General features: G+C 72.7%; 50 protein-coding genes (2 of these 50 only partly in view). 22 read left to right on the top strand and 28 right to left on the bottom strand.

Translation table 11 applies throughout. The features are described from left to right. The 3 genes from ACIP98_RS19075 to ACIP98_RS19065 all read left to right on the top strand — a co-directional run. Positions 1–4,042: the 3' portion of an amino acid adenylation domain-containing protein gene (locus ACIP98_RS19075; protein WP_401976954.1), read on the top strand. It extends 3,278 nt beyond the left edge of the window; 4,042 of the gene's 7,320 nt are visible here — the last part of the coding sequence; the start codon falls outside the window, past its left edge; the stop codon is at positions 4,040–4,042. Positions 4,043–4,122: 80 nt separating this feature from the next. Further along, the gene (locus ACIP98_RS19070) at positions 4,123–5,046 is read left to right on the top strand and encodes a pyridoxal-phosphate dependent enzyme (protein WP_401976952.1); all 924 of its coding nucleotides are present in this window, start codon (positions 4,123–4,125) and stop codon (positions 5,044–5,046) included. Then, complete coding sequence (locus ACIP98_RS19065; protein WP_401976951.1) at positions 5,036–5,989, top strand: fatty acid desaturase family protein; 954 nt, start codon at positions 5,036–5,038, stop codon at positions 5,987–5,989. Before ACIP98_RS19070 ends, ACIP98_RS19065 begins: the two co-directional genes overlap by 11 nt. Before the next feature lie 74 nt (positions 5,990–6,063). Here the strand turns inward: ACIP98_RS19065 and ACIP98_RS19060 are convergent, their stop codons facing one another. Both ACIP98_RS19060 and ACIP98_RS19055 read right to left on the bottom strand, forming a co-directional pair. Further along, positions 6,064–6,375 carry a hypothetical protein gene (locus ACIP98_RS19060; protein WP_401976950.1) on the bottom strand — a complete coding sequence of 104 codons (312 nt, stop codon included), beginning with the start codon at positions 6,373–6,375 and terminating at the stop codon, positions 6,064–6,066. Positions 6,376–6,538: 163 nt separating this feature from the next. Next, complete coding sequence (locus ACIP98_RS19055; RefSeq protein ID WP_319659303.1) at positions 6,539–7,135, bottom strand: TetR family transcriptional regulator; 597 nt, start codon at positions 7,133–7,135, stop codon at positions 6,539–6,541. A gap of 136 nt (positions 7,136–7,271) precedes the next feature. Between ACIP98_RS19055 and ACIP98_RS19050 the strand changes: the two genes are divergently transcribed. Further along, positions 7,272–8,279 carry an aldo/keto reductase gene (locus tag ACIP98_RS19050; protein ID WP_401976948.1) on the top strand — a complete coding sequence of 336 codons (1,008 nt, stop codon included), beginning with the start codon at positions 7,272–7,274 and terminating at the stop codon, positions 8,277–8,279. Positions 8,280–8,339: 60 nt separating this feature from the next. Here ACIP98_RS19050 and ACIP98_RS19045 read toward each other — a convergent pair whose 3' ends face one another. The 3 genes from ACIP98_RS19045 to ACIP98_RS19035 form a co-directional block, all read right to left on the bottom strand. After that, positions 8,340–8,873, bottom strand: a complete 534-nt coding sequence (locus ACIP98_RS19045) for an AAA family ATPase (protein ID WP_319659305.1) — start codon at positions 8,871–8,873, stop codon at positions 8,340–8,342. 64 nt (positions 8,874–8,937) lie between these two features. After that, entirely contained in the window at positions 8,938–9,552 is a 615-nt protein-coding gene (locus ACIP98_RS19040) for an FMN reductase (protein ID WP_401976946.1), read from the bottom strand. Next, complete coding sequence (locus ACIP98_RS19035) at positions 9,549–10,622, bottom strand: CE1758 family FMN-dependent luciferase-like monooxygenase (protein WP_319659307.1); 1,074 nt, start codon at positions 10,620–10,622, stop codon at positions 9,549–9,551. The genes ACIP98_RS19040 and ACIP98_RS19035 overlap by 4 nt, the downstream gene beginning before the upstream one ends. 72 nt (positions 10,623–10,694) lie before the next feature. Between ACIP98_RS19035 and ACIP98_RS19030 the strand changes: the two genes are divergently transcribed. Next, complete coding sequence (locus tag ACIP98_RS19030; RefSeq protein ID WP_319659308.1) at positions 10,695–11,171, top strand: MarR family winged helix-turn-helix transcriptional regulator; 477 nt, start codon at positions 10,695–10,697, stop codon at positions 11,169–11,171. A gap of 50 nt (positions 11,172–11,221) precedes the next feature. Here the strand turns inward: ACIP98_RS19030 and ACIP98_RS19025 are convergent, their stop codons facing one another. Beyond that, positions 11,222–12,502, bottom strand: a complete 1,281-nt coding sequence (locus ACIP98_RS19025) for an MFS transporter (RefSeq protein WP_319659309.1) — start codon at positions 12,500–12,502, stop codon at positions 11,222–11,224. A gap of 269 nt (positions 12,503–12,771) precedes the next feature. On the opposite strand from ACIP98_RS19025, the gene ACIP98_RS19020 reads away from it, so the two are divergent. The 6 genes from ACIP98_RS19020 (at position 12,772) to ACIP98_RS18995 (ending at position 23,227) form a co-directional block, all read left to right on the top strand. Further along, the gene (locus ACIP98_RS19020) at positions 12,772–13,776 is read left to right on the top strand and encodes a LacI family DNA-binding transcriptional regulator (protein ID WP_319659310.1); all 1,005 of its coding nucleotides are present in this window, start codon (positions 12,772–12,774) and stop codon (positions 13,774–13,776) included. A gap of 278 nt (positions 13,777–14,054) precedes the next feature. Next, complete coding sequence (locus ACIP98_RS19015) at positions 14,055–15,401, top strand: extracellular solute-binding protein (RefSeq protein ID WP_319659311.1); 1,347 nt, start codon at positions 14,055–14,057, stop codon at positions 15,399–15,401. Between the two features lie 7 nt (positions 15,402–15,408). Continuing rightward, a complete protein-coding gene (locus ACIP98_RS19010) occupies positions 15,409–16,356 on the top strand; it encodes a sugar ABC transporter permease (protein WP_319659312.1) in 948 nt (315 codons plus the stop codon). Next, a complete protein-coding gene (locus ACIP98_RS19005) occupies positions 16,353–17,210 on the top strand; it encodes a carbohydrate ABC transporter permease (protein ID WP_319659313.1) in 858 nt (285 codons plus the stop codon). Before ACIP98_RS19010 ends, ACIP98_RS19005 begins: the two co-directional genes overlap by 4 nt. Positions 17,211–17,340: 130 nt before the next feature. Continuing rightward, entirely contained in the window at positions 17,341–20,079 is a 2,739-nt protein-coding gene (locus tag ACIP98_RS19000; protein WP_401976943.1) for an alpha-mannosidase, read from the top strand. Positions 20,080–20,194: 115 nt separating this feature from the next. Continuing rightward, positions 20,195–23,227 (top strand): glycoside hydrolase family 2 TIM barrel-domain containing protein, encoded by a 3,033-nt coding sequence (locus ACIP98_RS18995; protein ID WP_401976941.1) that lies wholly within the window; start codon positions 20,195–20,197, stop codon positions 23,225–23,227. Positions 23,228–23,381: 154 nt separating this feature from the next. Here the strand turns inward: ACIP98_RS18995 and ACIP98_RS18990 are convergent, their stop codons facing one another. Next, the gene (locus ACIP98_RS18990; RefSeq protein ID WP_401976939.1) at positions 23,382–23,987 is read right to left on the bottom strand and encodes a hypothetical protein; all 606 of its coding nucleotides are present in this window, start codon (positions 23,985–23,987) and stop codon (positions 23,382–23,384) included. A gap of 243 nt (positions 23,988–24,230) precedes the next feature. Here ACIP98_RS18990 and ACIP98_RS18985 point away from each other — a divergent pair, with 243 nt between their 5' ends. Continuing rightward, complete coding sequence (locus ACIP98_RS18985; RefSeq protein ID WP_401976938.1) at positions 24,231–25,550, top strand: M14 family zinc carboxypeptidase; 1,320 nt, start codon at positions 24,231–24,233, stop codon at positions 25,548–25,550. A gap of 30 nt (positions 25,551–25,580) precedes the next feature. On the opposite strand, the gene ACIP98_RS18980 is transcribed toward ACIP98_RS18985, so the two are convergent. The 3 genes from ACIP98_RS18980 to ACIP98_RS18970 form a co-directional block, all read right to left on the bottom strand. Next, complete coding sequence (locus tag ACIP98_RS18980) at positions 25,581–26,330, bottom strand: YciI family protein (RefSeq protein WP_401976937.1); 750 nt, start codon at positions 26,328–26,330, stop codon at positions 25,581–25,583. A gap of 55 nt (positions 26,331–26,385) precedes the next feature. Next, positions 26,386–26,820: a protein-tyrosine phosphatase family protein gene (locus tag ACIP98_RS18975; RefSeq protein WP_319659319.1), complete on the bottom strand. Its 435-nt coding sequence runs from the start codon at positions 26,818–26,820 to the stop codon at positions 26,386–26,388. Between the two features lie 345 nt (positions 26,821–27,165). Further along, positions 27,166–27,888, bottom strand: coding sequence for an FAD binding domain-containing protein (locus ACIP98_RS18970; protein ID WP_319659320.1), 723 nt, complete (start codon positions 27,886–27,888; stop codon positions 27,166–27,168). Positions 27,889–28,544: 656 nt separating this feature from the next. Between ACIP98_RS18970 and ACIP98_RS18965 the strand changes: the two genes are divergently transcribed. The 3 genes from ACIP98_RS18965 to ACIP98_RS18955 all read left to right on the top strand — a co-directional run bounded on the left by ACIP98_RS18965 (position 28,545) and on the right by ACIP98_RS18955 (position 32,833). Further along, positions 28,545–29,105, top strand: coding sequence for an NAD(P)H-dependent oxidoreductase (locus ACIP98_RS18965; RefSeq protein ID WP_319659321.1), 561 nt, complete (start codon positions 28,545–28,547; stop codon positions 29,103–29,105). 178 nt (positions 29,106–29,283) lie between these two features. After that, positions 29,284–31,644, top strand: coding sequence for a SpoIIE family protein phosphatase (locus tag ACIP98_RS18960; RefSeq protein WP_401976935.1), 2,361 nt, complete (start codon positions 29,284–29,286; stop codon positions 31,642–31,644). A gap of 31 nt (positions 31,645–31,675) precedes the next feature. Then, positions 31,676–32,833 carry a methyltransferase gene (locus tag ACIP98_RS18955; RefSeq protein WP_401976934.1) on the top strand — a complete coding sequence of 386 codons (1,158 nt, stop codon included), beginning with the start codon at positions 31,676–31,678 and terminating at the stop codon, positions 32,831–32,833. 90 nt (positions 32,834–32,923) lie between these two features. Here ACIP98_RS18955 and ACIP98_RS18950 read toward each other — a convergent pair whose 3' ends face one another. Next, a complete protein-coding gene (locus ACIP98_RS18950) occupies positions 32,924–33,418 on the bottom strand; it encodes a hypothetical protein (RefSeq protein ID WP_319659324.1) in 495 nt (164 codons plus the stop codon). Positions 33,419–33,588: 170 nt separating this feature from the next. Further along, entirely contained in the window at positions 33,589–34,665 is a 1,077-nt protein-coding gene (locus tag ACIP98_RS18945; RefSeq protein ID WP_401976932.1) for an adenosine deaminase, read from the bottom strand. A gap of 460 nt (positions 34,666–35,125) precedes the next feature. Here ACIP98_RS18945 and ACIP98_RS18940 point away from each other — a divergent pair, with 460 nt between their 5' ends. The 4 genes from ACIP98_RS18940 (at position 35,126) to ACIP98_RS18925 (ending at position 38,948) form a co-directional block, all read left to right on the top strand. Continuing rightward, a complete protein-coding gene (locus ACIP98_RS18940; RefSeq protein ID WP_401976931.1) occupies positions 35,126–36,286 on the top strand; it encodes an acyl-CoA dehydrogenase family protein in 1,161 nt (386 codons plus the stop codon). Continuing rightward, positions 36,283–37,137, top strand: coding sequence for a phosphate/phosphite/phosphonate ABC transporter substrate-binding protein (locus ACIP98_RS18935; protein ID WP_401976929.1), 855 nt, complete (start codon positions 36,283–36,285; stop codon positions 37,135–37,137). Before ACIP98_RS18940 ends, ACIP98_RS18935 begins: the two co-directional genes overlap by 4 nt. Next, complete coding sequence (locus ACIP98_RS18930; protein ID WP_319659328.1) at positions 37,134–38,351, top strand: ferritin-like domain-containing protein; 1,218 nt, start codon at positions 37,134–37,136, stop codon at positions 38,349–38,351. Before ACIP98_RS18935 ends, ACIP98_RS18930 begins: the two co-directional genes overlap by 4 nt. 174 nt (positions 38,352–38,525) lie before the next feature. Then, positions 38,526–38,948, top strand: coding sequence for a hypothetical protein (locus ACIP98_RS18925; protein ID WP_401976927.1), 423 nt, complete (start codon positions 38,526–38,528; stop codon positions 38,946–38,948). 22 nt (positions 38,949–38,970) lie between these two features. Here the strand turns inward: ACIP98_RS18925 and ACIP98_RS18920 are convergent, their stop codons facing one another. Continuing rightward, a complete protein-coding gene (locus ACIP98_RS18920; RefSeq protein WP_319659330.1) occupies positions 38,971–39,342 on the bottom strand; it encodes a ClpX C4-type zinc finger protein in 372 nt (123 codons plus the stop codon). A 147-nt stretch (positions 39,343–39,489) separates the two neighbouring features. After that, positions 39,490–39,693, bottom strand: coding sequence for a cold-shock protein (locus ACIP98_RS18915; RefSeq protein WP_037915390.1), 204 nt, complete (start codon positions 39,691–39,693; stop codon positions 39,490–39,492). 301 nt (positions 39,694–39,994) lie between these two features. Here ACIP98_RS18915 and ACIP98_RS18910 point away from each other — a divergent pair, with 301 nt between their 5' ends. Continuing rightward, positions 39,995–40,243 carry an SCO5918 family protein gene (locus tag ACIP98_RS18910; protein ID WP_319659331.1) on the top strand — a complete coding sequence of 83 codons (249 nt, stop codon included), beginning with the start codon at positions 39,995–39,997 and terminating at the stop codon, positions 40,241–40,243. A 12-nt stretch (positions 40,244–40,255) separates the two neighbouring features. On the opposite strand, the gene ACIP98_RS18905 is transcribed toward ACIP98_RS18910, so the two are convergent. From ACIP98_RS18905 to ACIP98_RS18895, 3 genes are all read right to left on the bottom strand, one after another. Continuing rightward, positions 40,256–40,621, bottom strand: coding sequence for a DUF5994 family protein (locus ACIP98_RS18905; RefSeq protein WP_319659332.1), 366 nt, complete (start codon positions 40,619–40,621; stop codon positions 40,256–40,258). A gap of 70 nt (positions 40,622–40,691) precedes the next feature. Further along, the gene (locus ACIP98_RS18900; RefSeq protein ID WP_319659333.1) at positions 40,692–40,943 is read right to left on the bottom strand and encodes a hypothetical protein; all 252 of its coding nucleotides are present in this window, start codon (positions 40,941–40,943) and stop codon (positions 40,692–40,694) included. A gap of 365 nt (positions 40,944–41,308) precedes the next feature. Continuing rightward, positions 41,309–41,518 (bottom strand): hypothetical protein, encoded by a 210-nt coding sequence (locus ACIP98_RS18895; RefSeq protein WP_401976924.1) that lies wholly within the window; start codon positions 41,516–41,518, stop codon positions 41,309–41,311. A gap of 336 nt (positions 41,519–41,854) precedes the next feature. On the opposite strand from ACIP98_RS18895, the gene ACIP98_RS18890 reads away from it, so the two are divergent. Next, the gene (locus tag ACIP98_RS18890; protein WP_401976923.1) at positions 41,855–43,591 is read left to right on the top strand and encodes an MFS transporter; all 1,737 of its coding nucleotides are present in this window, start codon (positions 41,855–41,857) and stop codon (positions 43,589–43,591) included. Between the two features lie 56 nt (positions 43,592–43,647). Here the strand turns inward: ACIP98_RS18890 and ACIP98_RS18885 are convergent, their stop codons facing one another. From ACIP98_RS18885 to ACIP98_RS18850, 8 genes are all read right to left on the bottom strand, one after another. Next, positions 43,648–44,232: a helix-turn-helix domain-containing protein gene (locus ACIP98_RS18885; RefSeq protein ID WP_319659335.1), complete on the bottom strand. Its 585-nt coding sequence runs from the start codon at positions 44,230–44,232 to the stop codon at positions 43,648–43,650. Then, positions 44,229–44,900: a hemerythrin domain-containing protein gene (locus ACIP98_RS18880; RefSeq protein ID WP_401976921.1), complete on the bottom strand. Its 672-nt coding sequence runs from the start codon at positions 44,898–44,900 to the stop codon at positions 44,229–44,231. The genes ACIP98_RS18885 and ACIP98_RS18880 overlap by 4 nt, the downstream gene beginning before the upstream one ends. Positions 44,901–44,958: 58 nt before the next feature. Next, a complete protein-coding gene (locus tag ACIP98_RS18875; protein WP_401976919.1) occupies positions 44,959–45,384 on the bottom strand; it encodes an OsmC family peroxiredoxin in 426 nt (141 codons plus the stop codon). A gap of 234 nt (positions 45,385–45,618) precedes the next feature. Then, positions 45,619–46,899, bottom strand: a complete 1,281-nt coding sequence (locus tag ACIP98_RS18870) for a VWA-like domain-containing protein (protein WP_401976917.1) — start codon at positions 46,897–46,899, stop codon at positions 45,619–45,621. Further along, the gene (locus ACIP98_RS18865) at positions 46,896–48,125 is read right to left on the bottom strand and encodes an AAA family ATPase (RefSeq protein ID WP_401977002.1); all 1,230 of its coding nucleotides are present in this window, start codon (positions 48,123–48,125) and stop codon (positions 46,896–46,898) included. The genes ACIP98_RS18870 and ACIP98_RS18865 overlap by 4 nt, the downstream gene beginning before the upstream one ends. A gap of 92 nt (positions 48,126–48,217) precedes the next feature. Continuing rightward, positions 48,218–49,534: a hypothetical protein gene (locus tag ACIP98_RS18860; protein ID WP_401976916.1), complete on the bottom strand. Its 1,317-nt coding sequence runs from the start codon at positions 49,532–49,534 to the stop codon at positions 48,218–48,220. A 183-nt stretch (positions 49,535–49,717) separates the two neighbouring features. Then, complete coding sequence (locus tag ACIP98_RS18855; RefSeq protein ID WP_401976915.1) at positions 49,718–51,280, bottom strand: hypothetical protein; 1,563 nt, start codon at positions 51,278–51,280, stop codon at positions 49,718–49,720. A 304-nt stretch (positions 51,281–51,584) separates the two neighbouring features. Beyond that, a complete protein-coding gene (locus ACIP98_RS18850) occupies positions 51,585–52,769 on the bottom strand; it encodes an MFS transporter (RefSeq protein WP_401976914.1) in 1,185 nt (394 codons plus the stop codon). A gap of 73 nt (positions 52,770–52,842) precedes the next feature. Between ACIP98_RS18850 and ACIP98_RS18845 the strand changes: the two genes are divergently transcribed. Beyond that, the gene (locus tag ACIP98_RS18845) at positions 52,843–53,817 is read left to right on the top strand and encodes a transcriptional regulator (RefSeq protein WP_319659343.1); all 975 of its coding nucleotides are present in this window, start codon (positions 52,843–52,845) and stop codon (positions 53,815–53,817) included. A gap of 102 nt (positions 53,818–53,919) precedes the next feature. Here ACIP98_RS18845 and ACIP98_RS18840 read toward each other — a convergent pair whose 3' ends face one another. The 3 genes in view from ACIP98_RS18840 to ACIP98_RS18830 are tightly spaced (each overlapping or abutting the next) and all read right to left on the bottom strand, a layout consistent with a single transcriptional unit that may run on beyond the window. Further along, positions 53,920–55,551 (bottom strand): glycoside hydrolase family 13 protein, encoded by a 1,632-nt coding sequence (locus ACIP98_RS18840; RefSeq protein WP_401976912.1) that lies wholly within the window; start codon positions 55,549–55,551, stop codon positions 53,920–53,922. Then, positions 55,548–56,765 carry a Gfo/Idh/MocA family oxidoreductase gene (locus tag ACIP98_RS18835; protein ID WP_319659345.1) on the bottom strand — a complete coding sequence of 406 codons (1,218 nt, stop codon included), beginning with the start codon at positions 56,763–56,765 and terminating at the stop codon, positions 55,548–55,550. Before ACIP98_RS18835 ends, ACIP98_RS18840 begins: the two co-directional genes overlap by 4 nt. Then, on the bottom strand, positions 56,762–57,237 hold the final stretch of the coding sequence (locus ACIP98_RS18830; RefSeq protein ID WP_319659655.1) for a glycosidase. Its footprint extends 541 nt past the window's final position; the window shows 476 of its 1,017 coding nt (coding positions 542–1,017); its start codon lies off the right edge, out of view; the stop codon is at positions 56,762–56,764. Before ACIP98_RS18830 ends, ACIP98_RS18835 begins: the two co-directional genes overlap by 4 nt.

Here is a 57,237-nt window from a genome sequence, read left to right as displayed (position 1 = left end):
CGGCGTCCCCGAGGCGGCCGGCCTCCATGAGCTGTTCGAGAGGTGTGCCGCCGAACGGCCCGGCGCGCCCGCCCTCACCTCGGGTGACCGGACGGTCGACTACGACTGGCTCAACCGCCGTGCCAACCAGGTCGCCCACCTGCTGCGCGGGCGGGGTGTGCGGCCCGGTGACCGGGTGGCGATCTGCCTGGACCGCGGGATCGACCTGTTCGCGGCGATGTGGGGCGTCCTCAAGGCGGGCGGCGCCTACGTGCCGCTGGATCCGGACTACCCGCGGGACCGCCTGCGGTACATGCTCGACGACAGCCGCCCGGTGGCCCTGGTCACCCGGCTCGACCTGCCCGGCACGCCGCAGGCGCCGGAGGGCACCGCGGTGCTCGCCCTCGACCGTGACGCGGCCCTGGTCGACGCCGCGCCGGACGGCGACCCGCTGCCGGCGGCCGGACCGGACGACCCGGCCTACGTCATCTACACCTCCGGCTCCACCGGGCGCCCCAAGGGCGTTCGGGTGACCCACCGGAACCTCGTGCACGCGGTGACCATGTGGCAGCGCGCCTACCACCTCGATCCGGACTGGACGTACCAGCAGGCGGCCAGCTTCTCCTTCGACATGTTCGTGGGCGAGACGCTGCGGGCGCTGTGCACCGGCGGCCGGCTCGTCGTCGTCCCGCGCGAGACGCTGCTCGACCCGGCCGCCCTGTACGCGCTCATGCGGGACGAGCGGGTCGAGTGCACCGAGCTGGTCCCCGCCGTGCTGCGCGCTCTGCTGGCCCACGCGGACGAGGCCGGCGAACGGCTGGACTTCGTCCGGCTGCTGATCGGCGGCGGCGAGAAGTGGCACGTACGCGAGTACCAGCGGGCACGTCGCCTGGTCGGTCCCGGGAACCGCGTCGTCAACGCCTACGGGGTCACCGAGGTCACGGTCGACAACGTGTACTTCGACGGCGACGTCGACGGCTTCCCGGCCGAGGCACCGCTGCCGATCGGACGGCCGTTCCCCAACAACCGCGTGTACGTGCTGGACGCCCACGGGGCCCCGGTGCCGCCCGGTGTGGTGGGAGAGCTGTACCTGGGCGGCGCCGGGGTGTCGCCGGGCTACCACGAACGCCCCGAGCTGACGGCGGAGCGGTTCGTCCCCGACCCGTTCGCCGGCGGCCCGGAATCCGGCGCGACGATGTACCGGACCGGCGACAGCGCGCGCCACCACCGGGACGGCACCGTGGACTTCCTCGGCCGCCTCGACGACCAGGTCAAGGTCAACGGCTACCGGGTCGAGCTCGGTGAGGTCGAGGCCGCCCTCGGCGCCCTGCCCGAAGCCGCGGCGTGCGCCGCCGCGGTGCACACCCTGCCCTCCGGAGCCGCCCAGCTCGTCGGCTACCTGGTCGGGAAACCGGGCGCCGAACTCACCGAGGCCGCCGTCCGCGAGGCCCTGGCGCCGGCGCTGCCCACGCACATGCTCCCCGCGCGGGTGGTGTTCCTGCCCCGGCTTCCGCTCACCCCGAACGGCAAGCTCGACCGGCGGGCGCTGCCCGCGCCGCCCGACGCCGCCCAGGCGCCCGCGCGCACCGCGCCCCGGAACGAGGCCGAGCGCCGGATCGCCGCCATCTGGGCCGAGGGCCTGGGCGTCGACGCGTCCGCGATCGGGATCGACGACAGCTTCTTCTCCCTCGGCGGGGACTCCTTCGCCGCACTGCGGATCGTCCGGCGGATCGACCCGGGACTCGCCCTCGTGGAGCTCTACCGGACCCCCACGGTGCGCGCGCTCGCCGAGCTGATCGCGCGGCGCGAGACCGGGCAGGAGGACCGGCCGGCGGGGCTGCTGCACCGGCTGACCCGGCGGGACGCCGACCGGTCTGCGGGCGGCGTCACCGTCGTCGCGGTCCCCTTCTCCGGCGGCAGCGCCATCGCGTACCGGCCGCTCGCCGAACAACTCCCCGCGCACTGGGGCCTGTACGCCGTCGAGCTGCCGGGCCACGACCTGAGCCGGCCGGACGACCCGCTGCTGCCGGGCAGCGAGGTGGCCGCCCACGTGGTCGCCGAGCTGGGGTCGGTGACCGGGCCCGTCCTGCTCTACGGGCACTGCCTGGGCACGGCCGTGACGCTGGAGATCGCGCGCCAGGCCGAGGCCGCCGGGGTCGAGCTGGTGGGCGTCGGGCTCGGCGCGAGCTTCCCCACGGCACGGCTGCCCGGACGGTTCTTCGACTGGCTGCACCGGCTGCTGCCCACCGACTGGCTCACCTCGGACCGGGAGTACCTGTCGTACCTTCGGGCGCGCGGCGGTTTCACCGACCTGGCGAACCCCGAGCAGGAGCAGTTCGTGCTGCGCAACGTGCGGCACGACGCGCGGGACGCCGAGGAGTACTACACCGCGGCGTACCGGGATGCCGCAACGGCCAGGCTGAAGGCCCCGGTCCTCAGCGTGGTGGGTTCCCGGGACCGGGTGACCGAGCTCTACCAGGAGCGCTACCACGAGTGGGAGCACTTCGCGGAGGACGTCAGCCTCGCGGTGCTTCCCAAGGCCGGCCACTTCTTCGTCAAGTCGCACGCGGAACCGCTGGCGCGGACGCTGGTCGAGCACGCCGAGCAGCGGCATCCGGAGCCGGCGCGAACGGCACCGCGCGCGGCCGCGCAGGACGCGTCGCCGCACGGCATCAGGCCGTCCGCACCGACCCCCGCACCGGCCCCGGACCGCACCCGTCCGAGTCTGCCGCGCTTCGCCGTCGTGGCCCTCGGGCAGTTCCTCTCGATGATCGGCAGCAGCCTCAGCACACTGGTGCTGAGCATCTGGGTCTACCAACGCACCGGCTCGATCACCGACTTCGCCGTCGTGAACGCGGTGGGCATGCTCCCGGGCATCCTCGCGGGGCCGCTGGCCGGCGCCGTGGCGGACCGCTGGAACCGCCGCGTGATCATGCTCTCCAGCGACGCGGTCGCGGGTGTGGCGATGGGGGCCCTGGGGCTGCTGGTCCTCGGCCGCGGCATGGAGATGTGGCAGGTCTACCTCGCGGTGTCGGTCACCTCCGTCGCGGGCGCCTTCCAACGGCCCGCCTATCTCGCCGCGGTGGCGCAGCTGGTGCCCAAGCGGTATCTCGGGCACGCGAACGGCGTCAGCCAACTCGGCGTCGGGGTGGGCACGGTCTTCGCACCCATGATGGGCGCGGGGCTGATCGGCGTGATCGGCGTCCCCGGCGTGATCATGCTCGACGTGTGCAGCTTCGCGGCAGGCGTCGCCACCCTGCTGCTGGTCCGCTTCCCCGACACCCTCTTCCGCCGCCGCGACGAGTCGTTCGGCAAGGAGATCACCGGCGGCTGGCGCTACATCACCCGCCGGCCGGGGCTCCGCGCGGCCCTGCGCTTCTTCGTCATCGACCACGCCTTCTACACGCTCGGCTTCGCGGTGATCACTCCGATGCTGCTGATCGAGCAGTCGCCCCTGATGCTCGGCACGGCACTGGGCGCGGCGGGAGCCGGCGGCCTGTGCGGCAGCCTGGTGATGGGCCTGTGGGGCGGCACGACCCGCAGGGCGACCGGGATGATCGCCTCCATGGCGGTGGCCAGCCTGGCGATGGCGATGGTCGGCGTCGCGAGCGCGCCGTTCATCGTGACCGGGATGTTCCTGCTGGCCTTCGGCGAGTCCCTGGCCGACGGACACTGGATCGCCCTCGTCCAGGCCAAGGTGGGGCTGGAGCTCCAGGGCCGGGTGCTGGCGATCTTCATGACGCTGATGATGCTGACGATGCCGCTGGGCTACCTGGTCGTCGGCCCCCTCGCCGAGCACTACGCGCAGCCGCTCCTGGAGCCCGACGGAGCGCTCGCCGACACCGTCGGCGTGCTGCTCGGCACGGGCCCCGGACGCGGACTGGCCCTGCTGGTGGTCGTCAGCGGACTGCTGCAACTGGGCTGGGCGGCCCGCGGCTGGACCGACACCCGCCTGCGCCTGCTGGAGGACGGTCTTCCCGACGCCGTCCCCCCGGCAGAGATCGGCGACCTCGACGACCTCCAGGGCCACGCCGACGCCCTGCTCGTGACGGACCGCACCTGACCGTCCCCCTCCTTTTCCGCTGCCCGGCACCGCCATGCCGGGCGGCGGACCCGACATCCGCCTCCCCCAAAGGAATCGTCATGCCCACCCCCGCTCCCCCGTTGTCCGCGCCCGTGCCGTCGGACGCCTTCGGCACGCCCCTCATCGACGTATCCGCCCTCGTTCCCGGCGCCCGGGTGCTGGTCAAGGACGAGACCCGCTACGGCTCGGGAAGCCACAAGGAGCCCGCCGCCCGCGCCGTCGTGGCGCGCGCGGTCGCCGACGGCCACCGGCATGTCACCATCGCGACCTGCGGCAACTACGGCCGCGCCATGGCCGCGGCCTGTCAGGTCGCCGGGGTGGAGTGCACCGTGGTGCTCCCCACCGGCTGGAGCGACGGCGGCGCGGCCATGGTCGCCGCCGGGGCCCGGGTCCACCTCGTGGACGGGTCCTACGAGGACGCCGTGGACGAGTCCCGCCGCCTCGCCGCCGCCGGGGACTGCGTCGACGGGAACGTGGACGGCCCCTACGCCGAGGCCGTGTTCGAAGGGCACGGCGTGGTCGTGTCCGCCCTCCGGGCCGAACTGGACGAGCCCCCCGCGGTGCTCTGGCTGCCCGTCGGCAACGGCACCACCGCGATCGCCGTACGCCGCCGACTCGACCTGTACGGCTGGGACACCACCGTCAACGCGGTCGGATCGGCGGGCAACAACCCCGTGCTGACCAGCTGGCCGGGCCCGTACCGCACCCTGCCCCCGGAGTCCGTCACCACCACCGACCACAACCAGCCGCTGGTCAACTGGCACGCGCTGCAGGGTGACGAGGCGATGACCGCGATCGCGGCCACCGGCGGCACCGTGCTCGGCGTGGACGACCAGGAGCTCTGCGACGCGCGCGACGCGCTGGCCGCGCACGGCGCGTTCCCCACCGCCGCCGGCGCCGTGGCCATGGCCGGCCTGCTCCGGACCGCTCGCTCCGAGGGCCTGGTCCCCGGTCTGCACGTGGTGGTGCTCAGTGGCCGTTGAGCGGCTCCTCCCGATACCGGACGGCGCTTCGCCCGCCGGCCCGGCCACGCTCTTCACCCGGCTCAGGGTGACACCCGCCGACGAGCTGGTCTTCGTCGCCAAACTGGCCCTGCTGGCCGTCCTCACCGTGGGCGGGGCGATCCTGGCCCTTCAGCAGAACCCCTGGACGGCCGCCCTCGGCGTCGTCGTGCTGGCGGCCATGTTCACCCACGCCGTGGAACTGCAGCACCAGTGCCTGCACCACTCCGCGTTCCGGCGGGCGCTGCCCCACCGGCTGATCGGTGTCCCGCTGGGCCTGCCGCTGTTCGTCGTCTACAGCCACTACCGGGTGCGTCACCTCCAGCACCACCGCTTCCTCGGCACCCCGCAGGACACGGAGTTCTTCGGCTTCGACACCCGGGGACCGCTCACCCCCCGGGCCCTGCTGCGGGGACTGCTCGACTATCCGCGGCTCGGCACGGTCGCGGCGGACGTCGTCCGCGCGGCCACGGGACGCTGGAGGTACGAGTTCGGGCACGTCGCGCCCGCGATGCGGCGGCGGATCGTGGTCGAGCACGTGCTCCTGGGATGCGTCCTGGCCGGCGCGGCCGCCATGGTCGCCGCCGGGGACGGCGGGTACGTCCTCCGCCTGTGGGTACTCCCCCTGATCCTCGCGGTCCCCCTGCACTTCCTGGTCGAGCTGCCGGAACACCTGCTGTGCGACACCGAGACGACCGACGTGCTGCGCAACACCCGCTCGATCCGCGGCAGTCGGCTCAGCACGTGGTTCACCAACGGCAACAACCTGCACATCGAGCACCACGCGGCGATGACGGTGCCGGTCAACCGCCTCGGTGAACGGCACCCCGAGACCCAGGCCTTCGCCCTCCACGTCGAGCGCAGCTACGCGGACTTCTACCGCCTGCTGTGGCGCTCCCTGCGCGACCAGGGCACCCGTCCTTAGTCCGCCCGCCCCCGCGGCCGTGACCCCGGGTCCGGCCGCGGGGTGCGCGGGGGACCGAGACCCCGGCCGGCCCATCACGGCCACCCCTCCGGCCAGTGCCTCCCAGGGGATGGCGCGGACCACGGGATCCGCGGCGTCGTACGCCGGAAGGTCCGGGCCGGCAGGAACCAGACGACGATGAGGGCGGATCCGTCCAGCACGGAGTCGGGGTCACGAGCGACCACCGCGGAGTCGAAGGCCCCGATGCAGGCCACGGCGGGCACCACCGCGGCGGAACCGAACGGGCCGGGCCGGCGATCCGGGTACGCGCGGGCGGGTGGGACCAGGTGGACGGGCCTGCCGGGGTAGGCGCGTTCGGCCGCCCGCAGACGTCCCGCGATCGCCATGCCGTTGGCGCGCGCACGGACATCCCTCCAGGATCCCTCCGCAGGTCGAGGTCGGATGCGGTTCGGAGAGCTCGATCGGCCGGCCGGACGAGAGGACCACACGACTCAGGGACATCCCGGCACCCTGAGGCGGGATCCGTGCCGGATCCACCGCCCCCGGACGTCAGCCGCGCCCGTCCTGCGGGCCCGGCGCGTTCGCCACCGCGTCGAGCGCGGCGTGCAGATAGGGGATCAGCCGCTCCACGTCCGGGCTGTTGAGCGCGGAGTGACCGAGGACGAGGCGGCTGAGCAGGACGCCTGAGCAGATGGCGATCAGGACCGAGGCGCGACCGACGGCGTCGTCGTCACCGGGCAGCGCCGCGGCCAGCCGGCGCTGGTAGTTGCGTTCGATGCTCTCCCGCATGATGGCCGACGCCCGGGCATTGGAGGCGGACCGCAGGGTGAGCAGCAGGCCGTCGGACGCGGCCTTGTCCGCGCCCGTCAGCAGCTCGCGGGCCGCGTCCGCGTTGTGCTCCGGCGTCATCATCAGGGACTTCTCGTAGGCGAGATCGACGACCTCGGCGAACAGTCCCTCCTTCGAGCCGAAGTAGCGGCTGATCAACCGGGTGTCCACGTCGGCCGCGCGGGCGATCTCGCGCACGCCCGCGCCGTCGTAGCCGCGCTCGGTGAACACCTCGCGGGCGGCGCGGAGGATCGCCGCCCGGGTCGCCGTGGCGTCCCTGCGGCGGACGGCGGCGGGGGGCTGGTCGTCCAAGGTCATGGTGACCAGATTACGAGGTCGCCCCGGATCGCGCGGGACCCGCACTTCACATGTCCACGCCTGTGGACTTACGATGTCCACAGGCGTGGACATACCTGTCCGCGGCACACCACGACACGAACGACGAAGGTTGCGCATGTCCATTCCCCAGCGCCCCCTCGGCTCCGGCGGTCTCACCGTCGGCGCCATCGGCTACGGAGCGATGAGCTTCGCCCGCCCCTACGGGCAGAGCGCGGAGCAGGCCACCGGCGGCACCGCCGACGCCCTGATCGGCCGGGCCGTCGAGCTCGGCGTCACCCTCATCGACACCGCCGACATCTACGCCGGCAGTGAGGAGATCATCGGCAAGGCGATCGCCGGGCGCCGCGACCAGGTGACCGTGGCGACCAAGTTCGGCATCGTCCGGCCGGTGACCGCCGAGGGCCCGCCCGTCATCAACGGGCGGCCCGAGTACGTCCGCGAGCGCATCGAGCGGTCCCTGACCGGGCTCGGCACCGACCACGTCGACCTGTACTACCAGCACCGCGTCGACCCGGACGTCCCCATCGAGGAGACCGTCGGCGCCATGGCCGAGCTCGTGGCGGAGGGCAAGGTCCGCCACCTCGGCCTGAGCGAGGCGGCCCCGGACACGATCCGCCGCGCCCACGCCGTGCACCCGATCAGCGCGGTCCAGACCGAGTGGTCGCTGTGGTCGCGCGACATCGAGCACGAGGTCTTCCCGCTCTGCCGCGAACTGGGCATCGGCGTCGTCCCGTACAGCCCGCTCGGCCGCGGCATGCTCACCGGACGGATCACCTCGCGCGAGGACCTGCCCGCCGACGACTACCGCCGCAAGATGCCCCGCTTCTCCCAGGAGGCCTTCGACGCGAATCTCGCGGCCGTCGAGACCGTGCGCGAGATCGCCGGGGCCCATGACGCCGCCCCCGGCCAGATCGCCCTGGCATGGCTCCTCGCCAAGGCCCCCGGAGTGGTCCCTATCCCCGGCACCCTGCACGTCTCCCGCCTGGAGGAGAACACCGCGGCTGCCGGACTCACGCTCACCGAGCAGGAGATCGCCCGCCTCGACGCACTCCCGGTCACCGGCGAGCGCGAGACCGAGATGGGCCACAACTGGTCGTACGGCGTCACCCCTCCCCGGAGCTGACGCAGCTCCCCCCGCCTCCGGTCCGGGCCGCCGCCCGGGGCCCGGACCGTGACCCGCCCGTCAGGGCTCGAGCGCGGGAAGGCCGGCCAGGCCGCTGTCGAGCATGACGCGCTCGACGGTGGCGTCCAGGGCACTGCCGGCGTCGACGACGGTCTCGACGCCGCCCGGCAGGAGGTCGAGCGGCCGGTACCAGGACCGCAGCATGTCCGGCGGCACGTCGGCGGCGATCGGCTTGGTGGCGTGCCGGACGAGCGTCTCCTCGAACGGGACGTCGAAGTAGTAGCCGTGGGTCGGGCCACGGTGGTCGTCGCGGAGCCGGGCGAGCATCGCGCCGTAGTGGTGGGCGTAGAGGATGCCTTCGAGGACGACGTGGTACCCGGCGTCCAGGGCATAACGGGCCGTCAGATCGATCAGCCCGATGTTCGCCGCGCCGGGCCGGTCGCGGTCGCGCAGGACGACCCGGCGCAGGTTGTCCTGCCCGACCAGGGCAACGCCACGCCCGAACCTCTCCCGGATGCCGGCCGCGACGCTCGACTTCCCCGAGGCGCTGTTGCCGCGCAGGATCACGAGCCGGGTCTCTTCGGTGCCCACCATCACGGCGGTCACGCTACCGGCAGGCGCCGGCACCTCCCGCAAGAGCGCGCCGGTCCGGGCGGGTTCACCCTCCCTGGAGCATCCGGTCGAACGGCGTCGGGTCGTCGTACGGGTCGGTGACGGCCGGGCCGTCCCGCCGGTCCACCTCGCGCGCGAGTTCCCCGGCCGCCCGCGCGATCCGGTCCGCCAGCGACGCCTGGCCGGCGTCCCCGCCGCCCCAGTCCTCCGGCGCGGCGAAGACGCCGGTGGGCACGGCCACCGCGTGCAGGTACGCGAACATCGGGCGCAGCGCGTGCTCCAGGACCAGCGAGTGCCGTCCGGTGCCGCCGGTGGCGGCGACCAGCACCGGCGTGTCCGTCAGCGCCGTGTCGTCGAGGCAGTCGAAGAACATCTTGAACAGCCCGTTGTACGAACCGGTGAAGGTGGGCGTCACGGCGATCACCCCGTCCGCGCGCGCGACGGTGCCGAGCACCGCCTCCAGTTCCGGCGCCGGGTAGCCGGCCAGCAGGTGGTTGACCAGGTCGTGCGCGTGGTCGCGCACCTCGATGACGGTGATGTCGGTCTCGGCGCCGAGCCGTTCCAGCTCGCGCCGGGCGGCCTCGGCGAGCCGGTCGGCCAGCAGGCGGGTCGAGGAGGGCAGCCGCAGCCCGGCGGTCACGACGGCGAGGCGGCGTGTCATCGTGCCTCCGCGGTGAGGGTCGCGTGGGTCGGGGCGTCCGGGACGTGGGCGGGGCGGCCGACGGCGAACTCCTTGCGCAGCACCGGCACGATCTCGCCCAGCGTCTCGATCTGCTGGAGCACGGTCTTGCGGGGTACGCCGATGCCGTCCACGACGAACAGCTGGCGCTGGTAGTCGCCCACGGCGGCGTCACGGAAGGCCAGCACGCGGTCGATCACCTCCTGCGGGCTCCCGACGAGAACGGCGGTCCGGGCCGTCGTCTCCTCCAGCGACGGACCGTTCCCGTACGCCTGGGAGTTGTCGAAGTAGGGCCGGAACTCGCGCACGGCGTCCTGCGAGTTCTTCCGGACGAACAGGTGCGCGGCGAGGCCGACGATCGCCTGGTCGGCCGCGCCGTGCCCGTAGTGCTCGAACCGGCGCCGGTAGAGGCCCACCAGCCGCTGGACGTGCTCCTTGGGCCAGAAGAGGTTGTTGTGGAAGAAGCCGTCGCCGTAGTACGCGGCCTGCTCGGCGATCTCCGGGCTGCGGATCGAGGCGTGCCAGACGAACGGCGGGGTGCCGTCCAGCGGGCGGGGCGTCGAGGTGAACGACTGCAAGGGGGTGCGGAACCTGCCCTCCCAGTCGACGACGTCCTCCCGCCAGAGCCGGCGCAGCAGCGCGTAGTTCTCCACCGCGAGCGCGATGCCGTCGCGGATGTCCTGGCCGAACCAGGGGTAGACGGGCCCGGTGTTCCCGCGGCCCATCATCAGGTCGAGCCGGCCGTCCGCGAGGTGCTGGAGCATCGCGTAGTCCTCGGCGATCTTCACCGGGTCGTTCGTGGTGATCAGCGTGGTCGACGTGGACAGCACGATGCGTTCCGTCCGCGCCGCGACGTATCCGAGCAGCGTGGTGGGCGAGGACGGAACGAACGGCGGATTGTGGTGCTCGCCCATCGCGAAGACGTCCAGCCCCACGTCCTCCGCGAGCTTCGCGTACTCGACCACGGCCTTGATCCGCTCGTGCTCCGAGGGCGTCCGCCCGGACACGGGGTCGCGGGCCACGTCCCCCACACCGAAGATCCCGAACTGCATCTCACACCTCACATTATTTGCTGCGCAAAGCAAGCATAGAGGCGTCCTTTGCCGGTCAAGTAAAATGGCGTTATGTCACAGGTCACACCGCCACCGGCGTCGCCCCCTCGAGGGCAGCAACCGCTCACCCCGGACGAAGAAGCCCTCGTACGGTCCCTCGCCCGGGTCATCTACGCCCTGCCGCGCGCCCTGGACACGGACCTGGTCCGCGAGCAGCGGATGCCGCTGATCGAGTACCTGACCTTGATGCACCTGTCCGAGGCTCCCGGCCGGCAGCTGCGGATGAGCGATCTCGCCGGCGTCTGCGAGCTGTCGCTCAGCGGCATGACACGCGTCGTGCAGCGGCTGGAGAAGCAGGGGATCGTGCAGCGGATCAGGTCCGAGCAGGACGCCCGCGGCTGGAACGCGGTCCTCACCGACTCCGGCTTCACGCGCCTGACCGAGGCCTGGCCGACCAACCTGGCCTCCGTGCGCCGGCACTTCCTCGACCACCTGGACGGACTCGACATCAAGGTGCTCGCCGCGGCCCTGGAGAACGTCGCGACCTGAGCGGGAGGGGTGCGCCCCACGGCCGCACCCCTCCCGCCCCGGCCCCGGCCTCAGCCGGCCGCGCCCGCGGCCTCGGCGGCGGCGCCCGGTCCGGTCCGTGCGATCGACCCCGCCCGCGGCGCCTGCCGGACGGCCCGGTTGGCCGTGGTGAGGACGGCCAGGGCGAGCAGCCAGGCCCCGCAGAGCCAGACCAGGGGCTTGGCCCCCACCGCGGCGATCAGCACGCCGCCCGCGAGCGTGCCGAGCGACAGGGCCCCCGTGGTCAGCGTCGCGACCGCACTGGTCGTCCGGCCCCGCAACCCATCGGGAGTGATGGCCAGCTGATGGGCCGTCATGGCCACGGTGTACACCGGGGCCACCAGCGACTCGGCGGCCGCGACCACCGCCAGCAGCATCGGGTGGGGGGCCAGCGCGTACAGCGGGAACATCAGCGCCTCCAGCCACAGCATCACGATGGCGATCCGGCCGAGCGGGAATCGCCGCGTCACCCGGTCCGCCACCAGCGCCCCCGCCATCGCGCCGACGGCCGCGCCGCCGAAGACGACGCCGATCCACACCGGCGACGAGCCCAACTGCTGGGCCAGGGTGATGATCAGCAGGTATCCGGCGCCGTAACGCACCTTGTCGGCGGCCGACACCAAGGTGAGGAACCGGATGACAGGCCGGCGCCAGAGCCAGCCGAGCCCCTCCCGGATCTCCGAGGTGAGCCGGGCCGCCGGCCGCGTGTCCTGCCGGTCCGCCTGGAAGCGGACGCGCATCAGACGCAGCGACGCGGCGGACACCGCGAAGGACACCGCGTTGACGGCGAACGGCACGGTCCGTCCGGCGGCGTAGAGCGCACCGGCGAGCGGTGCCCCGAAGACGCCGACCGCGCCGACCGCGGACTGCTGCAGGCCCAGGGCGGTGGACAACTGCCGGGGATCGACCACGTTGGGCAGCGCCGCGGTGCTCGCGACCTGGAAGAGCGTGCTCAGGACACCGGTCAGCAGGGCCGTGGCGTACAGCTGGGGCATCGCCAGCCGGTCCAGCCACAGCGCGACGGCGACGCCGGCCGTGAGCACGGTCCGGCCGAGTTCGCACACGATCATCGTGCGCCTGCGGTCCCACCGGTCGGCGAGGGCGCCCGCGACCAGCCCGAACGCGAGGAAGGAGAGGGTGCCGAGGCCGAGGACGAAGCCGGCCTGGGCCGCCGACCCGGTGAGGGCCAGCACGATCAGCGGCAGTGCCATGAAGTGGGCCTGGTCGCCGACGGCGGATATCAGCTGGCCGCTCAGCAGCAGGGAGAAGTCCCGGTTCCGAAGCAGGCCGGGACCACGAAGGGTGTTGATCATCACTACGCTCCGTAACAGCTCTAGGACACAAGGGTGGCGTCGAAGCTGGTGTCCGAGCTAGGAGACACGGGGCGGCATGACCATGCGCGCGACCGTACCGAAGGCCCGAGCACGGGCGCAACGGAATTCACCGCGCGTGGCGAACGCGGGCCCCAAGCGCCCTGAGACCCAGGTCACGCCCCCGAGCGCGGATCGCCTCGCCGCGCGCGGGACAGGCATACTCGGGCCCTGCGGGAGCATCGGCACCCGCTGTCAGCGGGAGGTGCGCGATGGTGTCGTCGTCGGGGACGGAGCCGCGGAGGGTCACGATCCATGACGTCGCCCGGTCCGCCGGGGTGTCGCGGCAGACCGTGTCGCGGGCACTGAACGACAAGGACGAGATCGAGGGTTCCACCAAGCAGCGTGTGCTCGACGCCGCCCGCGAGCTCGGCTACCGGCCGAGCCGGTTCGCCCGGGGGCTGGTGCGGCAGGACACCACGACCATCGGCCTGGTGATCCCGGACCTGCTCAACCCGTTCTTCACCGAGGTCGCCGCCGCGGCGCTGGAGGCGGCGCGCGCCCGGGGCTGGCACGTCGTGGTCTACGACACGGCCGACCGCCCCGAGGAGGAACTCGGCACACTGCAGGTGATCGGGTCGCAGGTGGACGCGGTGGTCGGCTACTTCAGCTGCGCCGAGGACACCCTGGAGCGGTTCACCCGCGGCGTCCCGGTGGTGCTGATCGGCCGTGAGCACCACACGGCGCGGTTCAGCTCGATCCGGATCGACGGCGAGCGGGGCGTCCACGCCGCGGTCGCGCACCTGGTCGCCAAGGGGCACGCACGGATCGGCATGCTCGACCACGGCGGCCGGGCCGAGCCGAGCATCCGCCGTGACTGGTTCACCGCGGCCGCGGCGGCGTACGGGGTCGACGCCGGCACGGTGGTCGGCGCCGACCAGTCGGCCGACGGCGGCGGAGCGGCGCTCAGGACCCTGCTGGCGGCCCACCCGGACGTCACCGCGGTCTTCACCTTCAACGACATCATCGCGATCGGCGCCCTGCGCGAGGCACGCCGGCTGGGCAGGAGCGTGCCGGGCGAGTTCGCGGTGATCGGCTTCGACGGGCTTCAGCTCGGCGCGCTCGTCGAGCCTCCGCTCTCGAGTGTCGCGCTCGACACACGCAGACTCGGGGCGCTCGCCATCGACCAGGCCGCACGGTTGCTGACCGGCGCCGAACCGCTCGACGCGGACGCCCTGGTGGTCCGGGCCGAACTGCGGCTGGGCGGGTCCGCGTAACCTCCAGGACACATGTGTGACCGAATGTCTTGACACTCGACCGCGCCGGAGCGCACACTCTCGAACAATTCAGAACGTTCCCGTGAGCGTTCACGTGAACGCTCACGGGAGCGCTCACGAGAATCGAATGCTTGACTTGCTGATTTCCGCCACGGCGCCCGGCAGTTGCACCGCCGGCACCGTCGCGACCTGTCCCTTCCAGCCAGAAGGCATCCCGCCTGAGGTGTCAACGTCGACCCGCCTAGCGTCGTCGCTAGTCGTTCTCTGGTAAGGAAATAATGAGCACCACAGTCACGCGCATCCGCCTCGCGGCCATCGCCGCCGTCGCCGCGACCGCCAGCGTCGCCGTACTCGCCGGGTGTTCTTCGTCGCCCGACACCAAGGCCGATGCGGCCGCGGGCTCCTGTGAGCCGGCGAAGGGCAAGGTCACCCTCCAGTACTGGAACACCGTTCCGGGCATGGACCAGGTCGTCGCCCTCTGGAACAAGAAGAACCCGGACATCCAGGTTCAGATGAAGAACATCTCCAACGACCAGTACGGCACGATCGGCAACGCCCTCAAGGCGGGCAAGGCGCCGGAGCTGGCCCAGGTCGGCTACGACGAACTGCCCTTCCTGCGCACCCAGAACGCCTTCGTGGACGTCTCGGCCTGCAAGGACGCCACGGCCGCGAAGTCGAAGTTCGTGCCGTGGACCTGGTCGCAGACCAGTTTCGGTGACACCGGCGTGTTCGCCTTCCCGCAGGACACCGGTCCGATGGCCCTCTACGTGCGCAGCGACATCTTCAAGCAGCACAACATCGCGATACCTAAGACCTGGGACGAGTACGCCGCGGACGCCGAGAAGCTGCACAAGGCGGACCCCGACCTCAGCATGACGTTCTTCGACCCGAACAACGCCGAGTGGTTCAACGGGCTGCTCTGGCAGAACAACGCCGAGATGTACTCGTACGCCGGCGACAAGTGGCACGTCACCGTCGCGTCCGACCAGAGCAAGCAGGTCGCCGACTACTGGCAGAAGCTGATCGACGACAAGGCCGTCCGCACCGACCTCGCGCACGGTTCGACGCAGATGTACGCCGCGTACCAGAAGAACCAGATCGCCACCTACGTGGGCGCCGCCTGGGGCTACAGCATGTTCCGCGACAACCTGCCCAAGCAGTCAGGCAAGTGGTCGATCGTCCCGATGCCGACCTGGGGCTCGAACCCCGCGTCCGGCGACTGGGGCGGCTCCACCGTCGCGTTCATGAAGGGCAACACGCACCTGTACGAGTCGGTCAAGTTCAACGACTGGCTGAACACCGACCCCGAGGCGCTCGCGCTGGAGAACAAGCTCGGCGGCCTGTACCCGGCGGCCACCGCCGGCGCGCAGCTGCCCGCGCTCTCGGAGGGTGTGCCGTACTACAACAACGAGAAGATCTTCGACGTCTTCGCCGAGTCGTCCAAGAACATCGACACCAAGTTCTCCTGGGGTCCGACCCAGAAGACGGTGAACCTGGCGCTCCAGGACACGCTGGCCAAGGCGGCGGCCGGTGACGGCAAGCTCACCGACGCGCTCGACGCCGCCCAGGCGGCCGCGCTGAAGTCGATGAAGGATCAGGCGATCCCGGCTGTCGCGGGCAAGTGACCGCGGCATGACTGATATCGCGACCCGCGCGACGCGCGTGGTGGCGGCCGGAGGGGGCCGTCGTCGTCTCAACGGCGGCGGCCCCCGCGCGGGCACCATCATCGCCTTCCTCACCCCGTTCTTCCTCCCGTTCGTGCTGTTCTACCTGGTGCCGGTCGGCTACGCGGTCTGGCAGAGCTTCCTGGTCGTCCGCCGCACCGGGGGCCAGTACGGCACGTCGTACACGACCTTCGGCGGCTTCGAGCAGTACGTGCAGGTCTTCCAGAACACGGAGTTCTGGAACAGCATCGGGCGCATCGGGCTCTTCGGCGTCGTGCAGGTGCCGGTCATGCTCTTCGTCGCCCTGATCATGGCTCTGCTGCTCGACACCCCACTGCTGAAGCTCAAGTCGTTCTTCCGCATCACGGCGTTCATGCCGTACGCGGTGCCCGGCGTCATCGCCGCGATCATGTGGTCGTACCTGTACTCCCCACAGCTCAGCCCGCTCGTGGACGCGCTGAAGGGCATCGGCCTGCAGCCCGACTTCCTCGGCCCGGGCGCGGTGCTGTGGTCGGCGGCGAACGTCTCCACCTGGCTGTGGACCGGCTACAACATGCTGATCATGTACTCGGCACTGCAGTCGATCCCGCAGGAGCTCTACGAGGCCGCCAAGCTCGACGGCGCGAGCAACTGGGCGATCGCGTGGAAGATCAAGGTCCCGATCATCGCCCCGTCGATCATCCTGACCACGGTCTTCTCCATCATCGGCACCCTGCAGCTCTACGCGGAGCCGGCCGTGCTGCGTCAGATCTCGTCCAACATCTCCAGCACGTACACGCCGAACATGCTCGCCTACGCGGTGGCCTCCGGGAACAACTACCAGCAGGCTGCGGCGATCTCCGTGGTCATCGCCGTCATCACCTTCGTGTTGAGCTTCGGGTTCATGCGACTCACCTCGAAGAAGGCGGGACTGTGAGCAACCAGACCCTGATCCGCGAGAGCCGCGTCAGCCGCACGGCCGTCATGGCGTTGATGTTCCTCCTGGCGATCTACTTCCTGCTGCCGATCTACTTCCTGATCGTCGCGGCGACCAAACCGCAGGGCGACCTCGCCTCCACCAACGGACTGGCGTTCTCGCACTTCGACCTGTTCAGCAACCTGGGCACCCTGTTCAGCCGCAGCGACGGCATCTTCGGCCGGTGGGCCCTGAACAGCGTCATCTACGCGGTGCTGGGCGCGGCCGTCGGCACCCTGATCTCCGCACTGTGCGGCTACGCGCTCGCCAAGTTCAGGTTCAGAGGCCGCGAGTTCCTGTTCTCCGTCATTCTGGGCGGCGTCCTCGTTCCCACCACGGCGCTCGCGCTCCCGCTGTTCCTGCTCTTCTCGGCGACCGGGATCGTGAACACCTACCTCGCGGTGTTCCTGCCCAGCATCGTGAGCCCGTTCGGCGTCTACCTGGCCCGTATCTTCACCGCCGCCGCCGTCCCCGAGGAGATCCTCGAGTCGGCGCGCCTGGACGGCGCGGGAGAGTTCCGCACGTTCTTCTCGGTGGCGATCAAGCTGATGGCGCCGTCGCTGGTGACCATCTTCCTGTTCCAGTTCGTGGCCATCTGGAACAACTTCTTCCTGCCCATGGTGATGCTGCAGAAGGAGTCGCTCTTCCCGATCACCCTCGGCCTCTACGAGTGGAACGGTCAGACCGCCCGCGCCCCTCTGCTGCAGGAATCCGTGATCACCGGCTCACTGGTCTCGATCGTGCCCGTGATCATCGTGTTCATCCTGCTCCAGCGGTTCTGGCGCACCGGGCTCGCCTCCGGCTCGCTGAAGTAATTCGCGGCGCAGCTCCGGGGAATCGCCCGGTGTTCCTGCCGTTCCCGCTGTTCCCGCTGTTCCCGCTGTTCCCGCTGTTCCCGCTGTTCCTGCTGTTCCTGCCACCCCGCAACAGAAGGTCCCCCGCGCTATGCAGAACTCCGCCGACTCTGCCGTTTTTGTACCCCATTTCCACTGGGACCGGGAATGGTATGAGCCCTTCCAGGTGTTCCGGCACCGGCTGGTCGCCGCTCTCGACACCGTGCTGGAGACGGCCGAATCGAACCCGGACTTCCGGTTCACCGTCGACGGGCAGATGGCCGCGATCGAGGACTACCTGGAGATGCGGCCGGAGAACCGCGACCGGGTCAAGGCCCTGGTCGCCGACGGCCGGCTCGCCATCGGGCCGTGGCTGATCCTGCTCGACGAGTTCCTCTGCTCCGGCGAGACCATCGTGCGCAACCTGCAGATGGGCTGGGCGGCGGCGGCCGAGCTCGGCGGCTCCATGCCGATCGGCTACCTGCCGGACATGTTCGGCCACGTCGCGCAGATGCCGCAGATCCTGGCGCGCGCGGGAATCGAGCACGCGGCGCTGTGGCGCGGTGTCCCCGGCTCCGTCGACGGCCACGCCTTCCGCTGGCGCGCGCCCGACGGCTCCGAGGTGCGCACCGAGTTCCTGTTCGACGGCTACGACAACGGCCTGGACGTCCTGCTGGTGCCCAACCAGATCAGGCGCGCGCTCGGCGAGTACGCGGAGATGACTGCCGGGCGCTGGGGCAACGACCCGGTGCTCGCGATGGCCGGCACCGACCACAACGCCCCCGACCCGCAGTTGGCGGCCTGGCTGCGGCGCGCCTCCAGCGACGAGCGCGCGATCACCATCGCGACGCTCGACGAGTACATCCGCGAGCACGTGCGCGACGAGGTCTCCGCCGTCGTCACCGGTGAGCTGCGCAGCCACGTGCGGGGCAACATCCTGCCGGGCGTGCTCTCCGTACGGCTCGCGCTCAAGCAGCGGATGGCCGTCGCCGAGCGCACCGTCGACCACGCCGAGCGGGTGAACGCCCTGTGGTCCGGGCGGGACGACTCGCCGTTCCTCACGCTCGCCTGGCACAAGATCATCGAGTCCTCCGCGCACGACTCGGTCGTCGGCTCCGGCACCGACGAGACCTCCGACCAGGTCGAGGCGCGTCTGGCCGAGGCCGCACAGGCCGCGCGCGCGGTACGGGACGCGGCCCTGGCCGAGCCCGCCGCCCTGGTGCCGAGCGACGGCTACCTGGTGGCCAACCCGCTGCCGTTCCCGCGCACCGCCCTCGCCGAGGTGGATGTCGTGGCCCCGCCCGAGGGCACCCATCTGGTCGCGACCGCCGCCGACGGCTCGGCGCACCCCGTGCAGCTGATCTCCCAAGCTCCGACGGTGCTCAGCGACGAGCGCATGGACGCCTCGCAGCTCGAGCGGGTGCTGCGCCGCATCCACCGCCGCGAGCTCTTCGGCCGGCTGATCGACCACTACGAACTCACCCCGGGTTCGCTGGTCTTCCACCTCGCCGAGGTCCCGGCCAGCGGGCCGTTCGACCTGCTGATCCTGCGCCGGGAGGTCGCCGCCGCGGCCGCCGCGCACCCCGGTGAGTGGCGGGTGCTCACTCTGGAGGAGGCCCGCGCGACGGCACTCGTGCCCGTGCGGGTGCCCGCCTCCGGGCTGGCCGGTTTCCGTGTCGCGCCGAGCGAGCGCACCGCGCCGCGGTCGACGGCGTACGCCCCCGCGACCGCCACGGACCGCACCCTGTCGAACGGCCTGGTCGAGGTGGCGGTCGCCGCCGACGGCACCCTGGACGTGACCGGGGCCGACGGCACCGTGCTGCACGGGGTCGGGCGCCTCGTCGACGGCGGTGACCGCGGCGACAGCTACAACTACGCTCCCCCGGCCCAGGACGTGCTCGTCTCCGAGCCGGCGGACGTCACCGCCGAACTCCTCGAGGACGGCCCGCTGCGTTCGAGGGTCCGCGTCACCCGCGTCTACGAGTGGCCCGCCGAGCTCTCCTCGGAGCGCGACATCCGCAGCGCGCGGACCGTTCCGACCCCGGTCGAGACGCTGGTGGAGGTGCGCGCGGGCGAGCCGTTCGTGCGCGTCTCGACGTCCTTCCTGAACCAGTCCGCCGACCACCGCCTGCGCTTCCACGTTCCGCTGCCGCAGCCGGCCACCACCTCCGCCTCCGCCGGGCAGTTCGCCGTCACCGAGCGCGGGCTCACTTCCGAGGGCGGTTGGGGCGAGTATCCGATCCCGACCTTCCCCGCGACCGAGTTCGTGTCGGCCGGGGCCGCCACCGTCCTGCTCGACCACTCCAGCGAGTACGAACTCGTCGGTGACGGCTCCGAACTCGCCATCACCCTGCTGCGCGCGATCGGCTCGATCAGCGTCAACATCCACCCGCTGCGCGACGAGCCCGCGGCGAGCGAGATCCCGGTACCGGGCGCGCAGGACCTCGGTGTGCGCATCGAGAACCGCTTCGCCGTCGTGCCCTCGGCGACCGGCTGGCGGGGCGCCCACGCGGTGGCGCTCGCCGAGGAGTTCCGCAACGACGTGCTGGTCGCCCGGGGCACCGCGCCCGCCGGGGGCCAGCTGCCCCCCGACGCCACCGGACTGCGGGTCGAGGGGACGGACGTCCTCGTCTCCGGCATCCGCCGTGTCACCGGCGACGAGCGCGGTGCCGGCACCGAGGTGCGCCTGGTGGCCATGAGCGACACGGCGGCGACCGCGCGCGTGACCGGCACCTTCACCGAAGCCACCACGGTCGACCTGCTCGGCCGGCCGCTGTCCACGACGCGGGCCGAGGGCGAGCTCGAACTCCCCCTCGGCCCCTGGGAGATCCGGACGGTCGTGGTCCGGTAGCGGCCTCCTCCGCACCACGCCGGGTGACCGGGGCCACCGGGCCCCTGTCACCCGGGGTCGGCGCACCCCCTCCGGCGTCCGGATCGTTCTGTGAGCAAGAAAGAGTTGTGACCTCGTGCCCTCCCCCATTTCCGCGTACGTCACGGACACCGCGCCAGGGCGTGGAACGCTGCGCCCGGCGCGCTCGTGGCTGCACTCCGACGCCCCCTCTCTGTCGCTGAACGGGACGTGGCGTTTCCACCTGTCGCCGACGGTGCCCGCGGCGGAGGACTTCGCGGCCGAAGGCTTCGACGACGGCGGCTGGGACAGCATCCCCGTGCCCTCCCACTGGGTGCTCCAGGGCGACGGAGCCCACGGCCGGCCCATCTACACCAACGTGCAGTACCCCTTCCCGATCGACCCGCCCCACGTCCCCGACGAGAACCCCACCGGCGACTACCGCCGCCACTTCGAGGTCCCCGCCGACTGGTCACGGGCCGAGCGCGTCGTCCTGCGCTTCGACGGTGTCGAATCGCTCTTCAAGGTGTGGGTGAACGGCCGGGAGATCGGCGGCGCGAGCGGCAGCCGGCTGGCCCACGAGTTCGACGTGACCTCGTCCGTGCGCCCTGGCGACAACGTCATCGCCGTGCGCGTGCACCAGTGGTCGGCCGCCAGCTACGTCGAGGACCAGGACCAGTGGTGGCTGCCGGGCATCTTCCGTGACGTCACCGTCCTCGCCCGCCCGGCCGGAGGCATCGAGGACGTGTGGCTGCGCACCGGGTTCGACGGTGGACGTGGCCGGGTCGAGACCGAGATCACCGCCGAGGCGGCGGCGTTCCCGGTCACCCTGCGCGTCCCCGAACTCGGCGTCGAGAAGGTCTGGGCCTCGGCGGCCGACGTGGCACCGTTCGGCATCGACGACGTGGAGCCCTGGTCGGCCGAGCAGCCGCGCCTGTACGACGTGACCGTGTCGACGGCCGCGGAGACCATCGCCCTGCGCGTGGGCTTCCGCACCGTCGAGATCCGCGGCGACCGGTTCCTGGTCAACGGCCGCCGCGTCGTCTTCCACGGGATGAACCGCCACGAGACGCACCCCGAGCGCGGCCGCGTCTTCGACGAGGCGCACGCCCGCGAGGACCTGGCCCGCATGAAGCGGTTCAACGTGAACGCGATCCGCACCAGCCACTACCCGCCGCACCCGCGGCTGCTCGACCTCGCCGACGAACTCGGCTTCTGGGTCGTCCTCGAATGCGACCTGGAGACGCACGGCTTCGACAAACTCGGCTGGGTGGGCAACCCCAGTGACGACCCGGCGTGGCGTGCGGCCTACCTCGACCGCATCGAGCGCACCGTCGAACGGGACAAGAACCACCCCAGCGTCGTCATGTGGTCGCTGGGCAACGAAGCGGGGACCGGCTCCAACCTCGCCGCGATGTCCGCGTGGGTCCACGCCCGCGACCCCGAGCGGCCGGTGCACTACGAGGGCGACCACGCCGGCGAGTACACCGACGTCTACTCGCGCATGTACGCCACGGTGCCCGAGACCGAGCAGATCGGCACCGACGGTTCGCAGGCTCCGCTGCTCAACTGCACCCCCGCGCAGGGAGCCCGGCAGCGCACCAAGCCGTTCCTGCTCTGCGAGTACGCGCACGCGATGGGCAACGGCCCCGGAGCGCTCGACCAGTACGAGGAGCTGGTGCACCGGCACCCGCGGCTGCACGGCGGCTTCGTCTGGGAGTGGCGTGACCACGGCGTCCTGACGAAGACCCCGGACGGTACGCCCTACTACGCGTACGGCGGCGACTTCGGCGAGGTCGTGCACGACGGCAACTTCGTCATGGACGGCATGCTGCTCAGCGACGACGTCCCGACACCCGGCCTGCACGAGTACAAGGCCGTCGTGCAGCCGGTCCGCTTCACCTTCGGCGGGCTCGACGGGCTCGGTGGGCTCGGTGGGCTCCAGGGCATCGACCCGCTCGACAACGACCACGTCGCGATCACCAACCTGCGGCACTCGGCCGACACTTCCGACCTGCGCTTCCGCTGGCGCGTCGAGCACGACGGGACGCTCGTGGACTCCGGGGAGCTGGACGTGCCGGTCGTCGCGGCGGGCGAGTCGGCGCGTGTGCCGCTGCCGGCGATCGCGGTGGCGCGGGACGCGGAGACCTGGCTCACGATCGACGCGGAACTGGCGGCCAAGACCGACTGGGCGCCCGAGGGGCATGTCATCGCGACCGCCCAGCTGGACCGTTCGGCACCGCGTCCCGCGCCCGCCGTTCGGCCGCGAGCCGACTGGCGGCCGGGCGACGGAACCCTGACGCTCGGTGTCGCGGAGTTCGAGGGCGGGTCCCTCGTACGCCTCGCGGGCCGCGACGTGGTGGGCCCGCGGCTGGAGCTGTTCCGTGCTCCCACCGACAACGACGAGGGCACGTCCGGGGAGAACGAGGAGAGCGACAGCACTGTCGCCGGCATCTCCCACGCCGAGCTGTGGCGTCGTGACGGCCTGGACCGGCTGACCTCGCGGCTGGTGTCCGTGGAGCACGCCGACGGGGCGCTGCGCACCGTCGCCACGGTCTCGGCGGCGGACTCCGCGCTGTCGGTGACGGTGGAGACCGTCTGGACGCTCGAGGGCGGAGAGCTCGATCTGCGTGTGGAGATCGAGCCCTCACGCGGCTGGTCGACGGTGTGGCCGCGGATCGGGATCCGTCTCGACCTGCCCGACGGCACGGCTCCCGTCGACGGCGCCGAGTGGTTCGGCCTCGGTCCGCTGGAGTCCTACCCCGACAGCATGCGCGCGGCACGCACCGGGCGTTTCTCCGCCACCGTTCGCGACCTGTCCGTCGACTACGCGCGGCCGCAGGAGACGGGGCACCGTTCCCAGGTGCGGGAGCTGACGCTGTCGAGCGGCGGCACCGGGGTCCTGCGCATCACGGCGGTCCCGGACGCGCGCGGTCGCCGGCCCGGCTTCACGCTCAGCCGCCACACCCCGCAGCAGGTCGCACGGGCCGCGCACCCCTTCGAGCTGCCGGATTCGACGACCAGTCACCTGTTCGTCGACGCGGCACAGAACGGCCTGGGTTCACGGGCCTGCGGGCCCGACGTATGGCCCGAGTTCGCGCTCCGGCCCGAATCCCGCACGATCAGGCTGCGCATCGCGGCAGGTGCGTGACCGAGCCTGAGCGACGAGGGGCGCCCGCGCGGAACGGGCGCCCCTCGTCGTTCCACGACCGGCAACCGTGCGGAGCGGGGATGCGCCGGGTCGCACCGGCCACCGTCCACGAGTGCGGCGGCCCGGACTCAAGGTCGTCGCCCACGGGTCGCGGTCACGCCCGGCGCGAGGCTTTATGGCTGTTCGGTTGCCGGAGCAGTTTGGTGATTTCCTCGACATTGACGAGGTTCTGCGCGCGATCCACGGGCGCGCCATGAAATCGCGGACGACTTCGTACTTCGACCGTCGACAAAGGACCGGCCGAACGGACTGTGACTCTTATCACCTGCGCGTAGCCCTCTCCATCATGGGCCTTGCGCACTGCCGAGACCCGCCCCGAACCGGGGTACTCCGCGAGGAAGCGCACACCTTCGAGCCCTGCGAGGACCTTGTGTACGGCCCCGGCCGCGTAGGCGCTGCCGCCCCGCACCGACACGGTCCGCACCTGGCGCGGTGAGACGTTCGCGGGCGTCACCTCGTAACCGAGATCACGCACCCGCCGGACCTGGACGAAGAATCCGGCGCCCACATGGAGCGACAGGAACCCGGCGAAGACGATGCCGAAGGCCAAGCCCGCCGCCATCAGGTTCCCCCCAGGGGACCGCCCCGGGGAGCCCTCGGTCACGGCGGTGAAGCAGACGATGAGCGCCGTGATGAGCAGGGCGTGCACGGCGGCGTACACCGTCGAGTGGAGCAGAACGAAACGTACGGCCTTCTTCACGACTCTCTTTTGTGCTGCGCTAGGAGTGAGAGGGCACGGCCGGTGGCCGCGCCCCCACGGCGGAGCCCACCACCGACCGGATCGACCGAGCCTACGGCGACAGCGGACCGGGCCGCGAATCCCAGGACCGCGCTCTCGGTTTCATGCGCGGCGGAAAGCACCCGCTCCCTATTCTTCTCGTAACAGGAATGTCGCCCCGGCCGACGATCGACCCCGAATTTCCACCGGAGGAGGAGGCGTCGCATGAGAGCGCTTCCGGGACCGGAGGGGATCGACCTCGCCCCGTGGGCCGCGCGGCACGCGTTCCCGTCGCCGGGGGACGTCGATGACGAACTCGCCCGTATCGCCGCCACCCACCCCCGTTGCCGTCTGGAGCGGCTCGGCCTGTCGCGCGGCGGCCGCCCCGTGACGATGCTGACCGTCCCCGGCGGCCCCCGGCACGTGGTGGTCGTCGGCGGTCCGCATCCCAACGAACCCGCCGGCCACCTGACGGTCCTCGCCCTCGCCCGCCTCCTGACCCGCGGCGACAACCTGACCAGCGGCATCGGCTGCACCTGGCACCTGGTGGGCTGCATCGACCCGGACGGTGCCGCCCTCAACCCGTGGACCGGGATGCCGTTGGACCTGACCGCCTACCACCGGCACTTCTACCGGCCGCCGCTGGCGGCCCAGCCGGAGTGGACGTTCCCCGCGCCCGGTTTCTCCCGCCCGCTGCCGGAGACCACGATCCTGCACGAACTCCTGACCGCGGTACGCCCCGAGGTCTACGTCGACCTGCACAACGCGGACTTCGGCGGCGCGTTCTTCGTGGTGAACCGCCCGCACCCCGCCCTCTCCGGGGCGCTGCGCGACGCCGCCGCCCGGCACCGGATCCCACTGGGCCACGAGGGGATCGACACCATCGGCTGGGCCAAGGACGGGCCCGCCGTCCATGTCATGCCGCCGGTCGGCGAACTCGTCATCACCCCGCCCGGCGCCGACGGGCCCTCGCACGGCGCGAGCAGTCTGCACCACCTCCCGCCGGGTGCGATCGGTGTCATGCCCGAAGTACCGCTGTGGCCGGCCCGCACGCTGCCCGCCCCGTCCACCGCCCCGGGCACCCCCGGCTACCCGGAGCTGATGCGGCGGACCGCCGCCTTGCTGCACGAGCGCTGCCACCTCCTTGAGGAGCTCCTGGACCGCGCGCTCCCCCATCTGCCCGGCGACGCCGCGGTGTTCACCGACGCCGCCGCCGACACCCTGAAGGCCGCCGCCTCATGCGCGGAACTGTGGCGCACCATGGCCGCGGGGCCGGTCACCCGCGACCAGTACGCGGCCGCGGCCGACGGCGCGGCATGCCTCCCCCTGCGCGCCGCCGGCATGCTGCTGCGCGCCACCGCGACGGTGCCCGTGCCCCTGAACTCCCGCCCGGCCTTCACGGGGGCCGAACGCACCGTGCCGGCCGAGGCGTTCGAGAGCTGGGACAAGGACCTGCGGGCCACCGCCCCCGCCCCGTACCCCCTGCACGCTGTCGTCGGCCTGCAGACCGCCACCGCCCTCACCGCGGCCGCGATCGGCCCCTGACCTGCGGGGATACGCCCGGTGCCTCTGGGGTCATTGAGGCGGGCGGGGCCAATGAGGCTGAGGCGGGCGGACCGGCACATTGCGCTCACCCCTCGCCCGGGTGCGGGCGCCATACGTGCGGGATAGGGTTTTGACGGCAAGCAAGGCGCTCCGCCGGCCGTTCCGGACGGACGTCACCACCGGACGCACCGACGGGACGCATCGAGCGGACGCATCGACCGCGGAGCACCTGCCCGGCTCGGAAACCTGCGAGTTCGCAATCCCACGTTCTCCATCGGGCAGGTGCTTCCGTGCGCGTTCAGTGAGGCGTCGCGCCTCGGGAGTTCGCCGGCCGGGACGGTGCCGGAGGGGGCACGGCACAACGGGCAGGGCAGGAGCGGCGTCGCGGTCCCGGGAACCCGCTACACAGCAGCCCGCGTCCATGCCGAACGCGTCGTGGACGGCCCGCACTTCGACCGCCACGACGTGGAAGTCCACGACCCGTCCGGCGATCTCCCGCGCCCGCTCCGGGCTCGCGCATTCGATCACGTAGTAGGCGGTCAACTGCTCGGCCGCTCCCGCGAACGGCCCCTCCGTCGCGGCCGGTCCCGATCCGTCCCCCCGCCACCGGATCGTCGTGGTGTCCTTCGGGTAGGCCGGCCCGGCTCCGTTCAGCATCTCACCGGAGCCCGCCAGGTCCTGGTGGAGCGCTTCGTGCCGGCGGACCACCTCGGCGCGCTGCGCCGCCGACATCGCCTCGGTCGCCGCGGGATCGGCGTACATCAGCGCCACGTACTTCATGCCCTCACACTGACACCGTACGCAGGCGCCGCACCAGACCGGGACGGCTCGTCCGTCACAGGTCCGGGAAGCGCCGTACGAACCGGCGTTGCCAGGGGGTCTCCACCGCGCGGCGGTCGTAGTGCCGGCGGACGTACGCCACGGCCTGGCCGGCCGGCACTCCGTCGAGGACCGCCATGCACGCCAGGGCCGTTCCCGTCCGGCCGTACCCACCCCCGCAGGCGATCTCGACGCGTTCGTGCGCCGCCCGGCTCAGGGCCTCCCGCAGCACCTCCCGCGCTTCCCCCGGGTCCCGGGGCAGCCAGAAATCGGGCCAGCCCAACCACCGGGCGTCCCACGCGGTCGGCGGAGGCCGCTTCCCGAGCAAGTACACGGCGAAGGCCGGCGCCGGCCCGGACGGCAGCGGACGACGCAGCCCCCGGCCCCGCACCAGCACGCCCGAGGGAAACCTCATGACCCCGCCCCCGGTCGGGCTCCAGCTCTGCGTCATGCAGGCACTGTAGCGACGTCCGACGCGGCGTCGGCTCCGATCCCGGATCGCCCGGTCGGCGAGGTGCGGGAAACGCCGTCGCGCGCCGCCACCGGCCCGGTTGCCCCTCGCCATCCGGGCACACGATCTGCGTCGGCTGGGCGCGTGCGGCTGCGGCGACGACTTCTGTCAGAGCATCCGCACGCAGACCACCCGCAAGGGCAGCCGTACGGAGCCGGGCACCGCTGCGTGCCGCTCCTGGCCGCCACCGGCGTGCTGCTGCTGGACGTCGTGGAACGCCGGATCGTGTACGCCGAGAACCTCGACCGGCCGCCCATGCGGCGTCAGGACGCGGCCGTCGCGGCCTCAGCCGCCGGCGGGCCGGGTGACGATGTCGCAGACCTGTCGGCGGACGACGTCCCGGGCCGCCGGGGGCAGCGAGCCGATCCCGGTCGGTTCCAGCGCGTGGAGGGCCTGTTCGGGGTCGGTGCCGCACGGGGTGGTCGCGGTCAGGACGTCGTAGCCGTCGCGGACGGCGACGCGGAGGTGGGTCCGCCCGGCGGTATCGGCGTGCACCGCGGTGGCCACGACGAGGGGTGGCGGGCCACCCGCTTCGGCGGGCTGCTTGTGGTAGCCGCTGGTGACCGGTTCGCGCCAGCGGATGCCGAGCAGCAGGTGGCGCTTGCCGAGGGCGTCGGACAGGCCGGTCTCGTAGGTCCCGTCCGGTTCCAGGGTGACGGCGCGGGCGTCGAGGACGAGTGCGGCGGGCAGCAGGCAGCGCAGGGCGCTGCCGACGAGATTGCCGCCGACGGTGGCCGTCCGGCGAACGGCTCCCGTGCCGACACTCGCGGCCGCCCGTCGCAGTGCCTCCGGCACGCGGTCGTCGATCCGGTGCAGTACCACCGCCGCGCCCAGTGCCTCCCGTTCGATGGCGTTGGCCTCGGGCAACTCCCGCAGTGACATGGCGTGTTCGGGAAAGCCGTCGCGCTGCCAGCCGGCCCACACGAGCGTCGCCCCGCCGATCGGCACCGCATCCCGGGCCATGCACTCCTGGGCCTCGGTCACAGAGGTGGGCAGATGCAGGAGCACGGCGGTCGACCTGCTTTCCTGGAGAGCCGGCGATGGAAGGAGATCGCCTCACCTGTCCGATCGCCTCGCTTGCGTATTCTCCCCCGACATGCCGGAGCGCGTACAGGGCACGGGAGTTGAGCGGCCCGGTGCGGCTCCGTGGCGGCAGGCCGAGGTCGAGCGCGGCGCCGCGGGTGCCGGTGCCCTCGGCGACTCGGCCGCGCCGGGACGCCGTTGGCGGCCGGCGGTTCCTCCACCGGTGCGACGACGAGAGGGGGCCGCCACGGGCTCGGCACGGTCGCCATGGAGGACGCCTGGCCCGGGGAGAATCGCTTCCCGCGGCGGGGGCGATGCTCCGCCCGGACCGCCCGCGCTCGCACGACCGGCATCGGGCACGAGGACCGCGCGGCAGGCCAGGTGCCGCGCTCGGCGCGCCCCGGTGATCACTGATCCGCTCCAGGAATGGCCGAGCACGAACGGCCACGCCCCTGGCGCGTCGACCGCGTCCGGGGCCGCGGCCGTGCCAGCGGGTCAGTGAGCACCAGGCGTCACACCGTCCGAACCAAATACTTGCTTGACGCATCAAGCACATCCGACGTACTTTCCTTTCGCAAGCATCTACTTGATGAGGCAAGCATATGTTCAAGCTGTTCAAGACGAAGGAAACAGAGGCGCCCATGACCAGGATCGGCATCATCCTCGGCAGCACCCGCCCCGGCCGCAACGGCGAGGCCGTGGCCCGCTGGGTGCACGAGATCGCCGCGCAGCGCACCGACGCCGAGTTCGAGCTCGTGGACCTGGTGGACTACAAGCTGCCGCTGCTCGACGAGGCGTACCCGGCGGCGATGGGCCAGTACTCCCAGCCGCACACCCACGCCTGGGCGCAGAAGATCGCGTCCTTCGACGGCTTCGTCATCGTCACCCCCGAGTACAACCACTCCGTGCCCGGTGCGCTGAAGAACGCCATCGACTTCCTGCACGCCGAGTGGGTCGACAAGGCCGTCGGCTTCGTCAGCTACGGCTCGACCGGCGGCACCCGCGCCGTGGAGCACCTGCGCCTGATCGCCGGCGAGCTGCAGATGGCCGACGTCCGCTCCCAGGTGGCCCTCTCGCTCTTCACCGACTTCGAGAACTTCAGCACCTTCAAGCCGGCCGAGGGCCAGCGCGACACCCTCGCCACCACCTTCGACCAGGTCGTCAGGTGGGCCAACGCGCTCGCGCCGCTGCGCGCCAGCTGACCCGTCGCCGGCGGCACCGCGCGGAACCGGCGGAGGACCACGGGACGCCGCCAGTGGTCCTCCGCCGCCCCGCCTCGCCCTGGTGGGAGCGGGGCTGAGCCGATCGGTGTAGCTGTCGGCCGGGCGGGCCTGCCGCCGGAAGGGGATGGGCAGGCATGGGGGGCGGAGGTGCTTTCGGATGCCCAGCGGTGACGTGCTCGCCCTCGTCGACGAGGGTGGCCGGGTGGTCGAGTGGGGGCCCGCAGCCGAGGAACGGTTCGGGCGGACCGCCGACGAGGCCGTCGGGCGGTCCGTGACCGCGCTCATGAGCGCGGTCACCGGGCCCGGCGCCGAAGGGCCACGACTCGAAGGGCTCGCCGACACCTCCGGGGTACTGGTCAGGCCGGTGCTGCGCGGCACGTCCGTCGCCTGGCAGGTGTTCTCGGCGGGCGGCGCCCGCCCGGGGCAGGACGCGGCGGTCCTGAAGGCCCTGTTCACGCACGCGCCGGTGGCGCTGCACGTCCTCGACGTCCGGCTGTGCGTGGTGCGCGCGAGCACCGCCGGCCGCGGGCCGCGTCCGGTGCCCGAGGATCGCGTGGTCGGTCGGCACTTCACCGAGGTGTGCGCCTTCGAGGCCCCCGGCGACGAAGCCGTCGTGGCGCAGGGGGTGCTCGACAGCGGGGTGCCCGTGGTGGACCGGCTCGTGCGGGGCGTCAGACCCTCGCCCGGACTTCGGCGCCCCGTCCGCTCCGTCTCCTACTTCCGGCTGGAGGGCGCCGACGGCGAGGTGCTGGGCCTGGTGGCGTCGGCGGTGGACGTCACGGAGCGGGAGAACGCGCAGAATCGCCTCGCCTTCCTGGAGATGTTCCGCACCCGGGTGGGGCACCGCCTCAGCGTGGCCGCCGTCTGCTGGGAGGTGGTGGAGGCCCTGGTGCCCGCCTTCACCGGCATCGCGGTCGTCGACGTGATCGACGACGTCGTCCGCGGAGAGGAACCGCCCTCGATCCCCGTCCGCGAGGACATTCCCCTGCGCCGGGCGGCCTTCAAGGGGCTCGTCGCGGGTCACCCGGTCGGAGACGTCCGCCCCCTGCCGGCCGGCACCCCCTTCTCCCACGTCCTGTCGGACCTGCGCCCGCGCCTCGTTCCGATCGACGAGGACAGCTCGTGGCTGGACACCGACGCGGACCGGGGAGATGCCATCCGGCGGTCCCTCGCCCACTCGCTGATCGTGGCGCCACTGCAGCTGCGCGGCCAGGTTCTCGGCGTGGTCAGCTTCTTCCGCCACGGGGACGAGGACCCCTTCGAGGACGACGACATCACGGTGGCGTCCGCCGTGTGCGCGCACGCCGCGCTGTGCATCGACAACGCCCGCCAGTACATGCGCGAGTGGATCATCGCCTCGACCGTCCAGCACCGGCTGCTCCCCCGGCAACCCGTCGCACCGGCCACCCTGGAGATCTCCCCGCTGCACCTTCCCGATCCGGAGGACGCCGGCGCGTGGTTCGACGCGATTCCGCTGCCCGGCGCCCGGACCGCGCTGATCGTCGGCGACGTCACCGGGCAGGGCATCACGACGCCCATCATGATGGGGCTGCTGCGCACGGCCGTGCACACGCTCGCCGCCCTGGACCTGCAGCCCGACGAGTTGCTGGCCCGCCTGAGCGACACCGCGTCGCGGCTCTCCGCCGCCGATGCCGCGCTGCCCCCCATGGACCCCATGCACCGCGGCCCCGTCACCGCCGGCTGCACCATCGCGATCTACGACCCGGTGGACCTCACGTGCACCGTCGCCCGCGCCGGCCTGCCGGAACTCGTCGCCATCCTTTCCGACGGCACCCCGGCCGGCCTGTCCGTCCCCCCGGGCCCGATGCTCACCGGGTCGGGCAGGGCCCCGTTCCCGGCGACCACTGTCAGCCTCCCCCAGGGAAGCACTCTGGCCATGGCCACGGGCGCGCTCGCGGACCAGGTCCTGACGCCGGCCGGAGCACTGCGTCCGCTGCTGGACCGCGCCCACACACGGCCCCTGTCCGACCTGCGCGACACCATCGCGTCGGCGGCCGCGGACGGCCACCTCTCCGGCGAGACCCTGATGCTGCTCGCCCGTACCAAGGCACTGCCCCCGGAACGGGTGCTGATCCTCCCGCTGCCCGCGGACGCCGGGGCCGCGCCGGTCGCCCGCGCCGCGACGCAGCGGCAGATGCGGCTGTGGGGCCTGGACGAGGAGACGGCGTTCACCACCGAGCTCATCGTCAGCGAGTTCGTGGGCAACGCGGTCCGCCACGGCGCGCCGCCGCTGCGTCTGCGCCTGATCCTGGACCGGATGCTGACCTGCGAGGTCAGCGACGGCGCACCCAGCTCGCCCCGGGTGAAGCACGCCCGCACCGTCGACGAGACGGGCCGCGGGCTGTTCATCGTCGCGAGCCTCGCCGACCGGTGGGGCACCCGCCACCACGGGCGGGGAAAGACGGTCTGGGCCGAGCAGCCGACCGGGCGGTCCGCACCGGCCGCACCGGCCGCACCGGGGCCCGGAACGCCGGGCCCGGGGCCCGCGGGCGGGTGACGGTCCGCGCAGCCCGTACGCTGAGGAGGCGATGAACGTCTTCAGCACGCCGTCGGGCGCACTCGAACTGACACGCTTCCCGGCGGACCCGCGGGAGTCCCTGCGGGCATGGGACGCCGCGGACGACTATCTGCTGCGGCACCTGGCCGAGACCGGAACGGACCTGACGGGCGAGGTCACCGTGCTCGGGGACCGCTGGGGGGCGCTGGTGACGGCGCTGGCCGCGCACCGCCCGGCGCAGATCACCGACTCCCACCTCGGGCAGCAGGCCACCCGGGCCAACCTGCGGCGCAACGCGCCGCGGGCACAGGACGGGGTGCGGATGCTGACCACGCGCGACGACCCGCCCGCGCGCATCGACGTTCTGCTGGTCAGGGTGCCCAAGAGCCTGGCCCTGCTGGAGGACCAGCTGCACCGGCTGGCACCCGCGCTGCACGCCGGGACCGTCGTGGTGGGCACCGGCATGGTCACCGAGATCCACACCTCCACGCTGAAGCTCTTCGAACGGATCGTCGGACCGACGCGCACGTCGCTGGCCGTCCGCAAGGCCCGGCTGATCTTCAGCACACCCGACCCCTCGGCCCGGCGCGGCGCGAACCCGTGGCCGCTGCGGTACGCGCTCCCCGACGGCATCGGCGTGCTGTCGGGCCGCACGGTCACCAACCACGCCGGGGTCTTCTGCGCCGACCACCTCGACATCGGCACCCGGTTCCTGCTCCGGCACCTGCCGGACCGGCACGGACCCGACAGCGTGATCGACCTGGGCTGCGGCAACGGCGTGGTGGGGACCGCGGTGGCACTCGCCAACCCCGGCGCCGACGTGCTGTTCGTCGACGAGTCGCACCAGGCCGTGGCCTCCGCCGAGGCGACGTTCCACGACAACGCGGGGCCCGGGGCAAAGGCCCGGTTCCTCGTCGGTGACGCCGCGGACGTCCTGACGGCGGTCCCGCCCGGCGGCGCCGACCTGGTGCTCAACAACCCGCCGTTCCACTCCCACCAGTCGGTCACCGACACCACCGCCCGCCGTATGTTCCACACCGCCAAGGACGCGCTGCGCACCGGCGGCGAGCTGCTGGTCATCGGCAACCGGCACCTGGGCTACCACGTACGGCTGCGGCGGCTGTTCGGCAACTGCGAAGTCCTCGCCTCCGACCCGAAGTTCGTCATCCTGCGGGCCGTCAAGAGCTGAGCGCCCCCGTCCGGGCCCCGGTGACGTGCTCACGCTCCGCGGCCCGCGCCGGTACGGGCCGCACGGCCCGCGGCTGAGGGCGCCGCCGGCTCACGCGAAGGCGGCCTCGTCGAACGAGCAGCCTCCGCGGTCCGCGGGCGGCAGGGCGTAACGGGACGTCAGCCGGGGCGTGCGGCGGAAGTACTGCCGGTAGCCGGACGCCCGGAACGCCAGGTCGAAGGCGTGGCCCTCGACATGCCAGTGCGGCAGGTCCTGCCGGTCGTCCTCCGGAGTCAGCCGGTGCAGGGCGTCGATCTCCAGGTCGGGCGACCGGCCCTTGAAGCCGAGACCCCCTTCGAGGTCCTGGACGTCGTCGAAGACCAGCGTCGCCGGGGACACCCAGAAGGTGAAGTGCTTCTCCGGCGGGAGTGGCTGGACCCAGCGGACGATGTAGTCGAGGTCGAGCAGGAGCCGTGGCGGGCCGGCATCGGTCTGCTGCAGGTGGAGTCCGTGCACGGTGGCGTAGTGCCACCCCATGTCCTCGAAGTCGGCGTCGCTCCACACACTCTTCGAAAGACCTGATTCCTGGTGATCATCTGCGCTCATGGCTGCATCCAACCAAATCCTTGCCCGGCCGCGACAACGAGGGGACAGCCTGACTGGCCGGGGTCCGGGGCGTGTCGGCCAGGGTATCGCGGCTGGACCGGGGGCCGGCGAAGCCCCGGACGGCCCAGCCTTTGCGCACGTTCGGGTGGTCGGCGGTCGGCGGCGGGGCGTCAGGACCGGCGTCCCGCCGCCGCGTAGGCGTCTATCTCCGCCACGATGCGCTGCTTGCCCGCGTCGTCGAGGAACGACGCGCGCACCGCGTTCCTCGCGAGGTCGGCGAGTCCCGCCTCGTCGAGGCCGAGCAGCCGGGCGGCGACGGCGTACTCGTTGTTCAGATCGGTGCCGAACATCGGCGGGTCGTCGGAGTTGACGGTGACCCGGACCCCGGCCCTGACGAACTCCCCGAGGGGGTGGGCGTCCAGCGTGCGGACCGTCCGCGTGGCGAGGTTGGACGTCGGGCAGACCTCCAGCGGGATGCCGTGCTCGGCGAGGTACGCGAGGAGTTCCGGGTCCCGGACGGCGTGGGTGCCGTGACCGATCCGTTCCGCGCCGAGGTCGCGCAGCGCCTCCCACACCGCCTCCGGTCCGGTCGTCTCGCCGGCGTGCGGCACGGACCGCAGGCCGGCGGCGACAGCGCGGTCGAAGTACGGCTTGAACTGGCGTCGCGACACACCGGTCTCGGGTCCGCCGAGCCCGAAGGAGACCAGGCCCTCGGGGCGAATGCGGTCGTCGGTGGCGAGCCGCGTGGTCTGCTCGGCGTACACCCCGGGCCGGCCCGGAATGTCGAAGCACCAGCGCAGGATCACCCCGAACTCCTTCTCCGCCGCCGAACGGGCGTCCTCGATCGCGTCCATGAAGGCACGTTCGTCGATGCCGCGCCGGACGGAGGTGTACGGGGTGACGGTCAACTCCGCGTACCGCACGTTCTGCCGGCCCATGTCCCTGGCGGCCTCGTACGTCAGGAGGCGGACGTCCTCCGGCGTGCGGACCAGACCGGCCACGGCGACGTACACGTCGATGAAGTGGGCGAAGTCCCTGAAGGTGAAGTATCCGGCCAGCGCCTCGGGGTCGGCGGGCACTCCGGCGCCGGGATGACGGGCCGCCAGTTCCGCCACGATGCGGGGGGAGGCGGAGCCGACGTGGTGCACGTGCAGTTCGGCCTTCGGCAGTCCGGCGATGAACGCGCCCAGGTCACGGCCGGGCCCCTCGTCGCCCGTGAACGGGTCGCGCTTCTCGGTACCGTCCAATTGATGCCGCCCGGAGAGTCGACGCAGCCCCCACGGCCGCCGGCCTTGCCTGAAGGATAAGGCGGCAGACCGGCCGCCGCGCCCCGGCATCGCGAGGAATCCGGGCAGCGGAACCACGACGGGGCCCCGTCCCCCGTGGCCGCCGCAATGCATCCGCCGGCCCCGGGCGGTCGTCGCTCGGGAATTCGGTATTTCCCTGAATGCGGTCCGGAATTTCCGTGACGCGAACCGGCGGTGATGCCGGAACACCGTGCGGACTTGTCAGGGGAAACCATGTTCCTCGGGCACCGCCGGCGCGGGCCCCGATCAACCCGATGATCACTCTTCCGGAGCGGGCGGCGCGCGCTCCCACCGAGACCACGGGCGGACTGCTTGGGTGTTGACCGGCCACACCGTCCATGTCCGTGTCCGTGTCTGCGTCCGTGTCTGCGTCCGGATCTCGTATCTCCATGGGGAACACATGCTGCAAACCACCGAGGCGACGCCTCCCGGCACCGTGCGACCGGATGTCGGCGCCGTTCTCCGCGACCACGTCCGGCCGCTCGCCGACGAGGTCGACCGCGCGGGCCGCTTCCCCCGCGAGAGCGTGCGCGCACTCGCCGACGAGGGCGCCCTCGGCCTGCTCAGCTCCCCGGCGCACGGCGGGGGCGGCGGGGACCTGCGGCAGGCCGCCGCGGTGATCGAGCAGGTGGCGGGGGCCTGCGGCTCCACGGCGATGGTCCTGCTCATGCACTACTCCGCCGTGTCCGTCATCGAGCGCCACGGGCCGGACGACGTACGGCGGGCGATCGCCGAGGGCCGCCACCTGAGCACGCTCGCCTTCTCCGAGCGCGGGTCGCGCAGCCACTTCTGGGCACCCGCGGGCACGGCCGTTCCGGCCGGCGCGGGCGACGTGCGACTGGACGCGGTGAAGTCGTGGGTCACCGCGGCGGGCAAGGCCGACAGCTACGTCTGGTCGAGCCGGCCGCTGCGGGCCGACGGCCCCATGACGCTGTGGCTCGTCCCGGGTGACCTCCCCGGCCTGTCGGTGCGCGGCGACTACGACGGGTTCGGGCTGCGCGGCAACGCCTCCTGCCCGATCACCGCCGAGGGCGTGACCCTGCCCGCGCGGGCCGTGCTCGGGACCGACGGACAGGGCCTGGCCACCGCCCTGGAACTGGCACTGCCGTGCTTCCTCGTGCTGAGCGCCGCCTTCTCCCTGGGGGTCATGGAGACGCTCGCGGAGCTGACCGCCCGGCACCTGCGCACCGCCCGCCTGGAGCACCTGGGCGAGACGCTGGCGCAGCAGCCCGTCACCCGCCGGCAGTACGCACAGCTGCGCCTGCGCACGGACTCCGTGCGCGCCTTCCTGGACGACACCCTGGACGCGATGGCGGCGGGGAGCCCGGAGGCGCCGGTGCGGGCGCTGCAGGTGAAGGCGCTGGCGGGCGAGGCCGCGGCCGAGGTGGCCGACGGCGCCATGCGCCTGTGCGGAGGGTCGGCCTTCCGCCGGGACCTGGGCGTGGAGCGCCGTTTCCGGGACGCCCTGGCGGCACGCGTGATGGCACCGACCACCGAGGCGCTGCACGACTTCTGCGGCCGTGCCGGACTGGGCCTGCCGCTGTTCGAGGAGGCTGGATGACCGACATCGTCCTGGGCGCCGTCGCGTACGACCCGAAGGTCGTCACGATCTGGTCCGGTTTCCGCTCGTGGCTGCGCGAGCACGGCCTCGACATGGACTTCGTGCTCTACGCCCACTACGAGCGGCAGACCGAGGACCTGGTCCGCGGCCGTATCGACGCGGCGTGGCAGTCCCCCCTCGCGTGGCTGCGCACCCGCCGTATGGCGGAGGCCGCGGGCACGGGGGTCAGGCCGCTCGTCATGCGCGACACCGACCGCGACCTCACCTCGGTGATCGTGGTGCGGTCCAACGGGCCGGTCGTCACGGTCGCCGACCTCAAGGGCGAGACCGTCGCCGTGGGCGCGATCGACTCGCCCCAGGCGACCCTCCTGCCCCTGCGTCATCTCAGGGACGCGGGCCTGATCCCGGGGACCGACTTCCGCGTCCGGCGCCACGACACCGGCGTGGGGCTGCACGGAGACCACATCGGGGGCGAGCGCGAGGCGGCCCGCGCGGTCCTGGCCGGGGAGGTCGCGGCGGCCTGCATGAGCGACGCCTCCTACCTCACCTTCGGTCTGGAAGGGGCCCTGCCCGCCGGGACCACGCGTCTGCTGGCGCGCACCGCCCCCTTCGACCACTGCGTGCTCGCCACCGGGCCCTCGCTCGGCACGGAGCGCGGTGAGCGGCTGTCCGAGCTGCTGCAGTCGATGTCCTACGCCGACCCCGGCGTGCGTCACCTGCTCGACCTGGAAGGGCTCAGGCAGTGGCTCCCTGGACGCGACAGCGGCTTCGCAGACCTGGCGGCGGCCGTGGACGAGACGGGGTTCTACGACGCCGAGGGCAACGTCACGATCGCCGGCTACCGACCGTGACCGCGGGCGGGGAGCCGTCCCACCTCGTGCTGGACCTGGCGGGGACCGGCTTCGACGAGGGCGCCCATCTGCTGCTGCGCCGCTCGTTGAGCCAGGTGGCGGCCGGCGGCCGGGTCGCCGTCACCGGCATGGGTCCCGCGCTTCTCGCCCCCCTCACCGCCTGGTGCCGCCGCGAGGGCCACACCGTGTCCCTCGCGGCGCCGGAGGAGGCCCCGGTGCGTGCCCATGTGCGCCGTGGCGACACCGCCGTGGCCCGGTGGGAGGGCGCCGAGCGCGCCGGGGGCCCGGACGCGCGGGAGGTGGCCAGACGGCCACCGCTGCACTGGGGCCTGGCCGCCCGCGGCGCCCTGGTGGAGGCCGGCGGGCCGGAGGTGCCCTTCGCGGTCACCGATCAGGACGTCGCCTGGACGGACCTCGCGCCGCGGCTGTACCGGCAGGCGGCGGCCGCGCAGTGGGACCCGCTGACCGCCGTCCCGTGGGACACCGCGTTCGCCCTGCCGGACGAGGTCGAGGCGGCCGTCGTACAGGTCATGACGTACCTGGTGGAAAACGAGCAGGCCGCGCTCATCGTGCCGGCCCGCCTGCTCGTGCAGGTGCACCCGCACTTCCGTGAGGTGCTCCAACTCCTGGCCGTGCAGGCCGCAGACGAGGCCCGGCACATCGAGGTGTTCACCCGGCGGGCGCTGCTCAAGGGCGGCACCATGGGAACGTCCACGGTCGGCGGCCGGGCGTCACTGACGACACTGCTCACCGAGCCGGACTTCTCCATCGCCTCCTTCCTGCTGTCGGTGCTCGGCGAGGGCAGCTTCCTCAATCTGCTGGCCTTCCTCGAACGGCACGGCCCCGACCCGGTGACCCGGCGGATCAGCCGCCTGGTCCGCCAGGACGAGGCACGGCACGTGGCCTTCGGCCTGGGGCACCTGGAGCACCGTGCGAACGTGGACCCGCAACTGCGCGGCCTGCTGCGGGCCGCGGTGGAGCGCCGGCACGACGCGCTGGCGGGCTCCGCCGGTCTGAACCAGGACGTCTTCGACGCCCTGGTGCTCCTGGCCGCCGGTTCGTGGGCCCCGGCGGCGATCGCCCGCGGCTGGCGGGCGGTGCAGCGCCTCCAGGCGGACATGGACGAGGCGCGCCGTCACCGGCTGTCCCGGCTGGGCTTCCCCGACGACGAGGCCACCGCCCTGTCGGCCCTGCACACCCGCAATTTCATGTGACGGCGCCGCGCGCGGGCACGACACGACGGTGCGTCCTACGATGGGACAAAGGCCCATCGATCCCACGGCCACCTCACGGCCACCCCATCGGGCGCGGACACCGCGCCGTTGCGCCGCGCGGCCCGCCATCGGGAGGCCGCCGCGCGGAAGTTCGCCGGTCGAGGAGGCAGCACCATGTCGCGTCGTCCCCTGTCGTGCCTCCTGCTCGCACTCGCCGCCGCCCTCGTTCCGGCGGCCGCCGCGGCGGGCGCGGATCCGCCGATGCTGCTGGACGACGTGACCCAGCGGCCGTCGGTCATGCCGCCGACCTTCGAGGCGACGAACACGGCCGCCCTGGTGGGTCTGCGCTGGTCCCATTGGGGCTCGCCGGAGGCGACCGGCCGGGGCACCCTGAGGATCAACACCTGCGAGCCCAACTGCGCGGAAGGCCACGTCCGCGTGCTGCCGGGCTCCGATCTGCAGGTGCGGGGCGTACGGATCGACCAGGGCCGCCACTACTACCGGCAGTACCGGATCCTGAACGCGTCCTTCTCCCCGTCGGACCGTGCGGCCTACGCGCACTGGACGGACACCTACACGCCCAGGGACTTCCGCTGAGGCGGTCGCCCGTCGCGCGCGCTCACTCCTCGCCGGAGAACCGCTCCCACGCGGACTGGCGGGTGATCCCGAGGGTCTCCCCGATCCTGCTCCAGGTGACGCCGCGTCGGCGCAGTTCCCGCACCCAGGCGGTGAGGTCGGCCTCGGCCGCGTCGATGTGCGCGGCGACGCGCGGAATGTGACCGAGCATCTCCTCGTCCGTCATCGACTCCCAGACGGACACGGGCCGCCCCGCGGGGCTGCCGAGGCTCCCGTCGATGATCGAGGCGGACAGGGCCACGCACTCGTTGCAGATGTACACACCGGGACCGGCGACCAGCTTGTCGACCTCGGTGTTCGGCTTGCCGCAGAAGGAGCAGCGGGTGAGTTCCGGCAGAGTCTCGGACAGTGTCACGGTGCGCCCCCGAACGGTCAGGATTTTCCTGAACCCTAGGCCGTCAGGGCGAACCTGACAAGGCCTCAACCGCGCGCCCGCGGTACGACAACAGACCGGGGCCGGCACCCGTGAGGGTGCCGGCCCCGGACCGCGATGCCGTCGGCGTCAGGCGGGAACGATGTTCTCGGCCTGCGGGCCCTTCTGGCCCTGCGTGACGTCGAAGCTCACCTTCTGGCCCTCCTGCAGCTCACGGAAGCCCTGGGTCGCGATGTTCGAGTAGTGGGCGAAGACGTCAGCGCCGCCACCGTCCTGCTCGATGAAGCCGAAACCCTTTTCCGCGTTGAACCACTTCACGGTGCCAGTTGCCATGATGAAACTCCTTCGGGAGCAGTACACCAAGTCCGCACTGTGCGGACTTCTGTCGCCGCAATGACCCTCCGGAAGGACCGGAAAAACAAAAATGCACCTGTGGGTCACATCCCGTCAGGCGCACATAAAGTTCATGGGTACCAAAACTGCAACGTAACCAACGTAACACAGAATTCACGGCGGGGGTGGGAGGCGCGACGAGGAAGGTTCGCCCCGTTTCCCCTCGCCGCGCTGTCGTTCTGGGCCCCGTCTTGTGCGAGGCTGGCTGTGCCAGCTCATCCGTCCACCGTGTGGAGACCCAGTGCGCTGCATCATCGCCGGTTACCCCTTCGACCTCACCGCGAGCGAGGTGCAGCGGGCCATGAGCGGTATCGCTCCCGAGCCTGCCGCCGGCGAGTGCGTCCTCATCGGTCAGCGCTCCTACCCCGTCAAGCAGGTGGGTGCGGTGATCACCCGCCAGGACCGGCGTGACTTCACCGCCGCGGAGGTCACCCGGGCCATGAAGCGCCTCGGGTTCACCTGTCACCCCACTCCCCCCGCCGACGTCTGAGCGCGCGGGCCCTCACCCCGGCGGGGCGGCGGCGCGGACGTCCTCGGACGCCACGACGCAGTCCATGAGGACGCGGGCCTCGTCGGCGGTGGCTCCCGGCGGTACCACCAGCAGGTCGCAGCGGCCGACGCCGTAGGACAGCAGGCAGATCGTGTTCGAGCGCGCCGCGGCCGGTGACCGGTTGATGTGCACGTCCCGGTCGGCGAACCGCAGTTCCTCGGGCCCCGTGCGCCACATCGGCCCGCTCACCGTCACCCGGCTGATGCCGGGCCAGCGTGCGTCCAGAGCGGCCAGCAGGCCGGGCAGTCCCTCGCGGAGATCGTGGGACCGCGGCCACCAGACCCCGTCCAGCCCGTGGGGACCGAGTTCGCGGCGCACCAGTCTGACCCGGGTGGGCGGATCGGGAGGACCGGGCGGAAGATCCCGGGGGCCGCGGCCGGGGGGCATGTCAGCCGCCCGTCCGCGGAGGCACGGCCAGCCACGCCTGGAATCCGCCGGGGTGTTCGGGTGTACGGGCCGTGTTCACCGTCAGATGGAGCCGGGTGCCCTGGCCGGTGCGACCGGCCGGGTAGCTGCGCTGTTCCGAGCTGGCGAACCAGGCACGGAGCACTTCCGCCACTTGCCGCGCCACTTCCGGTGAGGCGGCGGTGATGCACACGTCGGCGAGGGGGGATGCCGGAAGCGCCGACTCGGCTCTCACGGTGTCTCCTTGGCCGCGCGCCCCGCGTCGGCGGGCCGCGACGACCGTGGCGCGGCCGTGGGGACAGCGGTGGGTACGCGGTATGCGCGAGGGGGCAGGCCGGGCATCGTCGTCGCGGCCATGACGCCGCCTTCCAGCCTGTCGAACCACCAGGCGGTCACGTTCCCGATGACGACGCCAACGCTGATGCCAACGCACGAAATGCCTTCGGTCCCCCCACCGTACTCCTCATAGGTGATGACCGTTGGCGCGCCTGCGGCCTGCCGGCGCCTGCGCCCGGTGACCGGATGCCACCCGTCGCCACCGCGGGGACAGTTGCGGCGGGGGCGGACACGGGGCGGTGCGTCGTGTCCGGGACCGGGTCATCAGGGGAGGGGCTGAAGCCGGGCGGTCATGGCGGCGACCGCGGCCACGACCGCTGCCCGGTGCCGGTGGCGGCGGGCCGTCTCGTCGCCCCCGCCCGGGTTCCGGTTCCCGGGGGGCGTGAGGAGCCGGGACTGCGTGGCGGCCAGGGCGACCATGACGTCCTGCGCTCCGGAACAACCAGACGGCTGGATGTGTGCCGCGAGCGCCATGCCGGTCGGGCGAAGGCCCGCGCGTCACCGGGGAGGACGCGTTCCGCGCGCGGCCGCCGCGGGGCCGGGACAGGCTGAGGGCGGGCGAAGGGCCGTGGTGCGGAACCCGCCACAGCCCTCACGCCTTGAATGGGCCCCCGCCGCGGCACGGTGGCGGGGGCCGACAGCCGCGGGGCCCCCGCCCACCCCGCGCAGGAAGCCCTGCCGGAACCCGGCCGGTCCGCCCTCGGTTTTTCGTCCGAGCCGCCGGAATAGTTGCCTCGACATACGGGTTTGCAAGGGACGTGGTGTGACGAACGACGCCACCTCCTCTTCCCGGCCCGGAGGCCCCACTCAATGACCCACACGACGACCGACCAGCCCACGCGGAGAACCACCGCGGCCGTCGTCCCCGTTCTCGCCTTCGCAGGCATCGTTGTCGCGGTCATGCAGACGCTGCTGGTCCCCGTCATCAAAGACCTGCCGCAACTGCTGCACACCGCTCCCACCAACGCCACCTGGGTCCTGACCTCGACCCTGCTCTCCGGTGCCGTGGCCACCCCGATCATGGGCCGCCTCGGCGACCTCTACGGGAAGCGCCGCCTGCTGATCACCAGCCTCTCGATCATGGTGATCGGCGCCGTGATCAGCGCCGTCACCAGCGAACTGCTCACGATGATCGTGGGCCGTACGCTGCAGGGCTTCGCCATGGGCGCGATCCCGCTCGGCATCGGGCTGATGCGCGACATGCTGCCCCGCGAACGGCTCGGCTCGGCCATGGCCCTGATGAGCTCCTCGATCGGTGTCGGTGGCGGCCTCGCGCTGCCCGGCGCGGCCCTGATCGCGCAGCACACCGACTGGCACGCCCTCTTCTACGCCGCCGCCGGTCTGGGCGTGCTCGCGATCGCGCTCACCCTGATCGTCGTGCCCGAGTCCCCGATGCGCGCGAAGGGCTCCTTCGACCTGCCCGGCGCGATCGGCCTGACCACCGGCCTGGTGCTGCTCCTGCTGCCGATCACCAAGGGCAGCGACTGGGGCTGGTCCTCCGGCACCACGCTCGGCCTGTTCGGCGCGGCCCTCGTCATCCTGGTGCTGTGGGGCCTGATGGAGCTGCGGCTGAAGGCACCGCTGGTCGACCTGCGGACCACCGCACGGCGCGAAGTGCTGCTCACCAACCTCGCCTCGATCATGGTCGGGGTCAGCTTCTACGTGGTCTCGCTGGTCCTCCCCCAGCTGCTCCAGCTGCCGGCCGCCACCGGCTACGGCCTCGGCCAGTCGATGGTCGTCGCGGGTCTGTGCGTGGCGCCCCTGGGCCTGACGATGATGCTGACGGCCCCGGTCTACGCCCGGCTCTCCGCACGCTTCGGCCCGAAGGTCACCCTGATCGTCGGCATGCTGATCATCGCGCTCGGCTACGGCGGCGGTCTCGGGCTGATGGACGCCGCCTGGCAGACCGTGATCACGGCGGTGGTCCTGGGCGCCGGCATCGGCCTGGCGTACTCCTCCCTGCCCGCGCTGATCGTGAGCGCCGTCCCCGCCTCCGAGACGGGCGCCGCGAACGGCCTCAACACCCTGATGCGGTCCATCGGCACCTCGGTGTCGAGCGCCGTGATCGGCATGGTGCTCGCCAACACCGCGAACCACGCCGACGGCCTCACCATCCCGACCATGCACGGTTTCCGCGTGTCGTTCGTCATCGCCACCGGCGCGGTCGTCATCGGCGTGCTCCTCGCCCTGGGGCTGCCGGGACGGCGGGCGGCCACGCTCCAGCTGCGGACCAGCAGCGAGGAGGAGGCCGGCCTGGCGAACGCCGAGGAGGTGCTGCGGGGCTTCCGCGGCCGGGTGCTGGCGGCAGGGGGCGCGCCCGTCGCCCGTGCCAAGGTCACACTGATCGACCGCCGCGGCCGTCAGGCGGGCGCGACGATATCGGGCGAGGACGGGACGTACACGCTCACCGTCCCGGCCGAGGGCCACTACGTCCTGGCCGCACGTGCCGCCGGGCACGGCCCGCTGGCGTCCTCGGCGACCCACCCCGGCCACGAGCACCTGGTCGACCTCGACCTGTCACTGCCCGGCGAGACGGTCAGCGCCTGAGTCCGAGCGCCGAGCGACGGCGGCCGGGTGCCCCGGGCACCCGGCCGCCGTCCGTGTCAGCGGGGGCCCAGCGCCGCGCGCGCCAGGTGCGACAGGCAGCGGCGCGTCCGGTCCTCGCCCACCTCGGGCAGCAGCGCCGTGATGTGCACGGCGGACAGGTTGGCCAGCAGGACGTGGGCGGAGGCCTCCGGGTCGGCCGCGCCGTCGAGCAGGCTCACCAGGTGGCGGTGCCAGAAGCGGTAGGCGCCCGCCCGGTGGCGGGAGCCGGCGGCCGCGGTCTCGTACGCGCGCACCAGGGCGAGGTGCCGCATCAAGTGATCGACATAGGCGTCGACGAACGCGGCGAGGCGGTCGCCGGCCGGCGCCCCGGGGCCCAGCGGTGGCGGCCCGTGCGTGACGGCCTCCCGCAGGTCGTGCTCCCGCTCGGCCAGCAGGGCCGCGGCCAGCCCCGCCCTGTCGCCGAAGCGGCGGAACACGGTTCCCTTCCCGACCCCCGCGGCCGCCGCCACCTGCTCCATGGTCACGCCGTCCATCCCGCGCTCGGCGAACAGCCCGGCCGCCGCTTCGAGGATCGCGGCGCGGTTGCGCGCTGCGTCCGCCCGTTCCCGCAGCGGCCAGGGCCGCGCCGGGGCGCCGGTCACGTACCCACGCGCGGCGGGGTGGACGTGCCGTACACACGCCTGGCGTGGCTCGCGTACAGCCGGGGCCCGATGATCGGCATGATCAGGCGGGCGGCGAACGGGGCGTGCGCGAGCACCGCGTTGACCACCTCGGGATCGCCCTCGTACATCACCATGCCGAAGGCGAGCGGCAGGACCTTCTTCGGGCTCCCGGCCATGCCGTGCTCCCCGAGGAGCTGCCACTCCGCGGCGGTGATGTACTTCTCCGCCAGCGGCAGGATCTCCTTCTCCTCCAGCGCCATGTGCTCCAGCAACGCGGTGAGCAGCCGGTCGAGTGCGTCAGCGAGCTCCTCGCCGCCGTGAGCCGTCGTACGCCAGGGCGACAGGAGCTCCGTCGCCTCGTGGAGGGCGCTCTCGATCACATGATGCTGCCCCTCCATCGTGGGCACGATCGCCGCCGTCTCCTCCCCGCCCCGCTCGAGGAGGCGCGGCCACACGATCGCGTCCTCGCCCTCGTGGTGGAGGTGCAGGATCAGGCAGACCTTGTCGGCGTGAGCCGCGACGACCTCGGCGCGCCCGGTGTCCCCCGGCGCGACGTCCCGCACGAGCTGCGGAAGCAGCCGGAACTCCCGCCGCATCATGGTGTGGGCCATGTACATGTCCCGTACATCGGCCATCGGCTCGTTCACTGCCGGACTCACTCGAACCCCGTTCTCACGTTGTGGATGCCGCGACGACCGCGGCCGGTCAGACCAGCCGGGCCGACAGCGTGATCGCCGTACCGGCGAGCGCCTGGCTGACGGGGCAGTTCTCCTTGGCTTCCTCGGCGGCGGCCACGAACGCGTCGTTGCCGATGCCCTCGACGACACCCTCGACGCTCAGGTGGACACCCGTGATGCCCGTCCCCGGCCGGAAGGTCACGTCGGCGGAGGTGACCAGCCGGGTGGGAGGGGTACCGGCACCCGACAGACCGTGGGAGAGCGCCATCGAGAAGCAGCTGGAGTGCGCGGCGGCGAGGAGCTCTTCCGGGCTGGTCCGGCCGTCGGCCTCCCCGGCACGCGCAGGCCACGACACCGGCTGCGCACCCAGGTCCGAGGAGTCGAAGGTGACGACTCCGCTGCCCTCCAGAAGGTCGCCGTCCCAAACGGTGTCAGCGCTTCGTACGGTTGCCACGATGAACCCCTCGCATGCTTGCCTCGGCCCGGCGGCACGGTCCGGTCGCGGACCGGCCCGGTGGACCACCGATCACGTTCGGGGACCGATGCTGTCAGGACGGGGGGCCGCGGCCATCGGGAGGATTGCGTATCTTGCCGCCGGTCGCGTGCACCGGCACTCCTGCCGCGGGCCCGCGGGCATGGGGAGAACTCCCGACCCCGCGGTCCTGCCGGACGGACCCCGGTGGCCGGGCTATCCGATCTCCACCACGCGCGCCCAGTCCGGCGGCGTGTCCGGCACGTAGTCCGGATCGTCCTCGTTCACGGACGAGTGCCGCCGGGGGAACAGTCCCACCACGGTGCGGCAGGCCGGGCTCGTTGCCGGCCACGGGGTCTGACCGTCCGTCAGAACCACGACGACATCGGGGTGGGGCCGCGTGCGGAGCGCCGTGGCGAAACCGGTCCGCAGGTCCGTGCCCCCACCGCCCACCAGGGGAATGCCCTCGCCGCGGCACAACGGGTGCACGATGCGGGCCGACGCGTCGCACGGCACGACGGTGACCATGTCCCGACGGCCGCCCACGGCACGGGAGATGGCGGCGACCTCGAGGAGGGCGCTGCCGAGTTCGGTGTCGCTGACCGAGCCGGAGGTGTCGATGACGACGCAGACCCGTGGCGGCCTGCGCCGCAGGCTCGGCAGGACGACCCCGGGGACACCGGCGGAGCGGCGGGACGGGCGACCGTAGCTGTAGTCCTCCCCCACCCCGGGGCCGGAGGCCGCCGAGCGGACGGCGGCGCCCAGCAACTCCCGCCACGGCTGCGGCGGGTGGAAGGCGTCCTCCGCCCACCGCCGCCACCCACTGGGGGCGCTCCCCGGCAGGCCGGTGATGCCCTGCGCGACGCGGAACCGCACGGCGTCCCGTTCCTGTTCGCTGAGGCCGTCCGCGCCCTCGGGACCCAGGTCCCAAGCGCGGTCGAGGCCGTCGGCGCCGCTGCCGCAGTCCAGCCAGGCGATGCTCTGAGTGAGCGGGACGAGTCCGAACCTGCGCAGGTAGTCCTCCATGAGGAGGCCCGCGGGCAGGCCCAACGACGCCGGCACGACGGCGCCTTCGGGCCGCACCAGGCCGTCGCCGTAGATGTCGTCGTTGATCTCGCAATCGGCCGCGATGTTCATCCGCAGCCGTTCGCCCGGACCGGTCAGGCCGCGCTCCCTCGCGACGCGATCGCCGCGCCCGTGGTGGTCGCGCAGCAGATGGGAGACTTCGTGCACCCATACCCCGGCCAGTTCCTCCACCAGGGTCCGGTCGACGAACGCGGGCGAGACGTAGCACCGCCAGTACCGGTCGACGGCCATCGTCGGCACTCGCCGGGACTCCACGGTGTGCAGGGCGAACAGCGCCGTCGCCAGGTAGGGCCGGGCACGGGCGGCGTGCAGCCGGGCGGCGAAGAGCTTCTCGCGGTCCAGGGCCGCGGGAGTGGCGGGTGCCGGTTCGGGCGTGGGTGCGGGGGCCGGCCCCGGCGCGTCGCGCCTCATCGGGCCGCCTTCTCGGCCCGCGCGGCACGGACGGCGGCCTGGTCGGCCCGGCGGGACAACGTCACCGTTCCGGCGAGTCGTTCGATGGCGGCGGGCACGTCCCAGTCCTGCCGGCGCAGCGCGGCGAGGGTGGTCGCGGGGACGACCACCAGGTCCGGGGCCCCGGTCTCCAGCGCCAGGACCAGGAGCGCCCACGCCGCGTCCCAGCGGGACTTCTCGGGTCGCCTGCGGACGGCGTCCACCACGCCGTCGAGCACGGCCTGGCGCAGATCGCCCCGTTCGGGCAGGACGGCCGCCGCGGGATCGGCGAGCAGGTCCTCGGGGTCGGGGAGGTCCATCCGGTCCAGGCTCGCCAGCAGCTCCAGGCCGGGCCCGTCCCCCACCGTTCCCCTGACCAGGAGGGACAGCACGTCCCGGGAGGATCCCGCGGCGGTCGCGAAGGCGGTGAGGTGCAAGGTCATCTCCCAGCTGCGGGGGGACGGCCAGGCGCCGCCCCGGCGCGTCTCGTTGGTGGGCAGCTTGTGCACGAGACCGGGGCGTACGGCCAGCAGCCCGCACACCGCGCGCCGGGCGAAGTCCACGGCCTCGGGCAGCCGTCGCGGGTCCAGCCGCGGCAGGGCCGCCCGGGGCCACGTCCCGCCGAGTCCGCGGACCACGACCTCGGGGTCGTGGGTCCACTGCAGATGAACGAACCGGTTGGCCAGGGGTGGGCTCAGTTCCCAGCCGTCGGCCGCCGAAGAGCGCGGATTTGCTGCGGCCACGATCCGTACGCCCGGAGGCAGTTGGAGCGCGCCGATCCGCCGCTCCAGTACGAGGCGGAGCAGGGCGGCCTGGACGGCCGGCGGCGCGGTGGACAGTTCGTCGAGGAACAGCAGGCCCCGGCCGGCCCGCACCAGGCGCACGGCCCAGTCCGGCGGCGCCATCGGGACACCGTCCGCAGCGGGATCATCGCCGACGACGGGCAGGCCGGAGAAGTCGGACGGTTCGTGCACGCTGGCGATCACCGTGGTCAACGGGAGGTCCAGCGCGGCGGCGAGCTGCGTCAGGGCCGCGCTCTTGCCGATGCCGGGTTCGCCCCAGAGCAGTACGGGCAGGTCGGCGGCCACGGCCAGGGTCAGCGCCTCCAGCTGCGGGTCGGGCCGCGGTTCCGTGGTCGTGTCGCGCAGCAGGTCCAGCAGCGCGCCGGCGACGTCGAGTCGGGCGGGGCCGTCCGGACCGGCGGGCATGTCGGGCGCGGGCGGCAGGGCGGTGGCGGGCATGGGTGATCACCTTTGGATTCGTGAAGGGTGGTGGAAGGACGGGCAGTCCGTGAACCGGGTCAGCGGAAGGTCGCGGCCCGGGGGCGGGAGCGGCGGTCGCGGGGACGGCGCTGGTCCGGGGCGCGGCGGGGTCCGGGGTCGGCGAGGCCCGCGCGGAACAGCCCGTGGGCGATCCGCCGTTCCGCGGCCGTCTCCAGTGCGTCCCGCAGCGGGCCGTCCCGCAGCACGGCCTCGGGACCGAGCAGGCCCTCGACGACCGCCAGGGCACCGGCGGTGTCGCCGTGGTCCAGGCGCTCGCGGACGCCCGGGAGGCAGTCCGGCCGGCGGTGCGCCTCGTCGATCGCCTGAAGGCAGGGAAGGGGGGTGCCGGTCAGCGCGGCCAGCAGTTCCTCCCTGCGGATCTCGTCCTGACCGTGGTCCAGCGGGACGAGGACCCCGTCGACCTGACCGATCCGGTGCCGGGCACCGCGGCACTCCACCATGGGCGGTCGGCCTGCCGGGTCCGGGAGTCGGCGGGACGCGGACGGCGCGTGACCCGGCACGAGGGCCGCGGCGACCAGCGGGTGCAGCCGGCCGGCCGTGAGCGCGCCGGCGCGCAGCAGCTCCAGGTCGGGCAGCACCCAGGTCGCCGCGTCGGGCAGCACCGGCAGCCGGTGGGCGCTTCCGTCCCCGGTCGCGGCCGGGTCGGCCACGTGCACCAGCGTCCGGTCCCGCGTGCCCAGTCGGACCAGGACGGTGCCGCCGCGCCGCCCTTCGGCGCGGAGCACGATCTCCGCCTCGGCGGACCATCGGTCGACGGCCCAGCGTGGGTCGGCAGGGGGCGGGCCGTCAGCGGGTGGTCGGTCGGCGCCCGACCGGGTGCGCAACTCGGCCGCCCTACGGGCGTCCCACAGGTGCCGGTGCAGGTCGAGACGGAACCGGCGGTGCGGACGGGGGTGGGGGTGGGCGCCCGCCGCGGCCGGCGTTCCGTCCCACAGGGCGAGGCTGATGCGCTGGCCGGCATCGGCCCAGGCCGGAGGGGTCCGCACCACGAGGTGCACGGAACGCCCGTCGTCCTGGTACCGGGCCAGGGCGATCGTCAGCCCGGGCCGCAACAGCCCGTCGGGCGCGACCCTCGGCATGTGCCAGCGCAGCAGATCGGGAGCCAGTTGGCGCAGATCCGCCCGGACCCGGGCCGCGAGCCGCGCACCGTGAGTGCGCGCCAGCGCACGCAGATCGAGGTCGGCGTCGACACCCGCGGCGGCGCACGCGCCCGCCCAGTCCCCCGCTCGGCGGCGGACGGTCGCGGTCTCGATCATCGAGGGGGGCACGGCGTACTCGCGTACGCGCAGCCACAGGGAAAGTCGGGAATCCCCGTACGCGTTCTGAGTGAGCATCAGCACTCACCTTGCGCGGACGGGACCCCCGATCTGTACGAGGAGTGAGTCGTCATCGCGGGGAGCCTAGCGCTCCTCGCACGGACGTGCCAGGCGTTTTCGACTCCGATGCGCAGGTGAACAGGCGCCCGTGTCCGACATGGCCGGCCTGCGGCAGGCCGGGGGCGCGACCCACGGCCGGTGTCAGACAAGGAACTCGGCAAGGGGGAAGGAGCGATGGCGACGTGGTGGAACGAGGTAGTTCTGCCGGTGGGTCGTGTGCAGGACCGAGTTGATGCCGGCGTGGGGGCTGCGCGGTGCGACGGGGAGTGTCCTGTCGGGATAGTGGCCGTCCATCGAGAGCCGGACGAGATTGAAAATTGCCGTCGTCGGCTGGAACTGGATGAAGTGCAACCCGGCCGCCGGTGTCTTGCTGTAATGGTCCGCCGCCGGATCGGACGTGTAGTGGAACGGATTGTCCAGCGTATCGAAATCGCCGCGCACGGGGATGGTGGTCCCCGAGGGGTAGTCCTTCCCGTAGTTGCCGGTCATCGGCGACGTGGTGCTGTCCACCTCCGACATGCTCCCCGTGTGACCGTAGGCGTGGTACCTCCGGACCCCTTCCGCCACTTGGGCTTTGCTTTGACCCGGCGGTTGGAGGGCGAACGTACCCGGCGCGGGCGCGGGCGAGAGGCCGGGGTGAAGCATCGCCTGGACGCGATCCGCGTACTGGGGGAAGTTCTTCTCGTACCACGTCACCAGATCTTGGAACAGGTGCGAGAGATGCATGGTGGTCCCCTGTTTGAAGTAACCATTGGGCCACTGATCCGTGAGGCCGGGGAGGGTCTCCAGATTGGCGATGACGCCGGGGCCCATATTCGAGTCCAAAGTGGTGGCGAAGCCGAGGAAGCCCTGCGCCTGTCGAGGAATCGACTCCGCACCGGGGATACCGGCTGCCAGCGCCAGTTTGCTCGGCAGGCCCTGTTGCCCGTAGAAACCGCCCCCGGAGAAGCCCCGGCGGATACTCGTCACCTTGAACAGGCTGCCCGCCCGGCTGCTTCCAGGCCCGAAAAGGGCTTCCTGTGCTGCCTTGATATGGGCGAGCGAGTCACTGCGGAGGAGCACGGCCACGTCATTCTGTTCCAAGCGGACCGGCCCGAAGCCCGGCGGGGACTGGTCGCTGGGGAACGTCCTGGCCTCCTGCAGCGCGTACACGGTACGGCCCTCCTTCTTGGAGGTCGTCACATCGACCGGCAGATACGCCGGGTAGCGTGTTCCCGCCTTGAAGAATCCCGACGCCTTACCCAGGGTGGGAACGTAGTGGTGGAAGTAGGGAAGTCCCCAGGCCACCGTGGTAGCCACTCCCGTCGGAGTGGCCGGGAGTTTGCGTTCCACATCCAAGAGGACGGACTCGAAGTGGTGCTGCGCCTCCTGCAACGCCTTGGCGTTCCCCGGCACATTCAGCCTTGCGGTGATGACATGATTGTGCAGGGCCGGTACCCGCACCGCGATCGTACCCCTGCGGCTCTTCACGCCCGAACCATCGACCATGACCACCTGCTCGTTCTGCAGGATGTACTGCTCCTGGAGGGGCGAACTGTCGGCGGCAACGGGCCGGGAGGGGGGTTTTGCGAGGGTGTCGATCATCTCGTAGATGCCGGCGGATGCCAGTGCGGCACCGACGCCCGCTGTCCCTTGAAGAATGCGTCGCCTGGTCACGTTCCCGCGTGGCGGTCCCGCAGGTGCGTGGTCGTCGCCGTCTTTCATGAAAAGCAGACTCCGTGGAATAGGTGTCCGAGTGGTCAGGGGTTGAAGGGGAAGATGAGGACCACGTGAGTGCGCCGCCGCCGGGGCCGGCACCCGATCAGCCTTCTGCCACGTCTCCCCATGGGGTCTGCTCGCCGAGCGGGATTTGCGGACCGACACGGCCTTGCGCATGCGCCACCGCGGAGCGATGACGGCGAGTGTGTCGGCTCATTGCCATCGTCATTGCCTTCGCTTTCGCGATAAAAACACACGCGGCCCGGGCCGGTGAAGGCGACGCGCGGCCTGAGCGGTTAATTGCCGCGCTTCACGTGACGGCGGGGTGGACGGGCGCCGGGACCGGGCGGAGGCCGGGGGCCAGGAGGAGGGTGACGGTGACGGAGGCGACGGCCAGTGCGGTCATCGCGGTGGCCGGGGAGGTGTGCTGGGCGACGGTGCCGGCGAGGACGGCGCCGAGGCCCTGCCAGGCGAGCATGCCGGAGGAGTGCAGGCCGAGGGCGTGGCCGCTGAGTTCGTCAGGGGTGAGCGACATCAGGCGTTCCTGGAGCACCAGGCTCGCCGCGTAGCCGACCGAGGCGAGGGCGACGACGCCGGCCGCGAGGGGCAGCCCGGGGTGCAGGGCGAAGAGCAGGTAGGGGGCGGCGAGGAGGAGCCGGAGCACCGCGCCCGCCCGCTCGCGCCATCGCGGCGGAAGGAACCGGCCCGCCAGTGTGTCGCCCACGAGCATGCCGCAGGCGGCGGAGGCCAGCAGCGCCCCCGCGTGCGCGGGCGTGTACGGCACGAAGAGCGACTCGCAGCCGACGATGAGGCCGTTGGGCACCCAGAGGGCGAGGTACACGGTGCGGCGGGGCCGGGCGGACCAGAGCAGGACGTTCGTCCGCCAGGTCTCCGCGGGCGACGGGCGCCCGACCGCGCGCGGCGGTCTCGCGCCGATGCCGAGCCGGGCGGCGGCCGCCGCCGTGAGGTACAGGGCGGCGCCGACGAGCAGGACTCCGCGCGGTGACAGGGCGGAGAGCAGGAGGCCGCCGACGGCGAAGCCGCAGATCTGCATGGTGCCGGTCGACATGTTGAGTACCGAACGGCCCAGCAGGAAGCCGCCCTTCGGGAGGATCTGGTGGAGCAGGCCGTACCGGACCCCGCCGCCCACGGAGGCCACCAGGCCCTCGGCGCACAGGATGGCGAAGACGGCCCACAGGGGCAGCCCGGGGACGGCCAGGGCGCCTGTGCCCAGGGCGAAGAACAGGGACACCGCGCTCAACGCGGCCCGCGGCGGCAGGCGGTCCGCCGCGGACAGCAGCAGCGTCGCCCCGACCACCTGCGCGAGGGACGGACCGAACATGGCGACGGCGGAGAGCAGCGGCGAGCCGGTGGCGTCGTAGACGAGGGTGCTCAGGGCCAGCCCGCCCACCGTCTGCGCCGCCACCTGGGCGGTGGCGATGAGGAACAGCGGCGTGAACTCCGGTGTGCGGAAGAGGCCTTGGTAGGTGCGCATGACACGGAGTCTCGATGGCGGCTCGCCGGGCGTTTAATGTTTCGCGCGGACGCGAAACGACGGGAGGTACGCGGTGGGCTGGTGGCTGGTGAACACCGAGACGCTGGTGGGCAGCCGGTTCGTCGTCTCGCCCCTGGCGGAAGCCGTCGCGAGCCTGAAACTCCTCGACCGGGGCACCCCCGCCCACCCCGGCGAACGGGCCTGGCTGGACGCCCATCTGCCCGCGTACCGGGAGCGGCTGGCCGGCGACCCGGTGACCGCGCTGCTCGTGCGCACCGCGCTCGGACGCGCCTGGAACGCCGACTTCCTGACCCCCACGCCCGCCGGTGAGGGCAACCCCGGGTTCGAGGAGGAACTGTCCCGGATCCGGGACACCCCGCCGGACCTCGCCCTCGCGCATCTCGCGGTGTCGGCGGACGGCCCGCTCCCCCCGTCGCTGCGCCGGCCGGATCTGCCGGAGCGCGCCGCGGAGATCGTCACGTGGGTGTGGACGCGCTCCGTCCTGCCGGACTGGCAGCGGCGCCGGCGCGTCATCGAGGCGGACATCGTGGCGCGCACCGCGCAGTTGAGCCGCGGCGGCTGGGCCGCGGCGCTGGACGAGATCCGTCCGGGCATGCGCTGGCTCGGCGACGGCCGCTTGCAGGTCAACACCCGCGACTACCCCCCGCGCGACCTGTCAGGCGCCCGGCTGATGTTCGTGCCCGTCACCCCCGCCGCGGGCTGGGTCTCGTGGGACGAGCCGCGGCGGTACGCCGTGGTGTACCCGTGCTCGGGGGCCCTGGCGGAGGCGGGCCGGCGGCCGCGGGTCCCCGAGGCGCTGGGCGCGCTGCTCGGTCCCGGGCGGGCGGCGGTCCTCGTACTCCTCGGCACTCCGAAGAGCACGACGCAGCTGGTCGCCCTCACCGGCCAGGGCCTGGGGTCGGTGGGGCGCCATCTGAAGGTGCTGCTCGACGCCCGTCTGGTTCGGCGCAGGCGCGCCGGCCGGTCCGTGCTGTACTACCGGACGGAGACCGGAGACGCCCTCGTCGTGGCCCAGCAGGACGGCTGAGCGGGCGGGCGAACCGCCCTTCGACGTCGTCCGGCGGCGGACGGAGCGCCGGCCCGCCCACCGCTGCGGCGGATCGTTCACCTCCGCGACCACCGCCGCCCCTCAGGACGGCCGGCGCAGCCAGACCGTGGTGTCCGCGGGCACCGCGGGGCCTTCCAGCGGGGCGCTGGCCAGCAGGACCTCGTCCCCGGCCGCGAGGGGAACAGGGTCGGGGCCGAAGTTGGTCAGGCAGCGCAGTCCGGGTCCGCGGTCGAAGGCGAGCCAGGAGCCGTCCGCCGGGCCCTCGACCTCGGGGGCAGCGGCCACCGGGGCGGGCGCGGCGTGCCGCAGGCGCAGCGCGGCGCGGTAGAGGGCGAGCATCGAGGCCGGGTCGTCCTCCTGGGCACGGACGGTGAGGTCCGCCCAGTCGCCGGGTTGCGGGAACCAGCAGTCGTCCGCGGGGGCGGTGCTGAACCCGTAGGGCGCGGCCGTCCCTTCCCAGGGCAGGGGCACGCGGCAGCCGTCGCGGCCGCGTTCGCGGTGGCCGGACCGCTCCCAGAGCGGGTCGCGGAGCCGGTCGTCCGGTATGTCGGCCTGCGGCAGGCCCAGTTCCTCGCCCTGGTAGAGGTAGGCGGCTCCGGGCAGCGCGAGCATCAGCAGCGCCGCGGCCCTGGCCCGGCGCAGCCCGAGGGGGCCGCCGCCGTAGCGGGTGACGGGCCGGACGGCGTCGTGGCTGGAGGCGACCCAGGTGACCGGGGCCCCGACGGCGCGCATGGACGCCACCGAGCGCTCGATGACCCCGCGCATCTCCGTCCCGTCCCAAGGGCTCTCGAGGAAGGCGAAGTTGAAGGCCTGCTGCATCTCGCCGGGGCTGACGTAGCGGGCCAGCCGGGCGGGGTCGAAGACGGCGGCCTCTGCGACCATCACGCGCTGCCCGGGCGGGACCGCCCCGGGCGGCGCCGGGTGGGTGTCCAGGAGCCGCCGCCAGGTGCGGAACAGCGGGTGCAGTTCCTCCTGGTCGTAGTACGGCATCAGGTGGTTGCGCAGGATGTCCTGGTGCTGGCCGGGTCCGGCGTCGGGGAGGCCGGGGGCCTTGAAAAGGGTGTGGGCGACGTCCACGCGGAAGCCGTCGACGCCCCGGTCCAGCCAGTGCCGCAGGATCCGCTCGAAGTCGGCGACGACCTCGGGGTGCCGCCAGTCGAGGTCGGGCTGCTCGGGCGCGTGCAGGTGCAGGTACCACTCCCCCGTGCCGCCGTCCGGTGCGGGGACGCGGGTCCACGCGGGGCCGCCGAACGCGGACTGCCAGTCGTTGGGCGGCAGTTCGCCGTGCGCGCCGCGTCCGGGGCGGAAGAGGTAGCGGCTTCTGGCCGCGGAGCCCGGCGCGGAGGCCAGCGCCTCGCGGAACCAGGGATGGGTGTCCGAGGTGTGGTTGGGGACGAGGTCGATGAGGACGCGCAGGCCCAGGGCGTGGGCGCGGGCCACGAACGCGCCGAAGTCGGCCTCGGTGCCGAGGTCGGGGGCGACGGCGGTGTGGTCGGCGATGTCGTAGCCGCCGTCGGCCAGCGGCGACGGGTAGAACGGGGTGATCCACACCGCGTCCACGCCGAGCCGGCTCAGGTGGTCCAGCCGCGCGGTGACGCCGGGGAGGTCGCCGACGCCGTCGCCGTTGCCGTCGGCGAAGGAGCGCGGGTAGATCTCGTAGCAGACCGCGTCGCGCCACCAGGGCGTGCCGGACTCCGGTTCCGGGGTGCTCACAGGGTCCTCTCGAAGGTCGGCGGAGCGGGGACAAGCACGGTGCGGCCGGTCTCCGCGGACCGCGTGGCCGCCTCCGCGACGGCGACCGCGGACCGGCCGGACGCGGCGTCCGCCACGGGCGTGCCGCCGTCGGTCGCGCAGCGCACCAGGTCGGCGAAGGCCGCGCGCACGCTCTCGGCGTACACATGCTGCTTGCGGGCCTCGCCGCCCAGGTCGACCACGCAGGTCACCCGGTGGGGCACGGTACGCACCACGCCGCGGCCCCGCGCGGGCCCGGCGGAGCCCGCGTCGCGCTCCACGAAGACGGCGATCCGCTCCTCGCCGTGCGGCCGCAGGCCGGGGACGGCCAGCAGGTCGGCGGCGCGGCCGGGGAGTCGCTCCCAGCGGCGGGCTCCGTCCTCGTCCGTCCAGGCGGTGATCGTGGCGTAGGTCGGGATCCAGCCGGTGACGCGGGCCTCGGCGAAGCCGTAGTCCAGGCGCATCAACTGGCGTTCCGCACGGTGGGCGTGGGTGAAGGAGTGGGTGTGGGTGGCCACGGCGCCGCCGGGGTGCGTGGCGGTGGCGACCACGATGTCGACGACGCCCGCCGGATCACCGCCGTCCCTGCGGACGGCCGTGCCCTGGACGGCGACGGGGTCGCTCCCCATGAGGGCGCGGGCGGCGTCGAAGAAGTGCACGCCGTGCTCGATGTGGATGCCGCCGCTGTGCGCGGGGTCCCAGAACCAGTGGCCGGGGTCCAGTGCCTCGTCGGCGGCGTCGTTCTCGAAGGCGAACCGCACCAGCGGGTCCAGCAGCCCTTCCCCGCGCAGCCGCTCCAGCACGCGCAGCACGGGGTTGTAGCGCAGGACGTGGTCGACGACGAGCACACCGGCGGAACGGCCGGCCTCCGCCTCCACGCGCAGCGCGTCGTCGAGGGTGGTGGCCATCGGCTTCTCGCTGAAGACGTGCCGTCCGGCACGCAGCGCGCCGACCGCCAGGTCGGCGTGCGTGACGGGCGGGGTGGCCAGTGCCACCACGTCCACTCCGGGGAACGCCGCCAGTGCGTCCGCGTCGGGGCAGACGGCGGCTCCGTGCCGCCGCGCGAGGGCGGCGGCACGGTCGCGGTCGGCATCGGCGCACGCCACGATCCGTACGTCCGGAAGGCCGGCGATCGCGTCCAGCAGGTAGGCGCCGAAGGCGCCGCAGCCGGCGAGGCCGACACCGAGGGCGGTCACTGCACGCGGTCCAGACGGGCGACGCCGATGTGGGCGTCGGCCATGCCGTAGAACACGTAGCGGACGCCGTCGATCTCCTCGATGGCGGTCGGGAACACCACGTTGGGCACGGTGCCGGAGCGCTCCTCCTCGGTCTCCGGCGCCATCAGCGGCTCGTCGGTGCGGGCCAGGATGCGCGCCGGGTCCTGCGGGTCGAGGATCATCGCGCCCGCGGCGTAGCTGACCTTCTGCTGCTGGGCGAACGGGTCGTCGATGCTGCCGGACACGCCGTGGTGGATGAGCAGCCAGCCCTCCTCGACCCGGATCGGGGCCGGACCGGCGCCGATCTTCAGCTCCTCCCAGGGGTGCTCGGACAGGGCCACCAGGCGGTGGTCGCGGGGGCGGGCCAGGGCGCTGAGGTCCTTCTCGACCTCGGCGACGGGCACGTAGGAGATCCAGATGCCGGGGCGCTCGTCGGTCACGCCGGCGGGCA

It is taken from the genome of Streptomyces sp. NPDC088354 (assembly GCF_044753585.1).
Classification (GTDB): Bacteria; Actinomycetota; Actinomycetes; order Streptomycetales; family Streptomycetaceae; genus Actinacidiphila.
This window is presented reverse-complemented; position numbering and strand designations above follow the sequence as displayed.

Excerpts from the sequence above, each read along its gene's own strand:
- ACIP98_RS19070 (WP_401976952.1), top strand. The coding sequence starts at position 4,123 with ATGCCCACCCCCGCTCCCCCGTTGTCCGCGCCCGTGCCGTCGGACGCC.
- ACIP98_RS19060 (WP_401976950.1), bottom strand. The coding sequence starts at position 6,375 with ATGGCGATCGCGGGACGTCTGCGGGCGGCCGAACGCGCCTACCCCGGC.
- ACIP98_RS19055 (WP_319659303.1), bottom strand. The coding sequence starts at position 7,135 with ATGACCTTGGACGACCAGCCCCCCGCCGCCGTCCGCCGCAGGGACGCC.
- ACIP98_RS19050 (WP_401976948.1), top strand. The coding sequence starts at position 7,272 with ATGTCCATTCCCCAGCGCCCCCTCGGCTCCGGCGGTCTCACCGTCGGC.
- ACIP98_RS19045 (WP_319659305.1), bottom strand. The coding sequence starts at position 8,873 with ATGGTGGGCACCGAAGAGACCCGGCTCGTGATCCTGCGCGGCAACAGC.
- ACIP98_RS19040 (WP_401976946.1), bottom strand. The coding sequence starts at position 9,552 with ATGACACGCCGCCTCGCCGTCGTGACCGCCGGGCTGCGGCTGCCCTCC.
- ACIP98_RS19035 (WP_319659307.1), bottom strand. The coding sequence starts at position 10,622 with ATGCAGTTCGGGATCTTCGGTGTGGGGGACGTGGCCCGCGACCCCGTG.
- ACIP98_RS19030 (WP_319659308.1), top strand. The coding sequence starts at position 10,695 with ATGTCACAGGTCACACCGCCACCGGCGTCGCCCCCTCGAGGGCAGCAA.
- ACIP98_RS19025 (WP_319659309.1), bottom strand. The coding sequence starts at position 12,502 with ATGATCAACACCCTTCGTGGTCCCGGCCTGCTTCGGAACCGGGACTTC.
- ACIP98_RS19020 (WP_319659310.1), top strand. The coding sequence starts at position 12,772 with ATGGTGTCGTCGTCGGGGACGGAGCCGCGGAGGGTCACGATCCATGAC.
- ACIP98_RS19015 (WP_319659311.1), top strand. The coding sequence starts at position 14,055 with ATGAGCACCACAGTCACGCGCATCCGCCTCGCGGCCATCGCCGCCGTC.
- ACIP98_RS19010 (WP_319659312.1), top strand. The coding sequence starts at position 15,409 with ATGACTGATATCGCGACCCGCGCGACGCGCGTGGTGGCGGCCGGAGGG.
- ACIP98_RS19000 (WP_401976943.1), top strand. The coding sequence starts at position 17,341 with ATGCAGAACTCCGCCGACTCTGCCGTTTTTGTACCCCATTTCCACTGG.
- ACIP98_RS18985 (WP_401976938.1), top strand. The coding sequence starts at position 24,231 with ATGAGAGCGCTTCCGGGACCGGAGGGGATCGACCTCGCCCCGTGGGCC.
- ACIP98_RS18980 (WP_401976937.1), bottom strand. The coding sequence starts at position 26,330 with ATGAAGTACGTGGCGCTGATGTACGCCGATCCCGCGGCGACCGAGGCG.
- ACIP98_RS18975 (WP_319659319.1), bottom strand. The coding sequence starts at position 26,820 with ATGACGCAGAGCTGGAGCCCGACCGGGGGCGGGGTCATGAGGTTTCCC.
- ACIP98_RS18965 (WP_319659321.1), top strand. The coding sequence starts at position 28,545 with ATGACCAGGATCGGCATCATCCTCGGCAGCACCCGCCCCGGCCGCAAC.
- ACIP98_RS18960 (WP_401976935.1), top strand. The coding sequence starts at position 29,284 with ATGCCCAGCGGTGACGTGCTCGCCCTCGTCGACGAGGGTGGCCGGGTG.
- ACIP98_RS18955 (WP_401976934.1), top strand. The coding sequence starts at position 31,676 with ATGAACGTCTTCAGCACGCCGTCGGGCGCACTCGAACTGACACGCTTC.
- ACIP98_RS18950 (WP_319659324.1), bottom strand. The coding sequence starts at position 33,418 with ATGAGCGCAGATGATCACCAGGAATCAGGTCTTTCGAAGAGTGTGTGG.
- ACIP98_RS18940 (WP_401976931.1), top strand. The coding sequence starts at position 35,126 with ATGCTGCAAACCACCGAGGCGACGCCTCCCGGCACCGTGCGACCGGAT.
- ACIP98_RS18935 (WP_401976929.1), top strand. The coding sequence starts at position 36,283 with ATGACCGACATCGTCCTGGGCGCCGTCGCGTACGACCCGAAGGTCGTC.
- ACIP98_RS18925 (WP_401976927.1), top strand. The coding sequence starts at position 38,526 with ATGTCGCGTCGTCCCCTGTCGTGCCTCCTGCTCGCACTCGCCGCCGCC.
- ACIP98_RS18915 (WP_037915390.1), bottom strand. The coding sequence starts at position 39,693 with ATGGCAACTGGCACCGTGAAGTGGTTCAACGCGGAAAAGGGTTTCGGC.
- ACIP98_RS18895 (WP_401976924.1), bottom strand. The coding sequence starts at position 41,518 with ATGGCGCTCGCGGCACACATCCAGCCGTCTGGTTGTTCCGGAGCGCAG.
- ACIP98_RS18890 (WP_401976923.1), top strand. The coding sequence starts at position 41,855 with ATGACCCACACGACGACCGACCAGCCCACGCGGAGAACCACCGCGGCC.
- ACIP98_RS18870 (WP_401976917.1), bottom strand. The coding sequence starts at position 46,899 with ATGAGGCGCGACGCGCCGGGGCCGGCCCCCGCACCCACGCCCGAACCG.
- ACIP98_RS18865 (WP_401977002.1), bottom strand. The coding sequence starts at position 48,125 with ATGCCCGCCGGTCCGGACGGCCCCGCCCGACTCGACGTCGCCGGCGCG.
- ACIP98_RS18860 (WP_401976916.1), bottom strand. The coding sequence starts at position 49,534 with ATGCTCACTCAGAACGCGTACGGGGATTCCCGACTTTCCCTGTGGCTG.
- ACIP98_RS18855 (WP_401976915.1), bottom strand. The coding sequence starts at position 51,280 with ATGAAAGACGGCGACGACCACGCACCTGCGGGACCGCCACGCGGGAAC.
- ACIP98_RS18850 (WP_401976914.1), bottom strand. The coding sequence starts at position 52,769 with ATGCGCACCTACCAAGGCCTCTTCCGCACACCGGAGTTCACGCCGCTG.